The sequence below is a fragment of the Pseudomonas sp. ACM7 genome, from assembly GCF_004136015.1.
GTDB classification, from domain to species: domain Bacteria; phylum Pseudomonadota; class Gammaproteobacteria; order Pseudomonadales; family Pseudomonadaceae; genus Aquipseudomonas; species Aquipseudomonas frigoris.
Window position 1 is genome coordinate 68,928 of sequence record NZ_CP024866.1, and the last position, 57,671, is coordinate 126,598.

The 57,671-nt window shown below is 59.1% G+C and carries 50 protein-coding genes and 2 pseudogenes (1 of these 52 only partly in view); 26 read left to right on the forward strand and 26 right to left on the reverse strand.

Going from position 1 to position 57,671, the window contains the following annotated elements:
• The 4 genes and pseudogenes from CUN63_RS00325 to CUN63_RS00345 form a co-directional block, all read left to right on the forward strand.
• A pseudogene (locus CUN63_RS00325) lies at positions 1–1,056 on the forward strand (glycine dehydrogenase (aminomethyl-transferring)); the annotation flags it as partial.
• Between the two features lie 146 nt (positions 1,057–1,202).
• Complete coding sequence (gene glyA / locus CUN63_RS00330; RefSeq protein WP_129436695.1) at positions 1,203–2,459, forward strand: serine hydroxymethyltransferase; 1,257 nt, start codon at positions 1,203–1,205, stop codon at positions 2,457–2,459.
• A gap of 208 nt (positions 2,460–2,667) precedes the next feature.
• Positions 2,668–3,684: a lipoyl synthase gene (lipA, locus tag CUN63_RS00335; protein WP_129436696.1), complete on the forward strand. Its 1,017-nt coding sequence runs from the start codon at positions 2,668–2,670 to the stop codon at positions 3,682–3,684.
• 61 nt (positions 3,685–3,745) lie between these two features.
• Positions 3,746–4,189, forward strand: a pseudogene (locus CUN63_RS00345) (aldehyde dehydrogenase (NADP(+))); the annotation flags it as partial.
• 81 nt (positions 4,190–4,270) lie between these two features.
• On the opposite strand, the gene CUN63_RS00350 reads toward CUN63_RS00345, so the two are convergent.
• From CUN63_RS00350 to CUN63_RS00370, 5 genes are all read right to left on the reverse strand, one after another.
• A complete protein-coding gene (locus CUN63_RS00350) occupies positions 4,271–4,651 on the reverse strand; it encodes a RidA family protein (RefSeq protein WP_123369193.1) in 381 nt (126 codons plus the stop codon).
• A 121-nt stretch (positions 4,652–4,772) separates the two neighbouring features.
• Positions 4,773–5,231: a metallophosphoesterase family protein gene (locus CUN63_RS00355; protein WP_129436697.1), complete on the reverse strand. Its 459-nt coding sequence runs from the start codon at positions 5,229–5,231 to the stop codon at positions 4,773–4,775.
• Positions 5,232–5,264: 33 nt separating this feature from the next.
• The gene (locus tag CUN63_RS00360) at positions 5,265–5,657 is read right to left on the reverse strand and encodes a GFA family protein (RefSeq protein ID WP_129436698.1); all 393 of its coding nucleotides are present in this window, start codon (positions 5,655–5,657) and stop codon (positions 5,265–5,267) included.
• 47 nt (positions 5,658–5,704) lie between these two features.
• A complete protein-coding gene (locus CUN63_RS00365; RefSeq protein WP_129436699.1) occupies positions 5,705–6,334 on the reverse strand; it encodes a hypothetical protein in 630 nt (209 codons plus the stop codon).
• Between the two features lies 1 nt (position 6,335).
• On the reverse strand, positions 6,336–7,106 hold the full coding sequence (locus tag CUN63_RS00370; RefSeq protein ID WP_129436700.1) for a DUF2092 domain-containing protein: 771 nt from the start codon (positions 7,104–7,106) through the stop codon (positions 6,336–6,338).
• Between the two features lie 118 nt (positions 7,107–7,224).
• Between CUN63_RS00370 and CUN63_RS00375 the strand changes: the two genes are divergently transcribed.
• Positions 7,225–7,626: a hypothetical protein gene (locus CUN63_RS00375; protein ID WP_129436701.1), complete on the forward strand. Its 402-nt coding sequence runs from the start codon at positions 7,225–7,227 to the stop codon at positions 7,624–7,626.
• A 229-nt stretch (positions 7,627–7,855) separates the two neighbouring features.
• Positions 7,856–8,137: a DUF3303 domain-containing protein gene (locus CUN63_RS00380; RefSeq protein ID WP_129436702.1), complete on the forward strand. Its 282-nt coding sequence runs from the start codon at positions 7,856–7,858 to the stop codon at positions 8,135–8,137.
• 46 nt (positions 8,138–8,183) lie between these two features.
• On the opposite strand, the gene CUN63_RS00385 is transcribed toward CUN63_RS00380, so the two are convergent.
• The 5 genes from CUN63_RS00385 to CUN63_RS00410 all read right to left on the reverse strand — a co-directional run bounded on the left by CUN63_RS00385 (position 8,184) and on the right by CUN63_RS00410 (position 16,342).
• The gene (locus CUN63_RS00385) at positions 8,184–10,613 is read right to left on the reverse strand and encodes an RND family transporter (protein ID WP_129445033.1); all 2,430 of its coding nucleotides are present in this window, start codon (positions 10,611–10,613) and stop codon (positions 8,184–8,186) included.
• Positions 10,614–10,640: 27 nt separating this feature from the next.
• Positions 10,641–11,717 (reverse strand): YCF48-related protein, encoded by a 1,077-nt coding sequence (locus tag CUN63_RS00390; protein WP_129436703.1) that lies wholly within the window; start codon positions 11,715–11,717, stop codon positions 10,641–10,643.
• Between the two features lie 137 nt (positions 11,718–11,854).
• Positions 11,855–13,219, reverse strand: a complete 1,365-nt coding sequence (locus CUN63_RS00400; protein ID WP_129436704.1) for a DUF1329 domain-containing protein — start codon at positions 13,217–13,219, stop codon at positions 11,855–11,857.
• A 32-nt stretch (positions 13,220–13,251) separates the two neighbouring features.
• Positions 13,252–15,081: a DUF1302 domain-containing protein gene (locus CUN63_RS00405; protein ID WP_129436705.1), complete on the reverse strand. Its 1,830-nt coding sequence runs from the start codon at positions 15,079–15,081 to the stop codon at positions 13,252–13,254.
• Between the two features lie 226 nt (positions 15,082–15,307).
• Entirely contained in the window at positions 15,308–16,342 is a 1,035-nt protein-coding gene (locus CUN63_RS00410) for an AraC family transcriptional regulator (protein ID WP_256657638.1), read from the reverse strand.
• A gap of 224 nt (positions 16,343–16,566) precedes the next feature.
• Here CUN63_RS00410 and CUN63_RS00415 point away from each other — a divergent pair, with 224 nt between their 5' ends.
• Genes CUN63_RS00415 through CUN63_RS00425 form a run of 3 tightly spaced genes read left to right on the forward strand, consistent with a single transcriptional unit; the run spans position 16,567 to position 19,717 of the window.
• On the forward strand, positions 16,567–18,228 hold the full coding sequence (locus CUN63_RS00415) for a GMC family oxidoreductase (RefSeq protein WP_129436707.1): 1,662 nt from the start codon (positions 16,567–16,569) through the stop codon (positions 18,226–18,228).
• The gene (locus tag CUN63_RS00420; RefSeq protein WP_129436708.1) at positions 18,197–18,556 is read left to right on the forward strand and encodes a hypothetical protein; all 360 of its coding nucleotides are present in this window, start codon (positions 18,197–18,199) and stop codon (positions 18,554–18,556) included. The genes CUN63_RS00415 and CUN63_RS00420 overlap by 32 nt, the downstream gene beginning before the upstream one ends.
• A gap of 39 nt (positions 18,557–18,595) precedes the next feature.
• Positions 18,596–19,717, forward strand: a complete 1,122-nt coding sequence (locus CUN63_RS00425; RefSeq protein ID WP_129436709.1) for a CaiB/BaiF CoA-transferase family protein — start codon at positions 18,596–18,598, stop codon at positions 19,715–19,717.
• A gap of 261 nt (positions 19,718–19,978) precedes the next feature.
• On the opposite strand, the gene CUN63_RS00430 is transcribed toward CUN63_RS00425, so the two are convergent.
• From CUN63_RS00430 to CUN63_RS00450, 4 genes are all read right to left on the reverse strand, one after another.
• The gene (locus tag CUN63_RS00430; RefSeq protein ID WP_178082652.1) at positions 19,979–20,551 is read right to left on the reverse strand and encodes a DUF2889 domain-containing protein; all 573 of its coding nucleotides are present in this window, start codon (positions 20,549–20,551) and stop codon (positions 19,979–19,981) included.
• Positions 20,552–22,324, reverse strand: coding sequence for an arylsulfatase (locus CUN63_RS00435; RefSeq protein WP_129436710.1), 1,773 nt, complete (start codon positions 22,322–22,324; stop codon positions 20,552–20,554).
• Between the two features lie 129 nt (positions 22,325–22,453).
• Positions 22,454–23,923 carry a coniferyl aldehyde dehydrogenase gene (locus CUN63_RS00445; protein WP_129436711.1) on the reverse strand — a complete coding sequence of 490 codons (1,470 nt, stop codon included), beginning with the start codon at positions 23,921–23,923 and terminating at the stop codon, positions 22,454–22,456.
• Between the two features lie 10 nt (positions 23,924–23,933).
• The gene (locus tag CUN63_RS00450; protein ID WP_129436712.1) at positions 23,934–25,985 is read right to left on the reverse strand and encodes an alkyl/aryl-sulfatase; all 2,052 of its coding nucleotides are present in this window, start codon (positions 25,983–25,985) and stop codon (positions 23,934–23,936) included.
• 347 nt (positions 25,986–26,332) lie between these two features.
• Here CUN63_RS00450 and CUN63_RS00455 point away from each other — a divergent pair, with 347 nt between their 5' ends.
• The 8 genes from CUN63_RS00455 (at position 26,333) to CUN63_RS00490 (ending at position 36,014) form a co-directional block, all read left to right on the forward strand.
• Positions 26,333–27,118, forward strand: a complete 786-nt coding sequence (locus tag CUN63_RS00455) for an enoyl-CoA hydratase/isomerase family protein (RefSeq protein WP_129436713.1) — start codon at positions 26,333–26,335, stop codon at positions 27,116–27,118.
• Between the two features lie 33 nt (positions 27,119–27,151).
• Entirely contained in the window at positions 27,152–28,399 is a 1,248-nt protein-coding gene (locus tag CUN63_RS00460; protein ID WP_129436714.1) for a thiolase family protein, read from the forward strand.
• A gap of 10 nt (positions 28,400–28,409) precedes the next feature.
• Positions 28,410–29,567: an acyl-CoA dehydrogenase family protein gene (locus CUN63_RS00465; protein WP_129436715.1), complete on the forward strand. Its 1,158-nt coding sequence runs from the start codon at positions 28,410–28,412 to the stop codon at positions 29,565–29,567.
• A gap of 71 nt (positions 29,568–29,638) precedes the next feature.
• Positions 29,639–30,415 (forward strand): SDR family NAD(P)-dependent oxidoreductase, encoded by a 777-nt coding sequence (locus CUN63_RS00470; RefSeq protein WP_129436716.1) that lies wholly within the window; start codon positions 29,639–29,641, stop codon positions 30,413–30,415.
• A gap of 42 nt (positions 30,416–30,457) precedes the next feature.
• Complete coding sequence (locus CUN63_RS00475; protein WP_129436717.1) at positions 30,458–32,044, forward strand: class I adenylate-forming enzyme family protein; 1,587 nt, start codon at positions 30,458–30,460, stop codon at positions 32,042–32,044.
• A 292-nt stretch (positions 32,045–32,336) separates the two neighbouring features.
• Positions 32,337–33,953 (forward strand): arylsulfatase, encoded by a 1,617-nt coding sequence (locus CUN63_RS00480; RefSeq protein WP_129436718.1) that lies wholly within the window; start codon positions 32,337–32,339, stop codon positions 33,951–33,953.
• Positions 33,954–34,022: 69 nt separating this feature from the next.
• The gene (locus tag CUN63_RS00485) at positions 34,023–35,291 is read left to right on the forward strand and encodes an OmpP1/FadL family transporter (protein WP_129436719.1); all 1,269 of its coding nucleotides are present in this window, start codon (positions 34,023–34,025) and stop codon (positions 35,289–35,291) included.
• A gap of 48 nt (positions 35,292–35,339) precedes the next feature.
• The gene (locus tag CUN63_RS00490) at positions 35,340–36,014 is read left to right on the forward strand and encodes a DUF3313 domain-containing protein (RefSeq protein WP_129436720.1); all 675 of its coding nucleotides are present in this window, start codon (positions 35,340–35,342) and stop codon (positions 36,012–36,014) included.
• 118 nt (positions 36,015–36,132) lie between these two features.
• On the opposite strand, the gene ligD is transcribed toward CUN63_RS00490, so the two are convergent.
• Genes ligD through CUN63_RS00505 form a run of 3 tightly spaced genes read right to left on the reverse strand, consistent with a single transcriptional unit; the run spans position 36,133 to position 41,112 of the window.
• A complete protein-coding gene (ligD, locus tag CUN63_RS00495; protein WP_129436721.1) occupies positions 36,133–38,724 on the reverse strand; it encodes a DNA ligase D in 2,592 nt (863 codons plus the stop codon).
• A complete protein-coding gene (locus CUN63_RS00500; RefSeq protein ID WP_129436722.1) occupies positions 38,721–39,716 on the reverse strand; it encodes a class I SAM-dependent methyltransferase in 996 nt (331 codons plus the stop codon). The genes ligD and CUN63_RS00500 overlap by 4 nt, the downstream gene beginning before the upstream one ends.
• A 10-nt stretch (positions 39,717–39,726) precedes the next feature.
• On the reverse strand, positions 39,727–41,112 hold the full coding sequence (locus CUN63_RS00505) for an iron-containing redox enzyme family protein (protein ID WP_129436723.1): 1,386 nt from the start codon (positions 41,110–41,112) through the stop codon (positions 39,727–39,729).
• Between the two features lie 193 nt (positions 41,113–41,305).
• On the opposite strand from CUN63_RS00505, the gene CUN63_RS00510 reads away from it, so the two are divergent.
• A complete protein-coding gene (locus CUN63_RS00510) occupies positions 41,306–41,758 on the forward strand; it encodes a cupin domain-containing protein (protein ID WP_129436724.1) in 453 nt (150 codons plus the stop codon).
• A gap of 190 nt (positions 41,759–41,948) precedes the next feature.
• On the opposite strand, the gene CUN63_RS00515 is transcribed toward CUN63_RS00510, so the two are convergent.
• On the reverse strand, positions 41,949–42,689 hold the full coding sequence (locus tag CUN63_RS00515) for a tellurite resistance TerB family protein (RefSeq protein ID WP_129436725.1): 741 nt from the start codon (positions 42,687–42,689) through the stop codon (positions 41,949–41,951).
• A gap of 171 nt (positions 42,690–42,860) precedes the next feature.
• Here CUN63_RS00515 and CUN63_RS00520 point away from each other — a divergent pair, with 171 nt between their 5' ends.
• The 4 genes from CUN63_RS00520 (at position 42,861) to CUN63_RS00535 (ending at position 45,269) form a co-directional block, all read left to right on the forward strand.
• Positions 42,861–43,286, forward strand: coding sequence for an N-acetyltransferase (locus CUN63_RS00520; RefSeq protein WP_129436726.1), 426 nt, complete (start codon positions 42,861–42,863; stop codon positions 43,284–43,286).
• Between the two features lie 247 nt (positions 43,287–43,533).
• A complete protein-coding gene (gene pcsA, locus CUN63_RS00525; RefSeq protein WP_129436727.1) occupies positions 43,534–44,250 on the forward strand; it encodes a phosphatidylcholine synthase in 717 nt (238 codons plus the stop codon).
• 73 nt (positions 44,251–44,323) lie between these two features.
• Positions 44,324–44,710 (forward strand): DUF488 domain-containing protein, encoded by a 387-nt coding sequence (locus CUN63_RS00530; RefSeq protein ID WP_129436728.1) that lies wholly within the window; start codon positions 44,324–44,326, stop codon positions 44,708–44,710.
• An 85-nt stretch (positions 44,711–44,795) separates the two neighbouring features.
• Positions 44,796–45,269 carry a GNAT family N-acetyltransferase gene (locus CUN63_RS00535; protein ID WP_129445035.1) on the forward strand — a complete coding sequence of 158 codons (474 nt, stop codon included), beginning with the start codon at positions 44,796–44,798 and terminating at the stop codon, positions 45,267–45,269.
• A 168-nt stretch (positions 45,270–45,437) separates the two neighbouring features.
• Here the strand turns inward: CUN63_RS00535 and CUN63_RS00540 are convergent, their stop codons facing one another.
• The 4 genes from CUN63_RS00540 to CUN63_RS00555 form a co-directional block, all read right to left on the reverse strand.
• Positions 45,438–45,821, reverse strand: coding sequence for a VOC family protein (locus tag CUN63_RS00540; protein WP_129436729.1), 384 nt, complete (start codon positions 45,819–45,821; stop codon positions 45,438–45,440).
• A 93-nt stretch (positions 45,822–45,914) separates the two neighbouring features.
• Positions 45,915–47,033, reverse strand: a complete 1,119-nt coding sequence (locus CUN63_RS00545; RefSeq protein WP_129436730.1) for an S-(hydroxymethyl)glutathione dehydrogenase/class III alcohol dehydrogenase — start codon at positions 47,031–47,033, stop codon at positions 45,915–45,917.
• Positions 47,034–47,163: 130 nt separating this feature from the next.
• On the reverse strand, positions 47,164–48,132 hold the full coding sequence (locus CUN63_RS00550; protein WP_129436731.1) for an ABC transporter substrate-binding protein: 969 nt from the start codon (positions 48,130–48,132) through the stop codon (positions 47,164–47,166).
• 152 nt (positions 48,133–48,284) lie between these two features.
• Positions 48,285–49,124, reverse strand: a complete 840-nt coding sequence (locus CUN63_RS00555) for a hypothetical protein (protein WP_129436732.1) — start codon at positions 49,122–49,124, stop codon at positions 48,285–48,287.
• Between the two features lie 109 nt (positions 49,125–49,233).
• Here CUN63_RS00555 and CUN63_RS00560 point away from each other — a divergent pair, with 109 nt between their 5' ends.
• Positions 49,234–50,151: a LysR family transcriptional regulator gene (locus CUN63_RS00560; protein WP_129436733.1), complete on the forward strand. Its 918-nt coding sequence runs from the start codon at positions 49,234–49,236 to the stop codon at positions 50,149–50,151.
• Positions 50,152–50,303: 152 nt separating this feature from the next.
• The gene (locus CUN63_RS00565) at positions 50,304–51,071 is read left to right on the forward strand and encodes a metallophosphoesterase (RefSeq protein ID WP_129436734.1); all 768 of its coding nucleotides are present in this window, start codon (positions 50,304–50,306) and stop codon (positions 51,069–51,071) included.
• Here the strand turns inward: CUN63_RS00565 and CUN63_RS00570 are convergent.
• The 4 genes from CUN63_RS00570 to CUN63_RS00585 all read right to left on the reverse strand — a co-directional run bounded on the left by CUN63_RS00570 (position 51,045) and on the right by CUN63_RS00585 (position 54,914).
• Positions 51,045–51,920, reverse strand: a complete 876-nt coding sequence (locus tag CUN63_RS00570) for an alpha/beta fold hydrolase (protein WP_129436735.1) — start codon at positions 51,918–51,920, stop codon at positions 51,045–51,047. The two genes, CUN63_RS00565 and CUN63_RS00570, sit on opposite strands and share 27 nt — an antisense overlap.
• Before the next feature lie 768 nt (positions 51,921–52,688).
• Positions 52,689–53,672: a GlxA family transcriptional regulator gene (locus tag CUN63_RS00575; RefSeq protein WP_129445036.1), complete on the reverse strand. Its 984-nt coding sequence runs from the start codon at positions 53,670–53,672 to the stop codon at positions 52,689–52,691.
• A gap of 187 nt (positions 53,673–53,859) precedes the next feature.
• Complete coding sequence (map, locus tag CUN63_RS00580; protein WP_129436736.1) at positions 53,860–54,651, reverse strand: type I methionyl aminopeptidase; 792 nt, start codon at positions 54,649–54,651, stop codon at positions 53,860–53,862.
• Positions 54,648–54,914, reverse strand: a complete 267-nt coding sequence (locus tag CUN63_RS00585; RefSeq protein WP_129436737.1) for a ParD-like family protein — start codon at positions 54,912–54,914, stop codon at positions 54,648–54,650. Before CUN63_RS00585 ends, map begins: the two co-directional genes overlap by 4 nt.
• A gap of 310 nt (positions 54,915–55,224) precedes the next feature.
• Here CUN63_RS00585 and CUN63_RS00590 point away from each other — a divergent pair, with 310 nt between their 5' ends.
• Together CUN63_RS00590 and CUN63_RS00595 are read left to right on the forward strand one after the other, a co-directional pair.
• Positions 55,225–56,904, forward strand: a complete 1,680-nt coding sequence (locus CUN63_RS00590) for a thiamine pyrophosphate-binding protein (protein WP_129436738.1) — start codon at positions 55,225–55,227, stop codon at positions 56,902–56,904.
• 210 nt (positions 56,905–57,114) lie between these two features.
• Positions 57,115–57,671, forward strand: the beginning of a protein-coding gene (locus CUN63_RS00595; RefSeq protein WP_129445037.1) for a DUF3422 domain-containing protein. Its footprint extends 661 nt past the window's final position; the window shows 557 of its 1,218 coding nt (coding positions 1–557); the start codon lies at positions 57,115–57,117; the stop codon falls past the right edge of the window.

Genomic DNA, 57,671 nt, shown 5'->3' on the forward strand with positions numbered 1-57,671 from the left:
GGCACCAACCCGGCCACCGCCAACATGGCCGGCATGCGCGTGGTCGTCACCGCCTGCGATGCCCGCGGCAACGTCGACATCGAAGACCTGCGCGCCAAGGCCATCGAGCACCGCGAACACCTCGCCGCGCTGATGATCACCTACCCGTCGACCCACGGCGTGTTCGAAGAAGGCATCCGCGAAATCTGCGGCATCATTCACGACCACGGCGGCCAGGTGTACATCGACGGCGCCAACATGAACGCCATGGTCGGCCTCTGCGCGCCGGGCAAGTTCGGCGGCGACGTGTCGCACCTGAACCTGCACAAAACCTTCTGCATCCCGCACGGCGGTGGCGGCCCCGGCGTCGGCCCGATTGGCGTCAAGTCGCACCTGACCCCGTTCCTGCCGGGTCACGGCACCATGGAGCGTAAAGAAGGCGCGGTCTGCGCCGCACCGTTCGGCAGCGCGAGCATTTTGCCGATCACCTGGATGTACATTCGGATGATGGGTGGCGCCGGTCTCAAGCGTGCGTCGCAACTGGCGATCCTCAATGCCAACTACATTTCCCGTCGCCTCGAAGAGCACTACCCGGTGCTCTACACCGGCAGCAACGGCCTGGTGGCGCACGAATGCATCCTCGATTTGCGTCCGCTGAAAGACAGCAGCGGCATCAGCGTCGATGACGTCGCCAAGCGCCTGATCGACTTCGGCTTCCACGCCCCGACCATGTCGTTCCCGGTCGCCGGCACCTTGATGATCGAGCCGACCGAAAGCGAATCCAAAGAAGAACTGGACCGCTTCTGCGACCCCATGATCCGCATCCGCGAAGAAATCCGCGCGGTGGAAAACGGCACCCTGGACAAGGACGACAACCCGCTGAAAAACGCCCCGCACACTGCGGCGGAAATCGTCGGTGAATGGACGCATCCGTACAGCCGTGAGCAAGCGGTTTACCCACTCGAAACCTTGATCGAGGCCAAATACTGGCCGCCCGTCGGTCGCGTCGACAACGTGTTTGGCGATCGCAACCTGATCTGTGCCTGCCCGTCGATAGCGGACTACCAGGACGCTTAAAAACACCGCTTAACCCCTGTAGGAGCTGCCGAAGGCTGCGATCTTTTGATCTGGCTTCTAAAAAATCAAAAGATCGCAGCCTCGTTTCACTCGGCAGCTCCTACAGGTGTACGTCTATCCATCCAAGAACAACAGAGGACTCCACCATGTTCAGCAAACACGACCAGATCAAAGGCTACGACGACGAACTGCTGGCGGCGATGAACGCCGAAGACGCACGGCAAGAACATCACATCGAGCTAATCGCTTCGGAAAACTACACCAGCCAACGGGTGATGGAAGCGCAAGGCAGCGGCCTGACCAACAAGTACGCCGAAGGCTATCCGGGCAAGCGCTATTACGGCGGTTGCGAACACGTCGATGTGGTCGAACAACTGGCCATCGACCGCGCCAAACAGCTGTTCGGCGCCGATTACGCCAACGTCCAGCCGCACTCCGGCAGCCAGGCCAACGCTGCGGTCTATCTGGCGTTGCTGCAGGCCGGCGACACCGTGCTGGGCATGAGCCTGGCCCACGGCGGTCACCTGACCCACGGCGCCAAAGTGAGTTTTTCCGGCAAGTTGTATAACGCCGTTCAGTACGGCATCGACACCGCCACCGGCCTGATCGATTACGACGAAGTCGAACGCCTGGCCGTCGAACACCAACCAAAGATGATCATCGCCGGTTTCTCCGCCTACTCGAAGACTTTGGATTTCCCGCGCTTCCGTGAGATCGCCGACAAGGTTGGCGCTTATCTGTTTGTGGACATGGCCCACGTCGCCGGGCTGGTGGCGACGGGTCTGTACCCGAACCCGATTCCCTTTGCCGATGTCGTCACCACCACAACCCACAAAACCCTGCGCGGTCCGCGTGGTGGCCTGATCCTGGCCAAGGCCAATCCGGAATTGGAGAAAAAACTCAACTCAGCGGTGTTCCCCGGCGGCCAGGGTGGCCCGTTGATGCACGTGATCGCCGCCAAGGCTGTGTGCTTCAAAGAAGCCCTGGAACCAGCCTTCAAGACCTATCAGGCGCAAGTGATCCGCAACGCCCAGGCGATGGCCAAAGTCTTCATCGACCGAGGCTACGACGTCGTGTCGGGCAGTACCGACAACCACCTGTTCCTGGTCAGCCTGATTCGTCAGGGCCTGACCGGCAAAGACGCCGACGCGGCCCTTGGTCGCGCCGGGATCACCGTGAATAAGAACGCCGTACCGAACGACCCGCAATCGCCGTTCGTGACCTCGGGCCTGCGCATCGGCACCCCGGCGATCACCAGCCGTGGGTTCAAGGAAGCCCAGAGTATCGAGCTGGCGGGCTGGATCTGCGACATTCTCGATCACCTCGGCGATGCCGATGTCGAGGCCCACGTCGCCCGGCAAGCCGCTGCAATGTGCAGCGACTTCCCGGTCTACCGCGACTGATCCGCAGCACTCTTTGTAGCAGCTGGCGAAGCCTGCGTTCGGCTGCGCAGCAGTCGTGAAATCAGGCAATGCGGTGTTTCAGAAAAACCTCGCACTCAGGTTTTACGACTGCTGCGCAGCCGAACGCAGGCTGCGCCAGCTGCTACATAGAATGCGTTTTTCTGGCGTCAGCGCGGGGCTCTCCCGCTCGCACAAGAGGAAAAAATACATGAGCATACTTGTGGAATCGACCGGCAAAAGCCCGGTAAAAATGCAAGTCGGGGTCAAACTGCGCGGTGCAGAAAAGGTCGCGCGAATTCCGGTGAAGATCATCCCGACCGATGAGTTCCCACGCAAACCCGACTGGATTCGCGTGCGCATACCGACCTCCCCCGAGGTCGACCGGATCAAACAGCTGCTGCGCAAACACAAGCTGCACAGCGTCTGTGAAGAAGCCTCCTGCCCGAACCTCGGCGAGTGTTTTTCCGGTGGCACGGCGACCTTCATGATCATGGGTGACATCTGCACCCGCCGTTGCCCGTTCTGCGATGTCGGCCACGGTCGCCCGAAACCTCTCGACGCCGACGAGCCGATGAACCTCGCCGTGGCCATCGCCGACCTGCGCCTGAAGTACGTGGTGATCACCTCGGTGGACCGCGACGACTTGCGCGACGGCGGCGCCCAGCATTTCGTCGATTGCCTGCGCGAAATCCGCAAGCTGTCGCCGGGCGTGCAACTGGAAACCCTGGTGCCGGATTACCGTGGCCGTATGGACGTTGCCCTGGCGATCACCGCCACTGAGCCACCCGATGTGTTCAACCACAATCTGGAGACCGTCCCGCGCCTGTACAAAGCCGCGCGGCCGGGTTCGGATTTCGAGTGGTCGCTGGATCTGCTGCAGAAGTTCAAGCGATTGGTCCCGAGTGTACCAACCAAATCCGGCCTGATGCTGGGCCTTGGCGAGACCGACGAGGAAGTCATCGAAGTCATGCAGCGCATGCGTGAGCACGATGTCGACATGCTCACCCTCGGCCAGTACCTGCAACCGTCGCGCAGTCACTTGCCGGTCCAGCGTTTCGTCCACCCGGACGTGTTCGCCTGGTTCGCCGAACAAGGTACGCGGATGGGCTTCAAGAACGTTGCATCCGGTCCTCTGGTGCGCTCGTCCTACCATGCGGACCAACAAGTTCAGCGGGCAACGAGCACTGTGGATTCCCTCCTTACTGCTGGATTCGATTCCCCTTGAAAGCCTCACGCCGTGCGTTTCGTTCTTCGATGTAGGCGGCGCTCGGCTCGCTGATCTGGTGTTGCATGAAGTCGATGGCCAACGTTTCCTGACCGAGACGGTACTTGCGCAAGAAATATTCGGTCCTTCGGCACTGCTGGTGAACGTCAAGGATGAGGATGAACTGCTCGCCGTCGCTCGCTCGCTCAAGGGGCAGCTCAGCGCTGCCATGCATCTTGATAAGCGCGATATGCCACTGGCTCATCGCTTGCTGCCGGTCGTGGAGCGGCGCACCGGGCGAATCGTTGTCAACGCCTTCGCGCATCCTCAGGAGGTGTCTTTCGCCACCATCCACGGTGGACCGTTTCCGGCAACGTCGGACAGCCGCTTCACCTCGGTTGGCATGACGTCGATTGAACGCTTTTTGCGCCCGGTGTCTTACCAGGGTTTTCCTGATGCCCTATTGCCTGAGTCATTGCGCGAGGTTAATCCCTTGGGGCTGCCTCGCCTCGTAGACGGCCAGTAAAAACCATCCTTGACGCAGTCTTTGCCAACCCGCCCCGTGGCGCCCGCTCGTTGAGCGGGACCTCCGGACAAGTCCGCGGACTCAGCCCTTGGCCGCCATCGCGGTGACTTCCACGCGCATGCCTTCAACTGCCAGGGAGGCCACGCCAACGGCGGCCCGAACCGGCCAGGGCTTGGCGAAGAAGCGCTGGTAGACCTCGTTGAAGGCGGCGCGGTCAGCCATGTCGGTGAGGTAGATGGTCAGATGCAGAACCCGGTCCATGGAACTGCCGGCGTGCTCCAGCGCTACCTTGAGTGCCTGCAGGGTGCATTCGCTTTGCAGGGCGATGTCGCCCAACTCCAGGCTGCCGTCGGCGCGGGTGGGGATCTGAGTGGAGACCAGCAGGCCGCCGAAACCGGCGACATCCGAGGAGATGGACTGCGGATCGGGGTCGGGGAGGAAGGTGAGGTCGTGGTTTGCCATGGGGATCTCTTGCATGAGGTGGTAAAGGGGCCGTCGAGTATATAGCGGCTGGAAAACTCGGTGTGGAACGCCCAGTTTGGCAAGGCCCTGCTCACAGAAAAATCTACAATCCAGGGAAAGGTCATTCCAGTAGCGAGACCAGACGCGGCTCAATTGAGGTCTCAAGCACCTCAAGCAGAGCCAGCGTCACCGGCAGCTTGAAGCGTCGGCGTCCCGCGCTGCCGGGATTGAGGTAGAGCTGTTCGCCGCGCCATTCTATGCGGGGCTTGTGCGAATGGCCGGTGATCACCAGCTTTATGCCTGCATCAAGCACGGCTGGGACATCGGCACTGTCATGTACCAGAAAGACCTGCCATCCGTTCAGGTCGAAACATAGGCAGTCGGCGAGATTTTCCGCCCAAGGGGCGTCCAGATCGTTGTTCCCGCGGACCACGTGCAGCGGGGCTATTGATGCCAGTTGATCGAGGATTTCGGGGCTGCCGATGTCGCCCGCGTGAATAATCCGTTCACAACCCTGCAGTGCAGCAAGGGCTTCGGCGCGGAGCAAGCCATGGGTATCGGAAATCACGCCCACTTTCATGCAACGCTCCAGACCCGGTTCAAGCATCGGAACCTACTCCTCAAAGCGACCCGTGGCGTCACGATCGCGCTCGTATCGTCTCGTGAGCGGAAACGGCGGCAACCAGGACTCACGACGCACGATCCAGCTTTCGTAGGTTGGCATCAGTTGGTCAGGGGCATCCAGGGACCCCAGGTTCACTTCGATTTCGTCGTCGGTGCGCGCAAAAACGGACGAGCCGCAGCGGGGACAGAAAAACCGTCCGGCGTAGTCACGTGTTTCGCCGTCGATCGTCACCGCACTCTGAGGGAATATCGCGCAAGCATGAAAAAGCGCCCCATGATGCTTGCGGCAATCGAGACAGTGACAAAGGCCGACCCGATACGGGAGTCCCGACGCCTCAATTCGGACGTTGCCGCACAGGCAACCACCCGTGAATCGCTCCATGCTGCGTCTCCTCTAAAATCAAGCGGTCGGAATGTGATCCCCCCGACTCAAGGCGCATTCACCACGACATAAGTCACATCGCTGCCCTGATACTGTGGTTGATACCAGGTTGAACCGCACTGCATGTAAGCCGTGTTGTACTGGATGACTTGCACGCAACTGGGGGGCAATTGCGCTGGCGTGAAGATGGACCCGACCACCGCCGCTGTCACCGCGACCGTTGCGGTGACGGCCGCCGCCGTGGCGATCGGATGGTAGTGATCGTCGTAGCCATAGCGGCCCTGCCCGTCTACGTCGATGTCCACGTCGCGGCTGTTATCGATGTTGACGTTACGGGTGCCGTTGTTGATGTTGGTTCGGTTGCCGACCGTGTTTCCGGTATTGGCCCGATTTCCAGAGTTGACTGTGTTACCGGCATTCGCCCGATTTCCAGAGTTGACTGTGTTGCCGGTGTTGACCCGATTGCCCGCGTTGACGTTGGTAGCGCGTTGAGCGGTATTGCCGGTGTTGACGCGCTGAGCCCTTTGAGCACTGGGCGGCGGCGCACGATTGACCGATGCCCTGGCGTGCCCTTGGGCGCGCTGGGGTCGGGCATCCACATAAGTGACCAGGCTCAGCGTCAGTACCGAGGTGGTTACGAGCGATAACAACAGGCTCCACGACATCGTCCTGCTCATGTCATGCCCCTCCCTGATCACTGGCTCTCTTCAAAGGAATCGCCACATCGCCCTTGCGCGATGCGAAGGTGAAGATCGAGTCCTTGATGCCCGGTTTCAGGTTCCAGCGATACACCGCGCTGTATTCCGGAGAACCCGGTTCATCGGTGGTCGTGATCACCAGTTTGCACGGCAGTGGCTTGTCGGATCGGGTGATCCACAACTGCCAGTCAACGCCCTCCTGCCGAAAGGCCAGGTGATCACACAGTTGCCCCTTGATCGTCGACGGGCCGACATACAGCGCCTCTTTCAGCGCATCGATCTGTGCCTGATCGCTGCCAAACAGAAACAGGTCCTCCATGGGCACCTGAATCCCGTAATGGTTTTCTATCAAGTGCAGCGTATCGGAGACGTCAGGCGGTGCATCCACGGTGGTGTAGTACTTGAGAAACGGTGAATACTGGGTCAGTTTCTTGCCATTATAGAAGAACTCTCGCGTTCGAACATCGCCTTGCGTCTTGGCATACATCCGATCGCGACCCACCACTTTCAAGACAGTAGAGGCTTCGGTCTTGATCTTCTGGCCAGACTCCAGAACGGTATCCCGGGACACTTCGGCGTCGACCTGAAACGTCGGCAGACTGCGTAGGTAGGTGCCCATATCGATGAGTTTATCGACCACTTGCGGGTTGATCGTCGGGGTGGCGTCCGGTGTTGGCGGATCGTCGGCACGAGCGCCCGGGGCCAGCGCAAGGGTGAACAACAGGCAGAAAACACTCGCGTTGGCTTTCATTGATCCCGCTCCTTGGCCTGTGCACGACTCTTAAGCCTAGACTCGGCGTGACCCGTTCGCCAGAAGGGCAAGAAACCCTATGGGCAAACCCGATTGGAGCACTCTATGATTGAACCCCATGACCACCACGCCTCCGATCCGCCAACCCTGCCCGCCCGGCGCCTGCGACTGCGGGCGTGACCCGCTGCTGGAAACACCGGGGGCGGACGTGCGCATCCTCTTTCTGACCCGTTCGGAAGAAAAGCGCCTGGTCGAACGCCTGGAAAACCTCCAGAGCCTGAGTGATCTGGAACGCCTGCAACAGCGAATGTACGAACAGTTGGGCATCCGCGTAGACATCGTTCCCAGTTTCAACGAAGTACGCACCATGCGTGGTATCGGTATTAACCTCGGCGAACAACCGGGGTTATGCCGCAAAACCCGTCAGTCGATCCCGGCCGCGATTCGTCGCGCACTGGAGAAGCGCCCGGAGATTGCCTACGAGCTGCTCAACGCCAACGACCTGTTGCGCGATGCGTGAAATCAGCCCCATGAACCTCGTCCTCGAAGCACCTGCAAAATTCGTTGCCATGCAACGAAACAGGATCAGCGGTCATACGCAGAGTCTGGCCCGCTGCTATGCCTTCTCATGGGAGCAATGGTTTCAAGCCAGTCAGGGATGAAGCTGGACACTCAAGCGTGACCGTGGTCCCGGCACCCGCCAGGTGCGCGAAGAGCAACAGGTGCCAATCCGTAGCAGGAGGTGGCAGATGTTATTCATAGTCAGTTGGTCTATCAGTTCGGCAACTCGTAACAGCGCGATCGAGCGCTTCCTCAAGACCGGGGGAGCTCCACCCGCTGGCGTCAAGATGCTGGGACGCTGGCACGCCGTCGGTGGTGCATCCGGTTTTGGCGTGGCAGAGGCCAGTGATCCGGCAGCCATTCAGAAGTGGGTGCTGGAATGGAGCGACCTCATGACCATGGAGGTCCAGGCGGCACTGACCGATGAACAGATAGCGCCGCTGCTGGCGGGCGCTGTCGGCAAGCAATAGTCGTTGGGGCGGTGGGTGCTGCCCGCCGCCCTATTCCGGTCTCTACCTATCGCACTTTGCGCAATAGAAAGTGCGATAACGCCGGGATCAGTACCAACGCCCCGACCATGTTCCAGATGAACATGAACGTCAGCAAGATGCCCATGTCCGCCTGGAACTTGATCGGCGACCAAGCCCAGGTGATGACGCCGGCGGCCAGGGTGATACCGACCAACGCAACGACTTTGCCGGTGAACGCCACAGCGTTGCGGTAAGCCTCGGTCAACGACAGCCCGGCACGTTGCTGCGCCAGTTGCACGCTCAGCAGGTACAGCGCGTAGTCCACGCCAATCCCCACACCGAGTGCAATCACCGGTAGCGTGGCGACTTTCACGCCCATGCCGAGCCAGACCATCAGCGCTTCGCACAAAATCGACGTCAGCATCAACGGCACCACCGCCACCACCACCGCCCGCCAGCTGCGAAAGGTGATGAAACACAGCACAATCACCGCGCCATACACGTACAACAGCATGGTGCGGTTGGCATCGCGCACCACGATATTGGTCGCGGCTTCGATCCCGGCACTCCCGGCGGCGAGCATGAACTGTCGCTCGCCATTACTGTGTTCGCGGGCGAAGGTTTCGGCCACTTGCACCACGCGATCCAGGGTTTCGGCCTTGTGATCGGACAGGTACGCCACGACGGGCATCATCGAACAATCGTTATTGAACAAGTCCGGGCTGCTGACCGAAGCCTGCTGTGCGCCGTAGTTCAGCACGTTCTGGTTGCGGGCGATGGTCAACCACTTGGGGTTGCCTTCGTAGGAACCGGCCGTGATCTGCCGCACGGCGTTGACCAGTGACACGGTGGTTTGCACGCCGGGTTGCTGCTGCAATAGCCAGCCCAGGCGATCGGCTTCCACCAGGCTTTCGTATTTCAGGCAGCCTTCACTGGGGGTCTTGAGCATGATTGCGAACTGGTCGCTGGACAGCGAATAGTTGGCGGTGATGTAGGCGTTGTCGCGGTTATAGCGCGAGTCAGAGCGCAGTTCCGGGGCGCCGGGGTCGAGGTCGCCGATCTTCAGATGATGGCTGACGACAATCCCGCCCACCGCCAACAGGCCAGCGACAGTGACGGCGACAGTGGCCCAGCGACGTTCGGTGAACTTGTCGAGAAAACTCCAGAGCGCGCCCATGCCTTTGCCACGCAGCTCTTCGCTCTCCGCCCGCAAGCTGCGCACGGCAGCCTTGCGACTCACCCCCCAATAAGACAGCAACACCGGCAGCAGCACCAGATTGGTGAAGATCAACACCGCGACACCAATGCTGGCGGTGATCGCCAGGTCCTGGATCACCGGAATGTCGATCAGCATCAACACCGCAAAGCCCACGGCATCCGCCAGCAACGCGGTCAGGCCAGCGAGGAACAGACGGCGGAAGGTGTAGCGTGCGGCGACCAGTTGGTGAGTGCCGCGCCCCACGTCCTGCATGATCCCGTTCATCTTCTGCGCGCCGTGAGACACGCCAATGGCGAACACCAGGAACGGCACCAGAATCGAAAACGGATCCAGCGCAAAGCCAAACAGTGCGACCAAACCCAATTGCCAGACGACCGCGATCACCGAACAGAGGATCACCAGTGCCGTGCTGCGTACGCAGCGGGTGAAGAAAAAGATGATTGCCGTGGCAATCAACGCAGCGGCACCGAAGTACAGCATGACCTGCATCAGGCCATCGATCAGGTCGCCCACCAGTTTGGCGAAACCGATGACGCGGATCTTGATCGGCCCTTTGCCCTCCTCGCCTGCGACGCGAACAGCACCGTCGAACTCATACTTGTTGCGCAGTTTCTCTTCGAGGGTTTTCGAGAACTGGTGGTAGTCGATGCCTTGCCCGGTGATCGGGTCTTTCTCCAGCAGCGGCACGAAAATCATGCTCGACTTGAAGTTGTTGCCGATCAGACTGCCAACAATCCCCGAACGGGCGATGTTCTGGCGCAACTGCTGCACGCTCCGGGCCGAACCGTCATAGGAATCGGGCATCACCGGGCCACCCTGAAAGCCCTCTTCGGTCACTTCGGTCCAGCGTACCGCCGGGGTCCACAGCGACTTCATCCAGGCACGATCAACGCCGGGGGTGACGAACAGTTCGTCGTTGATTTCCTTCAAGGCATCCAGATAGTGCGGGTCGAAAATGTCACCGTTGGCGCTCTCCACCACCACCCGCACCGCGTTGCCCAGACCGCGCAGGGCCTGACGGTTCTCCAGGTAGTTTTTGATGAAGGGCTGACTGTGGGGAATCATCTTTTCGAAGCTGGCATTGAGCGTCAGCCGTGTGGCGGCGAAGTAGCTCAATGCGACCGTCACCAACAGGCATGCCAGCACCACCCACAGGCGATTATTGAAGATCAGCCGCTCCAGGCGGTTACCAGAACGAACGTCGAAGCCCTTGAGCTCGCGAATGACCGGCATTGTTTCGAGTTCGTAGTGACCCATCATGTAGTTCTCTTTGTAATGCCCGGCTTATTCGAGGTGTAACTGCCGCAGACCACGAGCGCCCGCGAGCACCAGTGCGTCGCCAGTGGCCACTTGCGCGGCGGCCACCGGGGCCAGTGCGGTGTGCGTCTGGATTTGAAAACTCGCACCGTCATCAACGCTGACCAGCACATGGCCGGCCTGGCTGACCAGAACGATCCGGCCATCGGCGGTGACGCTGCTGGCGGTGATGCTCAGGGGCAGGCCGAGGTCGATTTTATTCCAGCTCGTCCCGCGGTCGGTGCTGCGGTAAACGTTGCCGCGAAGACCGAATACCAACGTGGCGCCCGGTTTGCCGGTGATGCCGAAAAAGGTGCCGTTGTAGGGCGTCACAGTAGCGTCGAATCGACCGCTCACGCGATCCAGCTTCATGACCAGTCCTTGCTCGCCGACGATGAACAGGTCGTTACCCACCGGCCGCAGCGCGTAGAGGTTCAGCGCGCTTGGGTTGTCGGTGCGATCCAGTAACGGCGTCCAGCGGCGTCCCCCATCGTCGGTGCGGAAAATCAGATTGAAGGCGCCAATGATGTAGCCGACCTGATCGCTTTCGAACCAGACATCGAGGAAGGGTTTATCGGCGCCCTCATCGACCATGCGTTGAGCGTCGCTGACCCGCGCCTGCAGGCCCGCGTCATCCGGTTGGCTGGCAAGTTGGTGCTGGTAGTAATCAAGCATGATCGGCCCGACCTGACGCCCGTCCAGTTGCCGGCTCCAGGTCTGACCCGCATCACTGCTGTGCAGGACCACACCATCGTGCCCCACCGCCCAACCTTGTTGCGCAGTCGCAAAGTGCACCGCAACCAGGTCTGAACTGACCGGCACCTGCGCCTGCTGCCAGTGCTGGCCAGCGTCATCGGAATAGAGAATGTGCCCGCGCTGGCCCACGGCAATCAGCCGCTCGCCGGCCCGGGCCAGCCCGGTGAGCGTGGACTGAGCGGCAATATCGCTGCGCAGCGCCGGTGTGTCGAGCACATCGGCAAACTCGCTGGCGATCACAGGGCGGGTGAACGGAACGGCCATGGCAGCCGACAGCGCGGCAAGCAAAAACCACTTGATCATCGTCATTATTATTATCTCGGGTGTACACCACAGTTCCCTTGTGGGAGCGGGCTTGCTCGCGAAAGCGGTCTGACAGACAACATGCTTGTTGAATGTGCCGCCCTCTTCGCGAGCAAGCCCGCTCCCACATGGGATTGCAGGGTTTAGCGGATGCCGGTACCGGCCAGCGACTCGGCAGACCATTGAGCCTTGGACAGTGGGTCGATGTATTTCAGGCCACCGTAAGGACCGTAGAAACCGTTGACGTTGTACGCACCGGAAACCAGGTCATAAAGCATGTGGTTGATGGTGTCCGGGGCCTGCACGTCATAGCTGTAGGTCAGGTGCGAGAAGCCGCCACGGTAGAGCTGGCCACGACCGTCATACTCGTCGGAAGCCAGAGCGATCCAGCTGTCCTCGTCGAGGTAGAAGGTGCGCTTGCTGTAGATGTGGCGTTTGCCCGGTTTGAGCGTTGCTTCGACCACCCACACCCGGTGCAGCTCCCAGCGCAGCAAGTCGGGGTTGACGTGGTTGGCGGTCATCACGTCCGCCGCGTCCTTGTGATAGCTCAGCTTGTAGGTGTTGTACGGCACGTAGAGTTCTTTCTTGCCGACCAGTTTGAAGTCGTAACGGTCCATTGCGCCGTTGAACAGGAACGCGTCGTCATAGGTCGCGGCGCCGACGGTGCCGGGGTTCGGCGTGTCGTAGGCCAGGTCCGGCGCCAGTTTCACCCGACGTTGCCCCGGCAGGTATTGCCACGCACGACGGGGCTGCTTCAACGGGTTGACCGAATCCATGAGCAACAGTGCTTCACCGGCGCGACGGGCCGGGCCGGAGTAAGCCAGTTTGATCTTGTAGAACACTTCATCGCCAGACACTGGACCGACCGGGCGTGCCGGCGAGTACAGCGGGTATTCGATGAAGAAATTACCGGTGGAACTCAGGGAGGCGGCGCCGGACGAGTCGACGTTCCAGGAGTCGTACTTGTTGCTCATCGCCACACCCTGATAACGCAGCAAGTGGTTCCACATGGCTTCGTTACCGTCAGCCGGGATCGGGAACGGCACGCCCGGCAGGACATTTTCCAGCGACAGGCCACCGTCGGTGGTCTTGGCGGTCACGGCGTTTTTCGCGGTGTTGTCCAGCACCCCTTTAGGCAGTGCGACGCTGCGGTGGGTCGGGTACACGTCGAGGCGATAGGACGGATAACGAGTGAGCAACGCTTGGGCCGTCGCGGTGAGTTTTTCTTTCTGCTCGGCAAGGTTCTTTGTGGTGATCACCAGACGCGGTTTCTCGGCGCCGAACGGGTCCGGGCGGAACGAGTCGCCGGATTTGAAATCGGCCGGGATCGCGGTCAGGCCGCCGGTGTAGGCAGGAATGCTGCCATCGGCGTTGGCGGCTTTGTCGGCGCCGATCGAGGTCAGGCTGTTGCCGAGTTTAGCGGCCTGATCGGCGCTGACTGCCGCGTGAGCGGAGCCTGCGACGGTCAACGCCAGGGCGGCGGCCAATACTGATTTAACGAAATTCATAGGATGTCTCCTGTTGACTCAAAGCTCTTGGATCAGAGGGTGGTTTTAAAAGTGAAAGTGACCATGCCGCGATCCTTGAGCTGGGCCACGGTCCCGGCAAACGCAGTGGTCTGACCGGGAACGCAGTTGTACTGACCATTGGCACCAGGAGCGGCCCCATCGCCCCGTGACCCGGCGCTGCCGGCGGAATCGCAGGTGTCGAAATCGCCGAAGTTATCGACGTACTTGAGGTCAAAGCGATACTGGCTGCGCACGTCCATGCCGACACCGACCGAGTAGCTGCCAGTGCCTTTGTTACCGCCCAGTTGCACGGAAGACTGGCCTTTGAGGCCGACGTTGTAGCTGACCGGCAGGAACATATCGACGCCGGGGAAAACCTGATACCAGGTCGGGTTGAAGTTCATGCCCAAGATGTAGTTGTCCTTGGAGACCTTGTCGACGCCGTTGTACCAATCCTCCCCCTTGAACAGTTGCTTGTTTTCAGTCACATCCAGCCAGCGGCTGTAACCGAGTTCGACCAGCAACGTGGAGGAATCCCAAAGGGGGGTATCGCCGAACGTGGTCAGGCCGTTGAGCACCGCGTGCACGGTGTTGCCCCGCGCCACGCCGTTGTCGCCGTCAAAGTTGCTGATAAAACCGGGTCGCCCCGCGGCACCCAATGTCGGGTTGACAGTGGCCGGCACGCTGGACAGCGGCATGTTGTGGCGATAGTTGAGGTCGAAACCGACGCTCACGCCTGCGATGCTTTTGGCCAGGCTAAAACCGTAGACGTCGATGTCGTCGACGTAGAACTGGTTGTAACTGCCGGCGTTGCCGGAAATCAGCTGCGCCGGCCCGACGGCGGTCGGTTGCAGCACCAGGTTGGGCAGAATGTCCGAGGTTTTGCGGTAGTAAACACCCAGGGTGCCGTCGAGCCACGCCGGGCTCCACTTGGCCATCAGGCCGAAGTCACCGTGGTTGTCAGGGGTGTAGGTGTGACCATTGGTGAGGCGTAGAAACTGATTGGCGCCCAACGGACCAGGAGTACCAAAACGAGGATTCTGTGCGGCGATCAACGACAGGTTGTGACCGCCACTCTGGAGTCCGTCGTTGAAGCCCAGATACGTGCCTGACTCCGGCAGCCGTGCGGCGTCCCAGTCGAGGAAGTACTGCGCGGCCAGGGTCAGTTCCTGGTTGACGGTGAAGCTGGTCGACAGCTGATTACGCGGGATGAACAGCTCTTTGGCTTCGGTGCCCGGCACGGCAAGTGCCTTGGACAAATCCAGACCCGACTGGCCATAGCTGTTGCCATGAGCGAAGGCCAACACGCTTTCACCCCAATACAGGGTGTGCTTGCCCGCCTTGCCGCTCAGCAGCGATTCGTCGCCGATCTCGGTGCTGCCGAAGACGAAGGCGTCGAGGATCTCCGAGGACGGACCGTTGTAATAACGGTCGGCATAGCCACTCTGGTGCCGCGAATCAGGCTTGCCATTATTGAGCTGGTTGGTCGACGGGTTGTCGCTGCCGATATCGTCATAGGCATGGTCGTACCAGCTGTTGGCACTGACCCGAAAGCCCATCTGTTTTTTGTACACCACGTCCAGTTCCGACAGCACATCAAGACGCTGGGCTACTGGACTGCCGGACGAAAAATTACGATCACCGTCGTTGTTGTTCCACGCGTTGGCCAACTTACTGTTCGGGGCTTCGACCCGCTGGGCGTAGTTAAACTTCAAGGTATTGTCGAAGCGTACCGACACGTCCTCATTCCCCGTATCGAACTCGAACGCCTGCACAGGCGTCATCCCCAGCCCGGCGAGAACCGCCGAAGCCAGAAGCCCGCGCCGCAGATTTGGATGGCAGATCTTATTGTTGTTATTCATCTAGCGTGCTCGCCTTCTCTGTGGTTTCACGAAAAGTCATTCAAGAAAATGCCGGTTCCGGTGGTGTGCCTTGGCTCTATGGGGCACAGACCGGATCGGTCGAGGCTGTTGTATCGCGAGCGGTGGGGGGGTCGCCGGTCAATTGGGCCAAATCATCGGTCAGCGCAATCCGGGCGAAAAAAAACCTCCCCGGACGTGGCCCGGGGAGGCTTTTCATTATTGGCAGTCAACCCTGCGATCGATAATCCGTCGGCGATAACCCGGTCCAGCGTTTGAAGGCACGGGTGAAGTTGCTGGTGTCACTGAAGCCAAGCAGGAAGGTAATTTCTGTCACCGGGCGCGATGCTTGGCTCAGATAGCTGCACGCCAGTTCCTTGCGAGTGTCATCGAGCAATTGCTGGAAATGGGTGCCACGCTGGGAGAGTTTGAGCTGCAACTTGGTCGGACTCATGCACAACGCACTGGCGACCTTGTCTCGAGTGCAGTCGCCGTTGGGCAGGAATTCGATGATTTTCTGGGTGACCCCGGTGATCACATCGTTCTTGTCCAGGCGCGCCAGATAGCCGATCACGATGTTGTCATTGACCTGCGCCAATTCAGGGCAGGAGCCGGTCAGCACCTGCAGCAGGTCTGCCTTGTCGAACACCAGCAGGCTGGAGGCCTGTCTGAACAACACCGGCGCACGGAACAATGCTTCATACGGGGCCGCGCCCTCATGCGGCATAGGACGGCGCATTTCCACGCGCACGGGCTTGAACTCCTGCTTGTAGAGCAACCGCATCACCCGGATCAGAAAAGCGAAAAACGCATCTTCCGTCTCGCCGCAGAGCTCGACCAAATGATCGAACCGCAGCAAAACGTGTTCGTCAGTCTGGCTGACATTAGCCTTGGCGACCTGGGACACCAACCGGAAATAGCGCTCCAGGCGCCAGCAGAAATCCATCAAGGACCCGCTGGCGGCCAGGGAATAACCCAAGGCATGCAGGTGAGTGAGATGGATATGCTTGGCCACGGCCAGGCCAAAATACGGGTTATTGGTCACATCGACGCAGGCGCGATACAGGCGCGTCATACTGGTGGCCGGCAATCGGGTCAGCGGGTCGGTGGACTGGCTCAGCGGAATGCCTGTGGCGATGAAAATCCGTTTGCTGTCGATGCCACTGGCGTCCAGCGCCTGCGCAATCGCCACGGTATAGCTGCCGATGGTGGAGGGTTGCAGCGCGTCTTCATGCAACGGAGTTTCGGTACCGGGCGTATCCATTTTCGAACCTGACATGGGCCTGACTGCTGGGGATGCGAGCACCGATACTCGCCCCCGGCTCTGCATCGGTCAATCACCTGCTCAGGGCTTGTACGTGATGTTCCGATGCTTGGCGCGATAGTCACCTGTCCCAGTGACCGTTGAATTCATTCTATTGACCAGTGACGACCCGGCGTTCTGCACACAATGCGTTGAAGTTGTGCATCGAACAAAGAGAAGAACGCATGAACGAAAACACGCAATTCGATTACATCGTAGTGGGCGCGGGCGCTGCCGGCTGCGTGGTCGCCAGTCGCTTGTCGGAAGATTCGAATATTTCAGTCTGTCTGCTGGAAGCCGGCGGCCCCGACACCCATCCGCTGGTGCACATGCCGGCCGGCGTCGCGGCGATGGTGCCAACCTCGATCAACAATTGGCAGTACCAGACCGTGCCGCAAGCCGGCTTGAACGGTCGCGTCGGTTATCAGCCACGGGGCAAGACCCTGGGCGGCAGTTCTTCGATCAATGCCATGGCCTATCACCGCGGTCATCCGCAAGACTTCGACCGCTGGGCCGCCCTGGGCAACCCGGGATGGAGTTACCGGGAGGTGCTGCCGTTCTTCAAGCGCGCCGAGCACAACGAACACTTCAAAGATGAATTGCATGGCCAGAACGGCCCGCTGAATGTGCGTTTCCACTCCTCGCCCAATCCCTTTGGCGAAACCTTTGTCGAGGCCGGCGTACAGGCGGGTTACCCGGCCTGCCCCGATCAGAACGGCGCGAGCATGGAAGGTTTCGGTCGTGTGCAGGTCATGCAAAAGGACGGACAGCGTTGCAGCGCAGCCAAAGCCTATCTGACGCCGAACCGCCACCGGGCGAACCTGCACATCGAAACCCACGCCCACGCCACGCGCATCCTTTTCGACGGCAAGCGCGCCATGGGCATCGAGTTCATGCAGAACGGCGTCAAGCGGACCTTGCACGCGCGTCACGAGTTGATTCTGAGCTCCGGGGCCTTCAATTCCCCGCAGCTACTGCTGCTGTCTGGTGTGGGTCCGATTGGCGAGTTGCTGAAATTCGACATCCCGGTGGTCCATGGGCTACCGGGCGTGGGCCAGAACCTGGTGGATCACATCGATTACGTACATTCCTACCGCGTGAAGTCCCGTCACCTGATCGGCCTGTCGCTGGCGGGCGCCTGGGACATCGCCAAAGCGGCGATCCGTTACTGGCGGCGACGTAGCGGTCCGCTGACCACCAACTTCGCCGAGGCCTGTGCCTTCGTTCAGACCTCTCCCGAGCTCGATCAGGCGGACATTGAACTGGCCCTGACCATCGCCATGTTTGCCGACCACGGCCGCACACTGTATCGCGGTCATGGCCTGAGTATTCATGCCTGTCTGCTGCACCCGAAAAGCGTCGGGCAACTCAGCCTGGCCAGCGCGGACCCCATGGTCCCGCCACTGATCGACCCGGCGTTTCTGACCCACCCGGACGACATCAAGACGTTGATCAAAGGCTATCGCGTCATCCAGAAGGTGATGGCGACGCCAGCCTTCCAGGCATTCAGTCCAAAAGATGTCATTGAGGAGCCGATGTTCACCGACGCCGAAATCGAACGCGTCCTGCGCGACCGATCCGACACCCTCTATCACCCGGTGGGCACCTGCAAAATGGGCGACGACGCGATGGCGGTGGTGGATGCCCGATTGAAGGTCCATGGCCTGGAAGGCTTGCGGGTGGTCGATGCCTCGATCATGCCGACTATCATTGGATGCAGCACCACCGCCGCCACGGTGATGATCGGTGAAAAAGCCGCCGAATTCATCCGTCAGGACCGCGTAACCAGCGCCTCTCTTTCCTCAAAGGACGATCATGAATCCAGCACCCGCCCTTACCCCGCATAAGCTTCTTGTGGTTTCAGCGGTTGTCGAACTGGCGACCGGCGTGGCGCTGCTGCTCACGCCGGGCCTTGTCTGCAACCTGTTGCTGGGAATGCCCGCGACGGACGCGACCAACCTGATCGCCCGGTGTTTTGGCATCGCGCTGATTGCGCTCGGCATCGCGTGTTGGCCCCGAACGGCCAACCCTGCCGCGTTGCGTTCGATGCTGTTCTACAACGGGGCGATTGCGTTGTACCTGGCGTACATCGGCGTATTGGGCGGCGGCGGGTTATTGCTGTGGCCTGCGGTGGTGTTGCATGCCGTGATGAGCGCGTTGTTTTTACGTCGTTAACCTCCCCCCACCTCTAAATTCATCCAAAGGAGTACGCACATGGGCGTATTGGACGGCGTTCGTATCGTTGAAATCGCCGGCATCGGCCCGGGGCCGTTTTGCGGCATGTTGCTGGCGGACATGGGCGCCGAGGTGATCCTTGTCGAGCGCTCGGTGACCAAGGGCGCTGACATGCTCGACCTGGGCAAGCACGCTATCGTCAATCGCGGCAAACAATCGATTGCCCTGGACCTCAAAGACCCTGAAGCCATCGAAGCGGTGTTACGCCTGATCGAGGGCGCCGACGCGTTGATTGAAGGCATGCGCCCTGGCGTCATGGAGCGTCTGGGCCTGGGCCCCGACGTCTGCCTGGCGCGCAACCCACGGCTGGTTTACGGGCGCATGACGGGTTGGGGCCAACAAGGTCCGTTGGCGCAGGCCGCCGGTCACGACCTCAATTACATCGCACTGTCCGGCGCCTTGTGGTTCAGTGGCGAGGCCGGCCAGCCACCGATGGCGCCCCCTACCCTGGTGGGCGATCTGGGCGGTGGTGCGTTGTACCTGGCGATGGGCATTTTGGCCGGGATCATCAACGCCAGCACCAACGGTGTCGGCCAAGTGGTGGATGCGGCGATTGTCGATGGCAGCGCCAACCTGATGAACCTGTTGCTGTCGGCGCACGCTGCCGGCCAGCAGCCGCTGGAACGCGGTTGCGGGCTGCTCGATGGCGCGCACTGGGCCCGCACTTATGCGTGTGCCGATGGTTTGTTTGTCAGCGTGCAAGCCCTCGAACCGCAGTTCAACGCGCTGCTGTTCAAAAAACTCGGACTGGGTGACGACGCGGATTTCAAGGCCCCCTACGATCCACGTTTGTGGGGGCCGTTGCGTAAGCGACTGGAAGCCGTGTTTGCCAGCCAACCGCGCCAGCACTGGATCGATCTGCTGGAAGGCACCGATGCCTGCTTCGCCCCGGTACTGACACCGGCCGAAGCCCTGACGCATCCGCACATGGCCGAGCGTGGCGTGTACTCGCGTCAGAACGGCGTACTGCAGGCCGCACCGGCGCCACGGTTTTCAGCGACGCCTTCGGCGGTTGGCAGTGTTCCGTCTCGAGGGGAACACAGCACAGGCATTCTGCGCAAAGCAGGCTTGAGCGAAGAGCAAATCCAGCGACTGAGCTGACCTCTGTAGCAGCTGCCGAGCCTGCGAGGCTGCGTTCGGCTGCGAAGCAGTCGTGAAATCTAAGTACGCGGTCTTCCTGAAATACCGCGTCGCCTGATTTCACGACTGCTGCGCAGCCGAACGCAGGCTGCGCCAGCTGCTACAGGTTGCGTTCACCGCTACGGAATTGTCCCCGCGCAACGTCAACTCACCCCAGCAGACCGCCCCTAAGCAGGCACATCAATTTTATCCAGCACCGACAAGGGGCTCATCACAGGGGACTCATTGCAGGCTCGACTCAGTTTTTTTCAGGAACACCGCCACGGGACCGTCCTCACGCAACGCGTAACAGGTATTGAGCAGTTGACCGGTGGCGTTGCTGTAAGCCTCGGTGTCTGCCGCCGTGCGCGGTGCAACCATCGCCCGGGCCATGGGGATGGTCTGAAACGCCGTCGTAGCCATCGGCAGCAGCAACTCGGTCAAATGCACGCAGCCGCCGATCCCGCCAAACAGCTCTTTGATCCGACGCGAGAACCCTGGCCCGATCCGCTCGCCGAGCAATTTTTCATAGCCCGGCATGGCGCCGCGACATTGGCTGGTGGGCACGTCGGGCATGGCGACATGCACCTCACGCACAATAAAGTCATCGTCCAGGGCCAGACGGATCAGCATTCCATGATAGGTCTGCCCCGCCGCCACAATCCGGCCTTCCGCCAGGGTCACGGGATGAGTCTTGCTGTCGCTCAATCGTCCTTCGATATCCCACAGGCCATCCGCACGCAAATAGCCCAGGCACTCAACCGTGCGCCGGTGAATCAACCGGCGCCCCCACTCGTCGACCTCATCGATCATCATTCAAATAACCCTCTTGCGACGGCGACGCCAGACCAGTACGCCCACCAGCAACGCGATGATCGCCACGACCGGCGGCACGGCAGCCTTGAGCTTGGGCATGACCACATGCTTCAAGGCATACAACTGCCCTTGGTGCATGTAGTCATAACCCACCGGCATCGGCAGCACACCGTTGGCGCGGGCGTATTCAGCGTAGTCGGCCTGCATGCTCTGGAAGCGCTCCGGCATCTGCTGCTGCAAGTCGACCACTTCACCGGGGTCGGTGGCGATGTTGTAGAGGTGCCATTGTTCGTTGCCCACCGGCTTCAGGCTTTTCACCAGTTTGTAATCGTCTTTGAACAACGCCGCACTGCCGGACAATTCATAACCGATGGCCTGATCCTCGGGATGCACTCGCTCGGCACTGCCTTGCAGCACCGGCACCAGACTGCTGCCGATCAACGGCTCGACGGCTTTTCCCTGGTAATGGCCGTCGTGGGGTTTGATACCGGCCACCTCCAGCAGTGTCGGGACAATGTCGGTGACATGGGTGAAGGTTTGGGCAATGTGATTGGCCTGGATGCCGGGCACCCCGGAAACGATCAATGGGGTGCGCAAGCCGCCCTCGCCCGCAAAGAACTTGTAGCCGCTCAAGGGTGAGGCCGCCGCACTGGCCCAACTCGGACCGATACTGGTGAAGGCACCCTTGCTGCCCAGGCGATCGAGTTGACGGGTGTAGTTCATTTCCAGCCACACCCGCAGTGCTGGAATGGTGTAAGGGTCGGTGGGCTCACTGCCGTTATCGGATAAAAACACGAACACGGTGTTGTCGTACTCCCCCGTGGTTTTGAGATGAGCGATCAGGCGACCGATCTCCCGGTCCATGGTCTCGCCCATGCCGGCATAGACTTCCATGCGGCGTGCTTCGTAGCGTTTTTCGTTCTCATCCAATGCATCCCAGTCGGCGGTGCTGGCCATCGTCTGCATACCGACTCCCGCGGGAATCAGCCCCAGTTCAACCGCTCGGTCGCGACGAGCGTTGCGCAATGCGGTCCAGCCTTCGTCATAGCGACCGCGGTAGTTGTCAATGATGTCCTTGGGCGCCTGGATGGGAACGTGATTGGCCTGAAAGCCCAGATACGCGAAGAACGGTTTGCCGTCCTGCCGGTCGGCGGCGATGTAATCCATGGCTTTGTCGACGATAAAGGTCGAGGAGTAATAGTCCTTGGGCAGGTGCGCCGGCTGGCCGTTCTCGAACCAGGCGGCCTTGTCGTACAGCGGTGCGTAGGGTCGTTCTTCCCAGTTGTCGGAACCGCTGTCGGCCTGAATGAACGAACGGTCGAAACCACGGTTGCCCGGCAAGGTGTCAGGGGTTTTGCCCAAATGCCATTTGCCGGTGATGTAGGTGTGATAGCCGCCGTCCCTGAGCAGGCTGGCCACGGTGATCGCATTGTCGTTGAGCACGCCGCTGTAACCGGGTTTGCCCAGGTGTTCATCAGGCATGGTTTCCGGCATGTTGCCGACGCCGTTGCGGTGGTTGTCGACGCCGGTCAGCAGCATCGAACGCGTGGGCGAACAGGAAGCCGTGACGTGGAAGTCCGAGAAGCGCACGCCTTCGCGGGCCAGGGTGTCGATGTTGGGCGTGGCGATTTCGCTGCCGAACGAGCCGACATCGCTGTAGCCCCAATCGTCGGCGACCAGTACCACGATGTTCGGGTGTTTGGGTGTTGCGAAACATTGGGTGCCGAGCGCTAGACAACACATGGCCAGGACAAGCGATTTCAACGGGATCATTCACGGTTTCCTTTTGTGGGAACGGGCTTGCTCGCGAAGAGGTCCTTACATTCAACATTGATGTTGGCTGACATACCGCTTTCGCGAGCAAGCCCGCTCCCACATTTTTTGATCTGTGTGTGGCTCGATTCAGGGTTTCAACAAGGCACCCAACACGCGGCGGAACAGCTTGCCGTACGGCGGACGCAGCAGCCCCATCACATCGAACCGTGGTGGCATGAACACCGAGCGCTCCAGGCTGAAAGCCTTGAACCCATACCCGCCACGGTAACGACCGAAACCCGAGTGACCACAGCCACCAAACGGCAAATCCGTCTGGAACAGGTGCTGCATGACTTCGTTGATACACGCGCCCCCCGAATGCGTACGCTCCAGCACATGCCTGGCTTCAGCGCGGTTGACACCGAAGTAATACAGCGCCAAGGGCCGCGGATGCGCATTGATGTACTCAAGCGCTTCGCTGATATGGCGATAGCCGCGAATAGGCAGCAACGGGCCGAAGACTTCTTCTTGCATCGCCAGTGTCGAGTCCGGCGGATCAACCAGCAGGGTCGGTGCGATCTTGCGTGAAGCGCTCAAGTCCTCGTTGCCCGGATTGACCTCGATCACCCTGACGCACTGTTCGCGGGCGTCTTGCAGACAGGCTCGCATCCGCTGGTATTGCCCGGGTGTCGCCATTGCCGTGTAGTCCGGATTGTTCAGCAGCGTCGGGAACAGGCGCTGCAATTCGAGCTGCATGGAACTCAATAAACGCTCGAGGTCATCCTCATGCACAAACACATAGTCCGGCGCAATACAGGCCTGCCCACTGCTGACCCCCTTGCCGCCCCAGATGCGTCTGGCGGCGTTTTCCAGGTCAGCGCCGCGACCGATGATGGTCGGGGATTTGCCGCCCAGTTCCAGGGTCAACGGCGTCAAATTTTCTGCCGCAGCGCGCATCACCAGACGCCCGACCCGCGGGCTGCCGGTAAACACCAGATGATCGAGCGGCATGGCAGAAAACGCCGCGCCCAGTTCGGCGCCTCCGATAAAGGCAGCCACCTCACTGTCGTCGAACGCCTGCGCCAGCAGCTCAATCAGCACGCCCGCTGTGGCCGGTGACTGGTCGGAAAACAGAATAATCGCCCGGTTACCGGCTGCCAGCGCTTCGGCCAGCGGCCCAAGCGCGATGGCAATCGGAAAATTCCACGGGGAAATAATGCCGATCGTGCCCAATGGCTGGAAATGAATTTCCGCCCTGGCACCCAGCCAGCCGCTGCCCAGTTCGGCTTTGCGGCGCTGCGGTTTCATCCAGCGGCGAACATGGTCACGGGCGTACTTGAGGCCCTGGACCGGCAACAGAACATCGGCCATCAGCGATTGATCATGGCTGCGCCAGGTGAAGTCGCTGGCCAGCGCCTCGCACAACCGCTGCTGATTTTTCAGCAACAGAGTGATGACCCGATTGATGCGCTCAATGCGCAATTCAGCCGACGGCGGCCCTTCGGCCAGGGAGGCGGCTTGCTGGCGGGCGAGCACAGCACGGACCCGCTCGGGTGCAAACTTAGCGTTGGCGGATTTATCGCCAGGCGTTTTGAGGTCGTGCAGTGCGCAGTGCATGTTCAAGCTCCTATCGTGCGGGCTCATTGGGGCCTACCAGTTCGAAGTCTGGAGAGAACTTGTCCAGCGAGCCGAGCACGTCATAGACCGCTATTTTGCTGCCATCGATCTTCAGGTCCCCTTTGAAGACCGCCTCGATCGGCGAGACTTTCTCCGCCAGGATGGCGTTCAGCGTCTCGCGTGTCAGGGTCAGGGTGGCATCGGCCTTGTCGGCGTTGTAATCGGCGATATAGGTCAACGCCGAGTTCTCCAGATTGAGCGTGTAACGCGTGCCCGACGGACCGACATCCGTGAAATTCCAGTTGAGGACAATGTGTTTGCCCTCGACATCCCGGGCCTTCAGACGCACACCCAGGTAATCGAAAATATTGTCGATGGTCAGCGCCCGAAGCATGTCTGGGCTGGCGGTACGCAGCGGTGAAGCGAGTTTTTTACCACCGCTGCGATGCTCCATGGCGGCGGCCAGATAGCTGTTGCGCTCCACCGCCGATTCGGCCTGGTAACCCAACTGCTCGAGGGCATCGGCCGCCAGTTCTCGCGCCGCGCTGTTGCTCGGTTCGGCGTACACCAAATGGCTCATGGCTTGCGCCACCCAGCGGTACTGGCCGTTAGCAAAGTCATTGCGGGCGCGGGCCAACACGGCGTCGGCACCGCCGCCGTACTCAACGAATTTCTTGCCGTAATCACCGTCGGACAACGCATCGAGATTGGCCGGATTGGCGTCATACCAGCCCATGTATTGCTGATATACCGCCTTGGCGTTGCGTTGTACCGAACCGTAAAACCCGTGGGTGAAGGTCTCACTGGTCAGGCTCGCCGGGACGTGATTGCGCATGTATTCGCCAATCTCAACCGGTTTGTAGCCCTTGTTGATCAGGCGCAACGATTGGTCATGCAGCCACTTGTACATGTCCCGTTGCTTGGACAAATAGTTGACCACGCGCTCATTCCCGAACACCGGCCAACCATGCTGGCCCACCAGGATGTCGGAACCCGGGGCGAACTGATGCAGGGCCTCATTGAGGTATTTCGACCAGGCCAGGCCATCACGGATTGTCGCCCCACGCAGCGTCAGTAACTGATGCTGGGTCGGCAGCGCCAACTCACCGGTATCGAGCACTTTGAACTGCGGGAAATAGTGGATGAATTCGGCCGGGGCCTCGGTGCCGGGAGCCAGCATGTTGACGATCTCTACGCCATCGATGGTCAGCGTCTGCACCGGCTGATTGAGCTCGAGGGTCGGCGGGATCATCGTGATGGTGCCGTTGGACAAGGCCTTGGCCCCCCCAAGGTCGATCTGACCCTGGGCACTGCGGGGCAACGTCGTACCAAACTGGTATTCGGCGCGGCGGCTCATCGCGTTGCCGGCCATCACGTTTTCGGCCACCGCCGTCGCCATGAACCCCGCCGGAGCAATGATCTGCACCTTGCCCGACTTCACGTCCGCCTCATCGACGATGCCGCGAATCCCGGCGAAGTGATCAACGTGACTGTGGTTGTAAAGCACCGCCACCACCGGTTTTCTCGGCCGATGCTGGTAATAGAGTTCAAGTGACGCACGGGCCACTTCAGTGGCCAGGTTGCAGTCAACGATGATCAGGCCGGTGTTGCCCTCGATGATGGTCATATTGGTCAGATCAAGACCGCGCACCTGGTAAAACCCATCGGTGACCTTGAACAATCCGTTGGCCATGCTTTTGCGCGCCTGCTGCCACAGGCTCGGATTGACCGTAGCCGGCGCATCGGCGCTGCCTAGAAATTCGTAGCCTTTAAGGCTGTACACCACGTGACCGTCGGCAGCGGTGGTTTCGGCGTCTGGCAGGCTCGCGATGAAGCCGCGCTGGATGTCGTCTTCCACCTGCGGGTCAACGGCCGGCATGGTGTGTGCCGTGTTCGCGTTGACGGCGATGGTCGCCGCCGTCGCGGCTTTCTGGCCACCCTGGCCGGCGCTGTTGTCCACCATAGGCCCAGACACGCCGGCTTGACCGCGTGACCAGTGCAAAGCCCCGGCAATACTGGCAGCCAGCACCGATACCGTCAGCACGACACGGAAAGTTTTCATCGCAGGGTCTCTCTCATTGTTATTTGGATTGCCATTGCGATGGTGCAATCAAGCACTGGTGACTTGCCGGTCTTCTCGATCAATTCATCAGTCTTCACAGGCGGGCAATCTGTGGGAGCGAGCTTGCTCGCGATAGCGGACTGTCAGGCAATACATCTGTTGAATGTAAAACCGCTATCGCGAGCAAGCTCGCTCCCACAGGGATTGCAGTGTCTTGAGTTTCTACTGCATCCCTCCCCCCTGCGGACAACCGCTTTCGTTGCAATGACCTGCGACAGCACCGCGTGCGTTCCTACTATCGGCCCATCAACGACGCCAACAGAGCGCTAACAATAAGGGGAGTTGTCATGAGTGAAGATGTCTTGCTGTACGAAATCGTCGGCCCGGTGGCGCGCCTGACGCTCAATCGGCCAAGGGCCATGAACGCGCTGAACCTGGCAACACTCGCCGAGCTCGAACGCTGCCTCAACGACATTGCACTGAACGATGAATTGCGAGCGGTGATCCTCACCGGCAACGGCCCGGCCTTCTGCGCCGGTGCCGACCTGAAGGAAGTCCTGGCCGGTGCCACGCTGCCTGCGGGCGAAGCCGACTTTCTCGACCGTGCCAATCAGGTCTTCGGTCAGTTGCGCAACTTTCCCAAACCGGTGATCGCCGCGCTCAACGGCGTGACCATGGCCGGCGGCCTGGAACTGGCCATGTGCGCCGACATCGTGGTGGCGGCGCAAACCGCGACCCTCGCCGACGCTCACGCCAACTTCGGCGTTTACCCCGGCGCTGGTGGCGCGGCGGTGCTGCCACGGTTGATCCCGCTGAATATGGCAATGTACTTGCTGATGACCGGCAAATCCCTCTCGGCCACCGAAATGAAAGTCTACGGTCTGGTGTGTGAAGTCCACGCCGACGCCGAACTCGCCGACGCCGCCCTGGCGCTGGCCAATCAGATCGCGAAAAAGAGCCCGATCGCCCTGCGCCGCATGAAAGAAGTGGCCCGCGCCTCCGCCGACAAGTCCCGCGACGACGCCTTGCAGCACGAGCAAGTGATGTTGCGCCAGCACCTGCGCACCGCCGATTTCCAGGAAGGGCTGCAGGCCTTTGGCGAAAAACGCGCACCGAACTTCAAGGGCCGCTAGGCCGCCACGTCCCCGCCATCTCAGGAACAGACAATGAACGATATCTACGTAGTGGGCGTCGGCATGACGCCGTTTGGTCGCTTGCTGGACCGCAGCGTCTACGACATGGTCGACGAAGCCGTGGGCCTGGCATTGAAAGATGCCGGCGCCACCACCGCTGACGTCGGCTCGGTGTACTACAGCACCATGACCAATGGCATGTTGCAGGGCCAGACCGGTATTCCGGGTCCGATCGCCATGCGTCGCATCGGCATCGAAGGTGTGCCGGTGTTTTCGGTAGAGAACGCCTGCGCGTCCGGTTCCTCGGCGTTCAACCTCGCCACGCTGGCCTTGCGTGCCGGTCAGTGCGACATCGCCCTGGCGGTCGGCGCCGAGAAGATGAATATCCCGGACAAAGCCAAGATGTTTGCCGTGTTCGACGGCGGCTGGGACGTCTCCACCGTCGAGCAGAACAAGCACACCCTGCTGGCCATGGGCGAAGGCATCGTGCCGCCGCCGGGCACCGTGTCCGAACGCCCTTACAGCGTGTTCATGGATGTGTATGCCGCCATTTGCCGTAATCACATGCTGCGTTACGGCACCACCCAACGGCAGATCGCCGCAGTGGCCGCAAAGAACCACCAGCACTCGGTGCACAACCCTTTGGCCCAGTTCCAACAAGCGTTCAGCATTGATGAAGTGTTGGCCTCGCCGCCGATCTGCTACCCGCTGACGACCCTCATGTGTTCGCCGATCAGCGACGGCGCCGCCGCCGTGTTGCTGTGCAACGCCGACGGTCTCAAGCGTTTGAAAAACGCCGGTGACCGCGCCGTTCGCGTACTTGCCAGCGTGGTGCAGACCGGCACCAACCGTGGCCTGGATGAGCCGGAAAAAATCGTCGCTCACCTCGCCGCGAAAAAAGCCTACGCCCAGGCCGGTATCAATCCATCCGACGTCGACGTCGCGGAAGTCCACGACGCCTCGGCCATCGGCGAAATCCTCAACGCCGAATCGCTGATACTGGTGCCCTTCGGCGAAGGTGGCCCGGCGGCCGAACGCGGTGACTTCACCGTCGGCGGGCGCCTGCCGATCAACCCGTCCGGCGGCCTCGAATCCAAGGGCCACCCGATCGGCGCCACCGGTCTGGGCCAAATCCATGAACTGGTCACGCAACTGCGCGGCGAAGCCGGCAAGCGCCAGGTCGAAGGCGCGCGCATTGCCATTCAGGAAAACGGTGGTGGCCTGTTCGGCATCGAAGAAGCCGTGGTCGCCGTCAACATTCTCGCCAACAAAAATATTTAAGGAGAACCCCATGGGACACGTCATGCGCACCCCGGAACAACTCGAAGCCGTCGAGAGTTTCCGTCGCTTCCTGGCCGACAAGATCGACCCGGTGTTCAACAAGGAATACCGCGACAAGTTCATGCCCAAAGAGAAAATGGCCGAGATGATGCGCCAGCTCGTAGAGTTCGGCATGGTCTCGGGCGCGGTCAGTGAAGCCAATGGCGGTTTGGGCCTGGACTGGCCGACCATGACCATGTTGTTCGAAGAAGTCGCCGCCTGCTCGGTGGACCTGTCGACGCCGGTGGTCATCAACTCCTTCGGCGCACAGATGCTGGAAAAACTCGCCCCGGATCATCTGCGCGAGCGTTACCTGCCGGGCCTGATCAGCGGCGATTCGTTCGTCAGCGTCGCCATCTCGGAACCGGACGTCGGCTCCAACGTACTGGAAATCAAGACCCGCGCCCGTCGCGACGGTGATGACTTCATCATCACAGGTGAGAAGACCTGGATCAGCAACGGTTCCTACTCCGACTTCCTGATCTGCACCTGCCGTACCGGCGATGACCCACGCAAAGGTTTGACTCACTTCCTGCTGGACCGCAAAGAGCATCCGTACGAAGTCCAGAACATCCACAAAATGGCCTGGAACAGCCAGTCCACCGCGCAGATTTTCCTCAACGACGTGCGTGTTCCGGCCAGCAACATCATCGGCAACGAAGGCGAAGCGCTGAAAAACACCCTGTCGTTCTTCGAGCGCTCGCGGGTGTTTGTCGCCGCTCAAGGCCTGGGTATCGGCCGTCGCGCGCTGGAAGAAGCCGTGCGTTACGCCAAGGAGCGCAAACAGCACGGCAAGCTGATCGGCGGCCACCAATTGATCAGCGCCATGCTGGCGGAGATGGCAACTAACGTTGATGCCGCGCGCCTGCTGACCTACCGCGCCGCCGAGATGATCGGTGCCGGCATCCCGGCAGAAATGGAAGCGGCCATGGCCAAATACTTTGCCTGCGAAGCCGCGGTGACCATCGCGCGTCAGGCCGTGCAGATCCACGGCGGCGCCGGTGTGACCACCGACTTCCTGGTCGAGAAACTGGCCCGTGAAGCGATCATCGTGCCGATTCCGGAAGGCACCACGCAGATCCAGCAACTGATCATTGGCCGCGCCCTGACTGGGGTCAACGCGTTCTGATCAACGTCAGTTCCACACCTAACAATAACAACCCGGCTCCTGCGAGCCGGGCAGCGAACAGGGACACATTCATGCGTATTCAAGACAAAGTCATCGTAATCACCGGCGGCGCCTCGGGCCTGGGTCTGGCTACCGCGCATTACATGGCGGGCGAGAAAGCCGCCCGCGTGGCGATCTTCGACCTGAACATCGAAGCCGGGGAAAAAGCCGTCGCCGAGATCGGCGCCGACCGCGCGATGTTCGTGCAGACCGACGTCAGCGATGAAGCCTCGGTGCAGAACGCAGTCGATACCGTCATCGCCAGATTCGGCGCGATTCATGTGTGCATCAACGGCGCGGCCGTGCCGACCGGTTTCAAAGTGTTGGGCAAGGAAGGCAAGGCGGCGCCGCTGTCGCGTTTCGCTCAAGCCACGGCGATCAACCTCAATGGCGTGTTCAACGTCATGTCCAAGTGCGCCGAGCACATGGCCAACAACGAAGCCGAAGCCGGCGAAGAGCGCGGTGTGGTGATCAACGTGTCGTCCGGTGCCGCGTATGAAGGGCAAGTGGGTCAGTGTGCTTATGCGGCTACCAAGGCTGGCGTGATCGGCATGAACATGCCGGCCGCACGTGAACTGGGTGCGATTGGGGTTCGGGTCAACGCCATCGCGCCCGGCCTGTTCCTGACCACCATGGTGGCCGGCCTCGACGAGAAAATCCTCAATTCCCTGAAAGAACAGATGGAAGCGCCCAAGCGCTTGGGTGACATGCGCGAGTTCGCCCATTGCTGTGCCTTCCTGATCGAGAACGCCTACGTCAATGGCGAGACCATCCGCCTCGACGCCGCCTCGCGCATGCGTGCCCGGTAAACGCCTCGATCTATTGCGCCAGTCATACAGGGCCAACACTCCATGAAAATGAATTTCAGCCGAATCACGCGCATGCTGGCGCTGCGTCATCGCGACCAAGAGGCGATCGTCAACGTCGAGCGCAACCGACGTTACACCTATGAGCAATACCATCTGCTGACCAACCGCGTGGCCGATGTTCTGCGCAGCGTGCTGCAGGTTCGCGCAGGCGAACGCTTCATGCTGATCCTGGAAAACGACAACCTCAGCCTGATGATGTTTCCCAGCACTTTCAAGCAGGAAGGCACGGTGGTCATGACCAACCTGCGCGACCCGCTAGAGGAGCACGCGCGGCAGATCGATCTGGTCCAGCCACGGGTGGTATTTCTCGAAACCCGTTTGCTCGACAGCTACTACGGCATGCTGCGCAGCCGCGGTTGCGAGATCGTCGTGATGGACCCGCCCACCGCCGAGCAATCCACCCTCCCCGGCGTGCACAGTTTCTGGCCGATGGTGGAAGCCGCCTCCGACCTGGACAACGACGTAGCCCTCGATACCGACCAGCACATCTGCATGTTGCGCTTCACCGGTGGCACTACCGGCAAGGGCAAGTGCGCGATGTACTCCATCGATAACTGGATGGCCTGCCGTGACGCGGCGTTCATCAACACCGATCTGGGATTGTCCAGCGCGACACGGCTGCTGCATGTGTCGCCGCTATCCCACGGCACGCTAATGCTGTTCTTTCCCACGGTTTACGGCGGTGGCACCAACATCACGCTGAACCAGTTGGACATGGAATGCTGGCGGCAGATTGTCGAAGGTGAGCGCGTTAGCCATTCGTTCCTGGTGCCCACCGTGCTGTACCGCTTGCTGGAGTTGCAACGGGCCGACCCGAAAGACTTTTCGTCCCTGACCACACTGATCTACGGCGCGGCACCGATGAGTCCGGACAAGCTTGGCGAACTGGTGGCCTGCTTCGGGCAGATTTTTGTCCAGGGTTACGCCGCTACCGAGTCGCCAATGATCATCGCATCGCTCGACAAGGCCGCGCACCAGCCCGGTGATGCCGCTGCGCTGCAACACTTGTCGTCGGCGGGCCGCCCGACCCCAGGCGTCGAAGTGTTTATTGCCGACCTCGATGGCAACCCGCTGCCGGTTGGCGAAACCGGCGAAATCCGCATTCGCTGCAAAGCGATCATCAAGGGCTACTACGAAAACCCGGAAGCGACGGCGGCGGAATTCGACGATGGCGCATGGAAGTCCGGCGACCTGGGTTACATCGACGGCGACGGTTACCTGTACATCGTTGATCGGCTCAAGGACATGATCATCAGCGGCGGTTTCAACGTCTATGCGGTGGAAGTCGAGGCCGCGCTGGCAGCGCACCCATCGGTGCTGATGGCGGCGGTGGTCGGTATTCCGCATCCGGAATGGGGCGAAGCGGTGCATGCCGAAGTGATCCTGCGTCAGGGGGAAGCGGTCACTTCTGAAGAATTGATCGCACAGACCCGTACTCGACTGGGCGGCTACAAGGCGCCGAAATCGCTGGTGTTTGTCGATGAACTTCCCACCTCAGCGGTCGGCAAAGTATTGCGCCGACAAGTACGGGAAAAGTACTGGCAGGGTTCGATGCGCAAGATCAGTTGAAGTGCACACGGTCCCTGTAGGAGCTGGCGCAGCCTGCGATCTTTTGATCTTGCTGCGATTCCAAAGGCGCTGAAAGATCGCAGGCTTCGCCAGCTCCTACAGGGGTTCGTCGCAGTGATTGCGATGTCACCGGCCATTTGAACTGTAAAGCCCATGAAACAACGGCTTACAGTCGAGTAACTAATTACTGGATATTTCACAATTCGTACCTACGCTCTTCGCGGGGGATCCAATTTTTTCGTGGGCGGTTGGGGCGTCTCAGAGTACTAACGCTAGTGCGCAGGAGCTCGACATGCACCGGACAAAGTTATCCTCGGCGTTCGCTGTATCAATACTGTTGGCTGCAATGGTTGGCCCCGGCCTCTCTCAAGCAGCCGACAAAACAGTCCCCAACATTGTTGTCATCATGGGCGACGATATCGGCTGGTCCAACATCGGTGTCTACAACCAGGGCATGATGGCCGGTCGAACACCCAACCTCGACCAGCTCGCCGCTGAAGGTATGCGCTTTACCGACTATTACGCCGAGGCCAGTTGCACTGCCGGGCGGGCCAATTTCATTACCGGCGAACTGCCGATCCGTACCGGGATGACGACTGTCGGGCAGGCCGGTTCTCCCATTGGTATTCCCGCCGAAGCGGTCACCATTGCCACCACACTGAAAGCCATGGGTTATTCCACCGGCCAGTTCGGCAAGAATCACTTGGGCGACCTCAACGAATTCCTGCCCACCGTCCACGGTTTCGACGAGTTCTTCGGTTACCTCTACCACCTGGACGCCATGGAAGATCCGGCGCACCCCAACTATCCGCAGGAACTGCTCGCCACCGTGGGGCCGCGCAACATGGTTCACAGTTGGGCCGCGGCGACTGACGATACGACGGTGATGCCACGTTGGGGCAAGGTCGGCAAACAGAAGATCGAAGACGCCGGCACGCTGTATCCGGAACGGATGAAAACCATCGACGAAGAGATTCGTGACAAGGCATTTGCCTTTGTGGACAAGGCCAAGCAGGACAATAAACCGTTCTTCCTCTGGCTCAACCCCACCCGCATGCACATCGTCACGCACCTCTCCGACAAATATGAGGCCATGCGCAATTCGCAAAATGGCTGGTCAGAACAGGAAGCAGGCATGGCACAGCTCGACGATATCGTCGGCGACGTGATGGCCAAGCTGAAAAAAGACGGCATGGATGACAACACCATCGTGATTTTCACCACTGACAACGGCGCGGAAAACTTCACCTGGCCGGATGGCGGCACCACCCCGTTTGCCATGGGCAAGGGCACAGTGATGGAAGGTGGTTTCCGGGTACCGGCGATCATTCGCTGGCCGGGCAAAGTACCGGTCAATACGGTGGCAAACGGCATCATGTCCGGTATGGACTGGTTCCCGACCCTGGTCGCGGCAGCCGGAAATCCGAACATCACTGCCGAACTGCTCAAGGGCAAACAATTGGGCGATACCACGTACAAGGTGCACCTGGACGGCTACGACCAGACGCCGATGATCTCCGGCAAAGGTCCATCGAACCGGCATGAAATCTTCTACTTTGGCGAGAGTGCGCTCGGTGCGGTACGGATCGATGACTACAAGTACCGCTTCATTGAACAACCGGGTGGCTGGATGGGCGCCAAATTGGCGGTCGATGTACCGATCCTGACCAACCTTCGTCTCGACCCGTTCGAACGTATGGGCTGGCCGGAAAACCAGTCAGCGCAAGGGTCCCAGCAGTACTTCGACTGGTTCAAGTTCCAGTTCTGGCGGTTCGTGTTCGTCCAGCAGCAGGTCGCCAAGCTGGCTGAAACCGCGATTGAATTCCCGCCGATGCAAAAAGGCGCGAGCTTCAACCTCGATTCCGTCAAAGCCAAGATCGCAGCCGCTCGGGCGGAAATGGCCAAGTAAGCAGTCGAGTCAACGGGTGGCCAACGCTGGCCACCCGCGTTCGGGAAGGACATTTGCTGAGGTAACCCAATGCAGATAAAAACATCCGCCCTGCCCGCCTTCACCTTGCTTGCGTTGTGCTGTCAGCAAGCGTGTGCCGGCGGTCTCATGCTCTACGAAATCGGCACCGATAATGCCGGCCTGGCCAACGCCGGTGCCGCCGCCCGTGCTCAAGGGCCCTCGACCATTGCCAGTAACCCGGCGGGCATGAGTTACCTGCCAGGCACGCAAATCACCGGCGGCTTGCAAGTGCTCTACGGCAACCTCAAGTTCAATCGCGACGACGACACCAACGTCCCGGGTAGCGGCAGTGGCAACGCCCTCGACCCCATTCCCGGCGGTAGTTTCTTCATCAGCCATCAACTCGATGACCACTGGAGCGTTGGCTTCGGCCAGTATGCTGACTTCGGGTTGGCGGAGAATTACGACAACGACTGGTCCGGGCGCTATTTCGCGCAGAACGCCAGCCTCGGCGGTTTATCTTTTGTACCCAGCGTGGCTTACCGCTTTAACGAACAATGGTCGGTCGGCGTCGGCGTGAAAGCCATGTACGGCATGCTGCAATCCGACACCGCGATTGACCGCTCGCCGTTCGGCCTTACCGACCGCAGCGACGGCCAGTTCAAGTACAAAGACAAGGATTGGGGTTTTGGCGCGAATGTGGGGGTGATCTACGCTCCGCAAGCCGGCACGCGCATTGGCCTGGCTTACACCAGCAAGGTCGATCTGCAGTTTGAGGACGGGCTAGACGTCAAAGGTAATGGCCCGGCGCTGGATCGATTGAACGGCCTGAACACCCAATTCGACGTAACTGTGCCTCAAACCGTCACCCTGAGCCTGTTCCAGCAACTCGACCGGCAGTGGGCCTTGCTCGCCTCGGTCAATTGGCAGGACTGGTCAGAGTTCGGCGAGGTCGGGGTCCAGGTCGACACCACAGCGGTCAATGCCCGATCGACCACGATTGATGCCAACTACAAAGACACCTGGCAACTGGCGCTCGGCGCGCAATACCAGGCCACGCCACAATTGTTGTGGAACTTCGGAGTGGCTTACGACAGCAGCGCCGTCTCGGACAGTGATCGCACTGTAACTGTGCCAATGGCCGAATCCTGGCGCATTGCGACAGGAGCGACCTATGCTCTGAACAAGGACACCGACGTCAACGTCAGTTGGGCGATGGTCTGGCTCGGTGATATGCCGGTCGACCAGACCAAATCAACGTCCGGCAATCGAATTTCAGGTCAGTTCGACAATGCCTGGATTCAAGCCGTGACCGGAAACATGACCTGGCGATTCTGATGCCCTGCTACTGAAAAAAACGACTTAATCCATGGAGCAAACACCACTATGAACTTGTCCCGAAAACTGTTTATTGGCGCTGCGCTGGCCAGCCTGCTGCTCGGCGGTTGCACCTCGAAAGTCACCGAGCATGAGCAGTATTCCGGCTTCCTGTCCAACTACAACAACTTGCAGCAGGTCACCACCACCAGCGGCGAAACAGCCATGCGCTGGGTGAGCCCGTCCTGGAATCCAGATGCCTATAACACCGTGGTTTTCAATAAGCTGGAGCTCTACCCGGCGCCCAAGCCCACTGAGCGGGTTAACCAGCAAACCCTGGACGAGTTGCAGAACTACATGACCAGTAAGGCCAAAGGTGTGCTGGGTCAGAAATATCGGGTGGTATCGAGCGAAAAATCAGCGCCGAAGGGTTCAAAAACCTTGATCATGCGCGCGGCGATCACCGGGGTGAGTGCCGAAAACGAAGGCATGAAGTGGTATGAAGTGGTGCCGGTTGCCGCCGTCGTGGGGGGTGTTTCCGCTGCCAGTGGCCATCGCGATCAGGACACCACACTGTTTATCGAGGCCGAGTTTATCGACGCCAGCAACAACCAGACCGTGGCCAAAGTGGTGCGCAAAGTCTTTGGCAGCACCCTGTCAAACGCCAGCCAGAAGATCACCACCAAGGATTTCAAAGTGGCGATCGACAAACTGACCAGTGACCTACAAGCATTCATCAAGTAGCCCCCCGTAGGAGCTGCCGCAGGCTGCGATCTTTTGATCTTGATTTTGTCGGTGTAACAACCGCCGCCAAGATCGCAGGCTTCGCCAGCTCCTACACCGATCGTGTTCATCCCAACCGCTATTTTTTCATCCCTACCCGTCGCCGCATCTCGGCGGTGATCGACTGCCGGGTTTTCTTCAAATCCTTCCAGGGTTCATCACCGACCTCGGCCAGGCGTTCATGCACAGTGTGCACGTTCCACTGATTGCCACCCTTGAGCTCGCCCACCTCTTCGCGAAAGATCGGCACCGACACCGGCAGCCCTTCGCGGGTGCGCACGGCGTAGGCGCAGATGGTCGTGGCGCCCAGACCGTTGCGCAGGTAATCGATGAAGATCCGCCCTACCCGGTTCTTCGGGCCCGACACGGCGGAAAAACGCTCCGGCAGCAACTTGGCCATGTGGCTGACGATCGCGTGGCTGAAGTCTTTCACCTCATCCCAACCCAGCTTGCGAGTCAGTGGCACCACCAGGTGAATCCCTTTGCCGCCGCTGGTCTTGAGGAACGCCTTGAGCCCCAGTTCATCGAGTACCGAGAGGGTCAGCTGGGTGGCCTCGACCATGCTTTTCCAGGGCAGTGCCGGGTCCGGGTCGAGGTCGAGGACGAAGCGGTCGGGTTTGTCGAGGTTGTCCGAGGTGGCGTTCCAGGTGTGCAGCTCGACGGTGCTCATTTGCACGGCGCCGATCAGGGCTTCGGCGTTGTTGATGATCATCACCGGTTGGCCGGTGAGTGCCTTGTCCAGGGTGGTGATCCCCGGAATGGCCAGGCGCTCGGCGTTCTTCTGGAAAAACAGTTCGCCGGCGATGCCGTCCGGGGCGCGCACCAACGCCACGGGCCGGTCCTTGAGCTCGGGCAAAATCCATTCGGCGACGCTGGCGTAATACTCCGCCAGTTGCACTTTGGTGGTGCCGCTGCTGGCGTCGATCACCCGGTCCGGGTGCGTGATGCGGACCTTGCCCTCGCCCAGGCCGATTTGTGAGGGCGCGGGCCCGGCTTTCTTTTTGGCAGGGGTGGAAGGTTTTTCGGCAGTGGTTTTTTTCGCGGCTGAAGTCTTCACGGCTTTGGGACGCTCCTCGGTAATGTCTTCGGCAGGTTTGTCGTCACGCAGGCCATGGAACACTGCATGACGGACTGAACCTTCCTTGGTCATTTCGGCAAAAGCGACCTCAGCCAGCAGCGTGGGCTTGAGCCAGTGCACACCCTTGGCATCAAAACCGCTCGGCGGATTGACCACCGAAATCTTTTTGGTTTGCAGCGGTTTCAGCTGCTCGTAGATGCGCTTGAGCGTCGTCTCGTTGAACCCGGTGCCGACTTTGCCCGCGTAACGCAACTCACCGCTGTCGCGGTCATGCAACCCCAGCAGCAGCGCGCCGAAGGCATTGCGCGAGCCTTTCGGGTCGGTGAAGCCGACGACCACAAATTCCTGCCGATGCTTGCACTTGAGCTTGATCCAGTCGCTGCTGCGCCGCGACACGTAAGGCGAACCCAGACGCTTGCCGATCAGCCCTTCCATTTGCATTTGGCAGGCGCTGTTGAGCAAGGCTTCCGGTTCTTCGCTAAAGGCATCGGAGAAGCGCAGCAGCGGGTCTTTGTTGGCGTTGAGCACGGTCGACAGCGCAACCCTTCGCTCCTCGACAGGCACTTCGCGCAGGTCCACGCCGTTGAGGTAAGGCATGTCGAACAGGTAGTAAACGATGTTGCCGCTACGGCCCGAGTCGAAGGCGTTTTGCAAGGCCTGAAAGTCCGGCACGCCCTGCTCGTCGGCGACCACCATTTCCCCGTCGAGCCAGGCCGATTCGAGGCCTAGCGCCGCCAACGCCTCGGCTTGTCTGGGCAGTTTGTGGGTCCAGTCGTGGCCGTTGCGGGTGAACAGTTTGACTTCGTCGTGGTCGATGCGCGCCATGATCCGATAGCCATCGAACTTGATCTCATAGCTCCACTCGCCGCCCGGGGCTTTTTCGACCAGCGTCGCCAGTTCCGGTTTGAGCAGCTCCGGCAATTTGGCTTTGCGGGCGCCTGTCAATGGCGCCGACTTTTCCTTGCGCGCCGGGGCGGCGGTTTTTTTGACCGGTTTGGGTTTGGCAGCGGTCTTCGGCTTTTTGGCAACGATGGTCCGGTCGCTGAGCACGCTGTCGGGCTCGGCGGCGACCACGTCGTAATCGCTTTCGGGTTTGGCCGAGCCGTCCTGATGCTTGATCAAAAACCATTGCTCCTGCTTGCCCGGCATGTGCGTGCGCACCAGGTTCCACAGGCCACCGAGCTTCTCGCCCTTTAGCTCGAATTTGAGCTTGCCCTTGGCGTACGCCTTGGCCGGGTCGTCCTGAGGAATCCACACCCCCCGGTCCCAGACAATCACGTCGCCGGCGCCGTAATGCCCTTCGGGAATGCTACCCTCGAAGGTGGCGTAATCAATCGGATGGTCTTCGACGTGCACCGCCAGGCGCTTGACCTTGGGGTCCAGTGACGGACCTTTGGGCACCGCCCAACTTTTCAGTGCGCCATCGAGCTCCAGGCGAAAGTCGTAATGCAGCCGTGAGGCGTCGTGCTTCTGAATGCAGAACTGTAACGCATGATCTTTCACGGTTTTTTTGCCCGAACGTTTGCCGGCAACCGGTTCAGAGGTCGCCGAGAAATCGCGCATGCGATTGTAATCGTCCAGGCTCCTGGTCATGGCGCACCGACTGATGACGTAACGGTGCCCCCGATGCCCGAACCGATACGCGTGACAATCAGGGCTACGACGGCAATTCGTTCCACCCGCTGATAGCCAGGGGTCAACAGTTCTTCACCGAACACATCGGGGTCGAGTTCGTGGTAGGTCCAGCCGAACATCGGCGATTCCAGACGCGGTGTCACCGCATCCAGAAACGGGTCGACGCCATCGATCATCGCCACCCCGGTGTACAGCACCAAGGAGCCACCGGGGGCCAACCGATACAAGGCTTGCTCGACAATGCGCAACGACAATTGCGCGCCAAGCGCGCCGCCGCCATGCCGGTAAGCACGCTCGGCCGGGTCGGCCATGTAGGGCGGATTGGCGACGATCAGGTCGAAGTGGCCGTCGACGTCTTGCAGCACATCGCTGGCCTCGATGCTGACGTTAGCCAACTCGGCAAGCGCGACGTTGACCGCCGTCATGCGTAACGCCAAAGGGTTGATGTCCACGGCCAGCACTTCGGCCTCACGGCGTGCGCGGGCAATAACAATCGCTCCGACACCAGCGCCGCAACCAATGTCCACGGCGCGCCTGATCGGCGCGAAGCTCTGTTGCAGATGAGCGTGAATCAGTTTTGCAAAACGATAAGTGTCGGGACCGAAGAACACCGCGTCAGCGGCATCAGTGGGGTAACCCGAGTGCACGAACAACAGGTCATCGAGGCTTGACCAGCGCACATGACTTTTCAGTCGACCATTGCATTCCTCGAGGACGCCAGCCTGTTGCAACTGCCGCTGCTCATCCACCGACAACAGACCCGGCTCAAACGGCCGCGACCAGCCGAACACTTCGCGCAGGGTCCGGGCGCTTTGCCCAAAGGAGCGATCATTGACCCGCTGATGGGTTAGCGGCGTTGGCGTGATGAAACGATAACCGTCGGCCTGCAAGCGGCGCCCCAGTTGCAGCAGGGCCAGATCGGCGGCGCTAAGGTGTTCTTCCTGATTCATGAAGGGCTCCCTATCGAAAACCGGATTTGAGTTCGATGAACCGTCGCGTGGCCATCAGGCCAGCGGGGTGGGCGTGCCGATGCGCAGACAACCACGGAATCAAGACTTGCATTTGCTCGTCGGCGGCACGCCCTTTAAGTGTAGCGTGCAGGCTTTGGACATCCGGGTCATTGACGGGCACTGGCTGTTCTGTCGCGGCACTGCTACCGCGTCGAACCGCTGCCGGCGCTCGCGCAGGTCGCCAGTCCCCGGCAATCCAGTCGTGCAGCAGCTGTTTTTCGTAGGGGCTGAACACCCCGAACATGGCCGCGCCGTCGCCATCGATCAATTGCCAGAAACGGCTGGCTTGCGGGTCCTGGTGGCGCTTGATCCAGCCCTTGTTTTCCATGGCGATGAGGAAGCCTGGCAACTGCTCCGGCGTCGACAACCATTGATTGACGGTCTTGCCTTCAAACCGGCAGTAGTCGGAATGCATGTGCTGACCAAACGGGCGCTTGCGCTCAAGCATGCTCAGCAACTCGCTGTACAGGTCGAACGACTCGATGATCGCGCGACTGCCCTGCCCCAGATCGTTGAGCCGATAACCCAGCGCAACCCTGCGCAGAAAGTCTTCACGGTCGCCTTCCACCGGCAACAATTGCAGCACCGACTGCACGGCCTTTTGCGCGTGGCCGGTGCTGGCATTGTCGATGGTCACGTGCAGGGTGAAGTAATACGGATCGATGCCCAGCTCGCTGAGTTCATAGGCGCTGATCAGCAAATGCAGCGGCAGTTGTTCATAACCGAGGTTGTAGCCGATCACTTCCGGCAAAAAATCGTCGCTGCAATAACCCAGCGCCAATTGCACCGCGCCTTGCAGGTAACGCTCGTCCGGGATGAACGCGTTGTCCAGCAAGCCATGTTCGGCGAGCAGTTTGCGGTAGATCACCACATGATTTTGCGCCGGGTTGCCGTCGCCCAGCTCTTGCAGATAGGTGCAAATCAGCCCTTCGAAACGCGGGTCATGCCAGTGCCGCAGCAGGCCATACAGCCATGCGCCGTCCACCAGTTTGGTCGGGGCAACGGCTTGCAGGAAAAACAATGCGTGTGCCTTGTTGGTGAAGAACTGACGCGGCCCGCCGTCCTTGCGCTGTTGCAGGTAATCGGCGTATTGACGAGCCACTTCGGCGCAGTGATGTTCGACAAAGGTTGGCAGTGCCGACAGGTCGTGCGGCATGTCCTCGGGCAGGTCCTTTGCGTGCGCAAGTTGAGCCTCGAGGAAGGTTTTGCCGAGTGCGCGCTGGTGTTCGATATCGTCGCTCAGCAATAACTGTTCGTAGATACGTTTCAGGCTGCCGGCGGTCGGGATCGAGCGTTCGTGGGTCGGCTGGGATTCAAGTCGTGTCAGGGCAGTCATGGGGTCGTCTCTCGGTCTGAGGCCAATGGCAGGACGCTGAATCAGCACGTCTCTACATCAGCAGAGCGACACGCCCGGAAAATAATTCAATCGGCGTTGAAATTGCTCGGACAGACGGGCAGCGCCGCAGCACCCGGCGCCAAATCAAGTGAATATACTCAGCGGGTGTGGACTCATCCTTCGGAGAGCAATCATGCGAACGGTTCATGTCATCGAGCCCGAAAAAACCCCCGACCCGGTCAATGTCGTGGGTGAGGCCATCACCATTCTCGCGGGCGGGGATTTGACCAAGCCCTTTGAAATGCATATCCAGGAAGGCGTGCAAGGCGGCGGGCCGCCTCCGCACTTTCACCCTTGGGACGAAGCGTTCTACGTCATCGACGGGCAGGTGGAAGTGACAGTTGCGGGCAAGGCCACCACCGTTTTCCCCGGGGGTTATGTGCATATTCCTGCTGGGACTGTTCATGCTTACAAGAACATCAGTGCGACAGCGAAGATGATCGGTGTGGTGTCTGATCCGCTCGGTGGTCAGTTCTTTGCCGCGATGGATCAGCTCAAAGTGCCGCAGGATTTGCCGCGAATACTGGAGATCGCCGAGAGTTTCGGGGTTACGTTTCTGGTGCCAAAAGCCCCCATGACCTCGTAGGCGTTGCAACCAGCATCACCGTGTCATCGTTCTTCGCGAGCAAGTCGAATCGTCGCACCGCCGCTCCCACACTGGATCTGTATTGAACACAAAAAATGCATTCACTGAAGATCTAATGTGGGAGCGGCGGTGCGACGATTCGACTTGCTCGCGAAGGCAACCTGACAGCCAACTTTTTTGTGGATGAACCTCAAACAGTGCCACCTCTGGCCTGCTGCTCCAGATGCACTTGCAGCTCCGGATCGATACTCAGCGCCGCAGCCAGTTCATCCAGATAGCTACGTTCGGCGTCTTGCAGATCATCCACCAGCATCACACTGGCCAGGTACATCTCCGCCGCCATGCCGGAATCCGTGGCCGACTGCGCCACATCGGCGGCGTCCAGCGGCCGTGCAACTTCGTCATCCAGCCATTGCTGGAGCTCTGGGTCATCGGTGTGGCGACCGATTTCGGTGCTGATCATCTGCTTCTCGGCATCATCAATCCGGCCATCGGCCTTCGCCGCCGCAATCAATGCACGAAGAATCGCATGGCTGTGGTCCTCGACTTCCGGGCCGGACAACAGGTCGACAGTGCGCGGTGCCTGTTGCGGCGCCGAGGCCTGGCTGCGTTGCCAGGCTTGATAGGCCTGGAATGCCATCATTCCGAGCGAAGCCAGCGCCGCGTAATTGGTGCCGCCACCCGACCGAGTCTGGGTCGACCGGGTCTGGGTCGAACCGCCCATGGCGGAGCCACCGCCCAGCAGACCACCGAGCAAACCACCCAGGCCACCGCCCCCGGCGCTTGAACCGGCACCACCGCCCAACAGGCCGCCGAGCAATCCACCGAGACCGCCGAGACCACCTTGGGCCGACGCGCCACCGCCACCCTGTTGCGACGTTGAGCCCTGGCCGGCCCTTAGTAATTGTTCGAGCAAATCGCTGGTGTTCATGACGATGTCCTCATCGGTTGGAGTGACCCAGTCAGGCAACGATAGTCCTCGCCGGCAATTGCGCCACCACCGTTTGGCTGACATGAAACCCTTATTGCCCTTGACCCTGATGCCCCTCGGCTGCGAGTGTTCTACCCTTGCAAACCCGATGCCCACAGGATCAACGAACACATGGACCGCCACCTGATTGTCGTCAGCGACGTCATCGAACCTGAAGTCGAGCACGTACTCAGCGCCGGGCTGAGTGCCTTCAATGATCAGACGACCGGCATAAACGACCGCCAGTCGCTGGCAGTAACGGTCCGCGATCCGGATACCCATCAGGTGCTGGGCGGTATTACCGGGCGTACGTCGCTCGGTCTGCTGTTTCTCGATCTTTTCTACTTGCCCGAGTCACTGCGCGGCTCCGGGCTCGGTTCTCGACTGCTTAAAGCGTACGAGGACGAAGGCCGTCGTCGTGGTTGCCGCTCGGCGGTGCTCTATACCCTCAGTTTCCAGGCCCCGCAGTTCTATGAAAAACACGGCTGGCAGCGCTTCGGCGAAGTGCCTTGCGACCCGCCAGGCACGAGTCGGGTGTTCATGAGCAAGGCGCTGTGAATGAGCCTGTCTGCAGCCGATCAATCCGCCGGTCACTGCGTTTGAGTAAAACGTATCGCCCTGCGCCGATGTTTCATTTAATACCCCAGATTTATCCGGGGTATTTTTTTGCCGCCCAGCTAAGATTTACAGATGGTGAACCTTATCCCCGGATACCCGGTCGATACATGCAACCTGACTTGGTTTGCCGACACCCCCGATTGATGGGGTGATAACAGGCTTGCTTCACTTTCTGGAGAACGCCCCCGTGATATCGACCCTACACATCGCCAGGCTCAAAGCATGGGGCGCCCATGGTTTTACCGCCACCGGCGTGGTCACTGCCTTCCTCGCGACCCTCGCCCTGCTGGAAAACCAGGCCACAAACTGCCTGCTGTGGCTGGGCGTCGCCCTGATCGTCGATGGGCTGGATGGCGCGTTGGCACGCAAGGTCAATGTCCAGTCGGTACTGCCAAGTTTCGATGGCTCGATCCTCGATCTGGTCATCGACTACCTGACGTACGTGTTTATCCCCGCGCTGTTCATTTATCGTTACATCCCCTTGCCGGACTACACGCTGCTGCTGTCCGTGTCGCTGATTCTGGTCTCGTCGCTGTTTTGCTTCTGCAACGTCAACATGAAGAGCAAGGACAACTACTTCCAGGGCTTTCCCGCCGCCTGGAACGTGGTCGCCCTGTGCCTGTACATCATCGCCCCGTCGCCGTGGATCACCTTTCTCACCATCATCGGCCTGGCGCTGTTGACCGTGACCCGGATGAAGTTCCTCCACCCGTTCCGCGTGCGCAAGTTCATGCCGATCAACATCGCGGTAACGGCCATCTGGCTGCTGTGCAGCTTGTCGCTGGTGGTCAACCATCCGGTGATCAACCCGCTGGTGATGGGGCTTTGGCTGCTGATGTCGGCTTACTTCCTGGGGATCTGCATCTGGCGCACGGCGCTGGAGTGGTTCGAAAGCTCGCGGTGATGAAGGACCCCAGAGCGTGGCCGATTTCTCCCGCACACTGCAGAAATCGGCCATAAGAGGGAACACATCGACCATGCCCATCCATATCGTGCGCCTCGGCTCACCGCGCGCCGCCAATGAAGGCTTGCGTTTGGGCACGGTGCGTCGCCCGCCGCGTGGCGTGCCGAAAGCCGAGTTTGCCAGTCGGGATTTTTATGACGTGTGGCAGCCGCTGCTGTCTCCCAGTGCCGAACTGGTCGCAGAAGCCAAAGCGGCAGAAGACGCGAAGACGTGGGAAGCCTTCAAGCGCAAGTTCAAGACCGAAATGAACCACCCGGCGCCCAGCCAATTGCTCGATTTGTTGGCGGCGTTGTCCCACCAAACGTCACTGGCCATTGGCTGTTATTGCGAAGATGAAGCGCATTGCCATCGGTCGGTATTGCGGGAGTTGTTAGAGGCGCGTGGTGCGCAGATCACCTAGTGGTTGCCGAAGGCTGCCCCGACATTGACCGCTCAAGATCGGCTTAAAGGATTTTGGCAAAGACACAAGGATCGAGGTCTTGAAAATGAATAACCAGATTCGACTCGCCACCACTGACGATGCGGCAACCATCAGCCGGGTCATCATTCAATCGCTGCGCCAGTCCAATGCCCTGGACTACCCTCCTGACGTCATCACCCAGGTAGAGAAAAGCTTTTCTACCGAGGCCATCCGCGCCTTGTTGAGCCAACGCCAGGTCTTTGTCGCCACCATCGATAAGCGTGTAGTCGCCACGGCCAGCCTTGATCAAGACGTTGTGCGCAGTGTATTCGTTGACCCACGCCATCAGGGACGCGGACTCGGCAGGCAGTTGATGGCAACGATTCAATCTGTCGCCCAAGAAGCAAAAATCGAGGTACTGCGCGTCCCCTCCTCCATCACCGCAGAAGCCTTTTACTTCAAGCTGGGTTATCGAAAAGTTCGCGACGAATTTCACGGTGTGGAGCGCACGATCATCATGGAGCGGCGTTTGACGCCCGTTGTCGACTACTCAAACTAACGCCAGCGAATGTCCGTTACTGACCTTACGAAGCACCCCTAAATAGCCTGTTGCGTGAACAATAGACATGTTCACTAACAGGCTGTCGAAAATGACGACGACATTAACGGTGATTTACCTGGCGTTGAGGATGAATGACACGGCATCAGTTAATGCCGTGCCTGAAGCTTAGGCTGGCTTGAAGCAGTACGCGGCCAGCTTGTTACCGTCGAGGTCGCGGGCGTAAGCGGCATAGGCATTAGGGGCCCAGCCTCTTGGCCCCGGCGCACCTTCGTCAGTGCCGCCGCTGGCCAGAGCGGCGGCGTGGAACGCGTCAATGGCGGCTCGATCCGGTGCTTCAAAGCTGACGGTGACCCCGTTACCCACACTGGCCGGGGCGCCGTTGGCCGGTTTCAGCACGAAGAAGGATGGGGCGTTTTGCCCCCAGATCGAGCCATTGTCATTCAGGTCAGCGATACGCTTCTGACCTAGTGCTCCGAGCACACTGTCGTAAAAGTCGCGGGCTTTTTGCAGATTGTTGGTACCGACGGTGACGTGAGTGAAGATGGTCATCTTAATGTTCTCTTTGGTAGAAACGCAGTGGGTGGGTATTGCAGTTTCGTCAGGGCGAGACTCGCCCCGGCGGCCATCGCCAAGCCGGTTGAGTCAGCGATCGAAATGGATAACGGTGCGAATGCTCTTGCCTTCGTGCATCAGGTCAAAGGCCTTGTTGATGTCCTCCAGCCCCATGGTGTGAGTGATGAAGGCATCCAGCGGGATTTCACCCTGTTGAGACTTCTCGACATAGCTGGGCAGTTCGCTGCGACCTTTCACACCGCCGAAAGCCGAACCGCGCCAAACACGGCCGGTCACTAGCTGGAACGGTCGGGTACTGATTTCCTGGCCGGCGCCGGCGACCCCGATAATGACCGACTCGCCCCAGCCCTTATGGCAGCACTCGAGGGCTGCCCGCATCAGGTTGACGTTGCCGATGCATTCGAAGGAGTAATCCACACCACCCTCGGTCAGTTCGACAATCACGTCTTGGATCGGCTTGTCGTAATCCTTCGGATTGATGAAGTCGGTGGCGCCCAATTGCCTGGCGATGTCGAACTTGGCCGGGTTGATATCGATCGCGATTATTCGACCCGCCTTGGCCATGGTGGCACCGATAATGGCTGCCAGGCCGATGCCGCCAAGACCAAAGATGGCCACGCTGGCGCCCTCCTCCACCTTGGCCGTGTTGAGGACCGCGCCAATACCGGTCGTTACACCGCAACCGAGCAGGCAAACCTTCTCTAGCGGAGCTTCCTTCGGGATTTTGGCCAGCGAGATTTCTGGCAGTACCGTGTACTCGGAGAACGTCGAAGTGCCCATGTAGTGGAATATCGGTTGGCCCTTGTAGGAAAAACGGCTGGAGCCATCTGGCATCAGGCCTTTGCCTTGGGTCGCGCGAATTTTCTGGCAGAGGTTGGTCTTGCCGGACGTGCAGAATTTGCACTCACCGCATTCCGAGGTGTAGAGCGGGATCACGTGATCGCCCACCTCTACGGAGGTCACGCCCTCACCGACGGACACGACGATGCCGCCGCCCTCATGGCCGAGAATGACTGGAAAGATACCTTCCGGATCAGCGCCGGACAGGGTAAACGCATCGGTATGGCAGACACCGGTTGCGATGATGCGTACCAGCACCTCCCCGGCTTGTGGTGCAGCCACATCGACTTCGACAATTTGCAGGGGTTGGTTGGCTGCAAAAGCTACGGCAGCTCGTGATTTGATCATATTCATAATTCCCGGGCGCAAAGAGGCGCCGCCTCTTTGTAGAAACAAGAAAAATCGGTACTGAGATTGTGTTTACGCAGATGAAGCTGAGGGACGTTACACCGGGAAGGCGTCCTTGCCCTTTAACCGATTAGAGCGACGCGTCGATTTTTTTCGCGACGGCTTCACTGACCCAGGCGTGCCACACTTCCGGGTGTTCCTTGAGGAAAATCCTGGCCAGTTTGGGGGATTCGATGCGTTCCTTGGTCATCCTCGCCAGGTTCTGATTCAACAGATCGATGGGGATGTTGACCTTCTCCAGAACCGCAACCAGTTCTGGCGCCTGCTCATGAAAAGCTTTGGAGAGTCCGACTTTAGTGATGACGTTTTTGTCGATCCCCGGCTTCTCTTCCAGCCTTATCGCATCGATCTGCCCCATCAGCGGCGTCGGTGACCAGTAGTAAAACAGCACAGGTTCACCGCGCTTATAGCTGGACAGCACAGCCGCATCCAGTGCAGCGCCAGTTCCCGGACGGAAGTTTGTGTAGGTGCTTTCAAGACCGTATTCTTTCAACATCTCGGTATTGTCCTGTTCACAAATCCAACCTGCAGGACAATTGTAGAAACGTCCTTTGGAAGGCTCCTCCGAGTCTCGAAAAACCTCTGGGTATTTGCTCAGGTCTGCAACCGACTTGAGGTCTGGAGCGCGAGCGGGTTTATTGCGTTTAGCGTCCCCCTCAACCACATAACGCGGTACATACCAGCCCTGGACTGCACCGATGATCGGTGAGCCAACTGCAATGACCTTTCCAGCGGCCGCGGCTTTTTTCCAGACTTCGCTACGTTCCATCCACTCTTCGCCAAATACTTGAATGTCGTTGCTGGCCAGGGCGGTCTCAAGAATGATGGTGTTACCCACCAACTGATCGGTTTCGCAGCCGTAGCCATCCTTGAAAACGATCATCATGATGTCGGTGAGGAGCATCCCGCTCTCCCAATTCAGACCGGCAAATTTCACCGATTTGCCTGACTCACACCACCCTGAAGCCTGACTTGAAGCGCTACCGACGAGTAAGCCAAGGGTGAGTAACGAGGCCAGCAAGTTCTTCTTGTATTTCATGATCAGACGCTCCGAAATTATTATTGGGGGGCAGCGAACTGTTGCGTGCACACACGAGGCGAACGAGACCATCAGATCTAACGTGGACAGGTGCCTGTGCATACACGTGATGCGATGAAGTGAGTGAATAGTTTTATTGTTGATTGGGTAACTTAATTCAAAGGCTCTACCGTGGTACGCCCGTAAAACAATTGACGGGCATAGGCGCTGAACTCGACATTTGGCTGATCCACGTAAGCCAATACAGCGTTGAGTCTTAATCTGTCCCCCACCACCGGCGTAACACGATGCAGTGAATAGCGGCCGCGAAACAATGTCAGTGTTCCAGGCACTTGAGGCAGAACCTCTATCTGCTGGGTGTCGGGGTTATCAAGGAATTGCCTGACCGCGTCATAACAGTCGTCGTCCTCATTGCGAAGCATGCGTACATATTCAAAATCCCCGCCGGCACTTGCGGCCTGGAGTGACAGCGTGACGCTGAAGTCGGAGCGATCAAAGTGCCACCCCAATTGCTGTCCCGTCGTAAAGCCCTGCAAGTTAAGTGCGGCTAACGGATCTGCATGGCGATAGAGCGTGTCCAGACCCAACACGTCCTTGATGAAAGAAAGCACTTCGTCCGATTCATAGATCCGCCTGATCAAGTTGTCGCCAGGAATATCCGCGTAGGCGACGGTATCTTTTTCGGTTTTCATCAAACGCCGCAGGGGATGCCCTGAATCAACGCTTTCCTCTTGAGGTTTGAAATAAACCGTGTGGTTTTCCCGGAAATGAAACATGCGCGGGTGCAGTGCAAGCGTTTGATCCGCCATCGTCGCAACCGACTCATCACGGACAAATCCCGGGAAGATCGCGACGCCTTCCTGCCCGAGCAATGATTGGCTATGAGTGACCAGCGCCCGATAAGCGGGGTGGGTTCGATCGGTAATGGGATAACGCTCAAGGTCGATGACATCGCCCAGGGTTACGGCGGGTGTGAGAGGTAGCATAGGCATAATTATTGGTCTCCGGTGGCTCTTGCTGGAGTCAGATTGCATCGGAGGCAAAAACAAGTCACGCTCATATTTTTACGCTATTTTGTGAATTATTTTCAGGTCAAACCCTATGAGACTCACCCTGGATCACCTCGTGATGCTGCAAACCCTGTCGGAAGTCGATTCGGTGACCGCTGTGGCCGAGCGTCTATGGCTGACACCTTCAGCAGTCAGTCATCGCATGCGGGAGGCGGAACGCCGGCTTGGCGTGACCCTGACAGAGCGCTCAGGGGGAAAGTTGCGACTCAGCCCTGCGGGTGTGCGCCTGGAACGAGCAGCAAGGGACATCATCGCGATTCTTAACGAAGCGGAGGCGGAGGCCAGATCCATGGCAGGCGGGGTCACAGCCTTTGTACGTATGGGTGTCACCTCATACGGACCGTTTCGCTGGATTCCAAAATTTATCAAGCATTACTCCAGTCTTCGTCCCGATATCGAAATAACACTGGTGACCGTGCCCCGTAACGACGTTTATGCCAGCCTGATGCAAGGCAGGCTCGATGTGTCGATTATTGATGACGGTATGGTGCCGAGTGGTGTTGCCAAGTTGCCGCTTTTCCGTGACGACCTGATTGCGATCATGGCAATCGATCACCCCCTGGCGCAGAGGAAAAACATTTATGCCGAAGACTTCAAAACTTACAACCTGGTGACGTATTCGACGGACCGCGCAAGCGGCTGGGAATATGACCGGTTCTTCGCGCCCGCGAGTATTTTGCCGCGCCGAATGATTACCGTGGAGTTGATTGAAGCCATCGTCGAACTGGTGCGCTCGGGATACGGAATCAGCATATTGCAACGCGACTTGGTAACGCCCAGCCTTGAGCGCGGAGAGCTTGCATGGGCAGCCCTGAATGACGGCCTGGATATCGCCTGGAACGCGATTATTCGCCCCTCCGAGCCCGAAGGCAGTGAAGTCAATCAACTGGTCACCGAACTGACCAGCTGGATTAAACATGCAGGGAAATCCGAGAATGGCTATGCATAGCCAGAAAGCCCGAGACGGGCGTGGGCAAAATAGTCAGTGGCCGGTCTCCTCCGCTTGTTCAGCGGTTAATCCTGCGGCTATGAGGTATGGCAGGACGTTTATTAACTTGTCAGTAGAATGGGCTGCCATTCAAAACAGGTAGGAGTCGGTCGATGCGCATCGCCTTGCTGTCAGACATCCATTTGTCCGTCAACGCGTTACCTTTTCCCGATGTGGATGCCGATATTGTCGTCCTCGCGGGAGACATCTCCCGATCGGCCACGGCCATTGAGTGGGCCAAATCGTGCCCTGTTCCGATCGTGTACGTGGCAGGGAATCACGAGTTTTATGGCAGCGACTTGATCTCTACCTACGAGCACTTGAACAGGTTGTCGGAAGGCACACAGATCCACGTATTGGAACGCTCGGAGTATCTCCACAACGGTGTGCGGTTTTTGGGTTGCACCCTGTGGTCTGACTATCGACTTTTCGATTCTGCAGAGGATCGGGCACAGGGTATTGATCTGGCTACGAAGCTCATGCGGGACTTCACCCACATAAAAATCTCACCAGATTTTCCAGACCTGTTCAGCCCGGCAATTTCCCAACTGATTTTTTTACAGACAGTCGCCTGGCTGGAAGACTGCTTCACCCGCGACAGAAGCACTCCCACGGTGGTGGTTTCGCATTTTGCACCGACACGGTTGAGCATAGGCCCGCTGTTTGAGAATTCGCCGATTAACGCGAGTTTTGTTTCAGACCTCGAAGACCGGATCAACGTCTGGCAGCCGGCACTTTGGCTGCATGGCCATACCCATGGGAGCTTTGACTACCAGGTGGGCAAAACTCGCGTCATTTGCAACGCCCGGGGCTATGCAAAAAATGGCGTTAATGAAAATCCGGAATTTAATCGCTCATACGTGATTGACCTGGATATCTGAGGCAACACGGCCCTGCCTCCTGGAAGCCGGATCCAGAAAACCGAGCAAGGCCTGCCGGGTGTCATGCCAGGCCGCCGGATGTTCCATATCGAGGAAGTGCCCGGCGTTCTTGATGGTATGGAACCGGGACTGAGACGCATGATCGGCGAACAGCCGGGCGTCTTCGACCGAGGTGTACTCATCCCATTCGCCGTTGACAAACAGCAGCGGTATTTCGATGGCAGCGACACAGGCGACATAGCAATGGGTGTCTTGGGTCAGCACCTCATTGACGTGGAAATGCATCTGCCTGTACTCGTGCTCGGCCAGGCTTCTGACATGACGGTCATTAAAGCGTTTGAACAGCGATGGCAGGTGCTTGCCGATCGTGCTGTTGATCAAGCGACCGACATTGAGGCGGTCGCAAGCCTGGAGATGGTTCAGGCCGCTCTCCAGGTAATCGCGCATCGGTGTATTGATACGCGCTGCGAATGAATTGATCACCGCCTTCTCGATTCGTCGCGGCCGCTGGGCCAGCGCCAGCAAGGTAGCCGCACCGCCCCAGGAAAAGGACAGCACATGGTGCGCACCAAAGTGTTCGATTAAATCCAGCAGTATCGCGGCCTCGTCTTCCTTTCGGATCGGTTGGCCGTGGAGGTTGTGTTCCTTCGACTGACCGGCGTAGGGCTGGTCGTAGAGAACCACATTGAATCGCGGCTGCAGGTAACGCACCGTTTGGGCAAAAGATGCGGTCGTTGCCAGTGAGCCGTTGACCAGAATGATGGTCTTGTCAGCGGCAGTGTTGAGATAGTGCTCGGTATATACCTTGTACTTCCCGCAGATCTCGACGATGGCAGTTTTCGGCATCATGACATTTACTTCCTTGAACCCATTGGACTAAGCGCACAGCGTTTGGGATGCCCACAGGGCCCTATCGCAGACAGCAGAACACGTGGACCTGACAGCGAAGTGTCAGGCCAATACATCAATAACTCAGAGTGGTTTTCAAGCGTCAACGCATAGGCCTCCTCGGGCTTAATCTGGCAACACGGACAAGCGACAACAGCGCGAGGGTGCTCGGATGGCTGCCGTGACCAATGAGTCACTGACTGACCATATGTTCAGAGTTAAGCAGGGATTTCCCCGTCTGCAAGAACGCAGACGAGTTATTGCGTCGAAGACGGCGTGATGGTCGAACGATGTCACCCAAGACGAGGCGACGCGCGAAAGCTCCGCGGGCGGCCATCCCATGTTCGCGGATCACTTTCCGGGGGACGCCCCCGAGTCATCGGTCCCGTCGAAATACTTGGCTATTGGCCCAGGCCTTGCTTTGGCATCTTTTGCGGCACCTGGTCATCTTTCCGGAATTTCGAATGTTTATGCCTGATAGGGCTTAGTAGACGACCGCTGCTGCTGATGCAGACCGCAAGCCTGGTGACGATCATGGAGTTTATGCAGGACCTGAACAGGGTGTTGATTGTGGTAAGCATCTAGACGACAGACCGCCCCACTTTCAGGAATCCCCCCAAGGTTGGGGCAAAGAGTCGAAAACGGACGTTTTGGCTTCCTTAAAACTACTGAATGATGACGGCGTAAATCTGCACAAATCACGAGTAAGCATCGACTCAAAAAGCCGTTCTATTTGACGAGTCGCGTTTCCTTGGAAGGCCTGTATCCAAAGTACGAGCTATAGCACTTGCTGAAATGGCTGGGCGATACAAAGCCACACGCAACCAACACGTCCACCTGGGATAGCTCGGTGTGCTGGAGCAACCGACGCGCCTCGGTAATCCGCAATTCCATGTAATACCGTTGTGGTGTTGTGCCCAGTTGCTCCTTGAACAAGCGCTCGAGTTGTCGACGCGAACGACCTGCGTATACGGCCAACTGCTCCAACTCCAGAGGTTCTTCGAGGTTGGCATCCATCAGCTTCACCACCTCGCGTAATGGTGCGCTCACGCAAACATTTTCAGTCGGTTTTATGCGCCGATAACGTGACTCCTCGAAAGCCAGGATGTCCTCAATACCCTCGACGAGGGCTTTGTCGTGCAAGCCTTTGATCCAGTCCAGCGACATGTGGAATGCCCCCGAGGGACTGGAAGCCGTGAGTCGGTCTCGATCGATGACGTAGGGCTCACTGGTGACATGCGTCGCCTTGGCGATTTCCGCGAGCGCGGGGCGATGTTCGGGGTGAATCGCGCAACGATATCCGTCAAGCAAACCTGCCCTTCCCAGGAACCATGCGCCATTCCACAACCCGGCCAAAATGACGCCCTGGTCTGATGCAGCCCTCAATAGGGAGATGAGTTCATCCGTCGCTTTGAGTTCTGTCCTGTAGCCGCCACAAACGACCAGAAGGTCCAGCTCCTGGATCGTTGAGCCATCGAAACGGGTATCCGGCCGAATGACCAGGCCCAGGTCACTGACGACTTCCTCATCGGTCAAGCCGAACGTTCGGGAAGAGAACAACCCGGGTCGCAGAAGATTCGCGGTGACAATCGTATCCAGTGCTTGCGTGAATGCGGGCAGCGAGAAATGCTCAAGCAGCAGAAATCCTGCCCGGACCATTTGAGTCTTCTCGTTGGGGTTCTCATTCAGATAGCGGAGATTTTTCCCCTTCATGCCTCCGCTAAATTGGCGTCGTTCGATCAATGTTCGACCTACTCGGTTACGTTACCCAACCTGTCGTTGGGTGCGTTGATAAACCTCAATGCTAACTGCAGACGTTTCAAAACCACTAGCGCCATTTTACGATTGATCAGGCCAGCTGAAAGCCGTGACGTAGCGTTGTATCACTCGCAAGCTGCACCTAAACGATGGCCGGATACCCATCGACACTATCGGGCCAACGGGTCAGAACCTCGAAGCCGTCGTCAGTGACCGCGACCATATGCTCCCACTGAGCCGAGAGGGAGTGGTCCTTGGTGACCACGGTCCAGCCATCAGCCAGCGTTTTCACATGGCGTTTGCCAGCGTTCAACATGGGTTCAATGGTGAAGATCATGCCGGTTTTCAGTTTCAGGCCCTGGCCTGGGTAGCCGTAATGAAGGACCTGCGGCTCATCGTGATAAATCTTGCCGATACCGTGACCGCAGTATTCACGCACGACGCTGAATCCGTCTCTTTCAGCCACCGTCTGAATGGCATGGCCAATGTCACCCAGCGTAGCGCCTGGGCGGACGACGCGAATACCGGCACACATCGCTTCATAGGTCGTCTCGGCCAGACGTCGGGCATCCGGGCCGGGCTCACCCACGAAGTACATGCGGCTGGTGTCGCCGTACCAACCCTCCTTGATAACGGCAATGTCGATATTGACGATGTCGCCATCCTTTAGTGGCGTGGCCGAAGGAATGCCATGGCAGACCACTTGGTTGACCGATGTACACACGGTTTTCGGGAAGCCGTGATAGCCGACATTGCCCGGAATGGCTTTCTGCACGTTGACGATGTAGTCGTGACAGAGCTGATCAAGTTCGTCGGTGGTGACCCCCGCTTTGACATGCGGAGCAATCATGGCCAGGACCTCGGCGGCCAGCGTGCCCGCAGCGCGAGACTTGGCTATTTCTGCCGGGGTATTGATAGCAACATTGGCCTTCATTGCTGGGCTCCTGGTGTTGCATCAACCTGGGCGTTTTGCGAAAAATCGGCGAGTGCGCATAGCTGTTTTAGATCGAGGCCGCCAGCCAGTTCGGCACGAATCAGCAAGCGGCAGATGTCGCTGTGGTCGAGGTTGGGATGTAACTCCGCAAGCATCCCGATGCGCATCCAGTGCTCGGCTTGGGCGTTGATCGAGCGACTCAGCGCATCGCTGGCGACGCGCAGATTCTCGTGCATGGCTTCTGAAATTTTTACGATACCCACTGCTCAATCCGATATGAAATGCATATGAACCGTATATTAGTCGGTAGTCGTGTGAAATTGCAATTTCGCGATTTATAGCCATGACTGAAGCGCGCGGCAGCATAAAAAAGTCACTGGGTGACTTGAAGTCCGACTTCAATAGCTGAGGGAATGAAGTGCTGAGCAATCATCGTTTGTACCCCTACTCGATGATGCTCAGAATTCGTGGCGCAGACGTTAGCCATTGTTCTTCCATTTGATCGAGTCAGTACCTGTCAGAAAGAGAGCGATTCACCCTTTCACACCGCACCATTCGACTCAGGAGATAACAATGAATAAAACCATTTCTCGTCGTAGCGGAGGTCAGATATTGGTGGATGCCTTACGCATCCATGGCGTCAAAAGAGCTTTTTGTGTTCCGGGAGAAAGCTACCTCGCGGTTCTCGATGCATTGCATGACGTGCAAGAAGAAATCGACCTGGTGGTGTGCCGCCAGGAAGGTGGGGCGGCCTATATGGCCGAAGCCTACGGCAAGCTCACTGGAGAGCCAGGCATCTGCTTCGTGACCCGAGGGCCGGGGGCAACGAACGCCTCGGTTGGCGTTCACACTGCGTTCCAGGATTCATCGCCGATGATTCTGTTCATTGGCCAGGTCGCTCGCGATCAGCAGTATCGCGAAGCCTTTCAGGAAGTTGATTTTCGCCAGATGTTTGGCCCCTTGGCGAAATGGGTCGTGCAAATAGACGACACCCGCAGAATTCCCGAACTGATCAGCCAGGCGTTCCACCGAGCGGTCAATGGCAGACCTGGGCCTGTCGTGGTCGCACTGCCGGAAGACATGCTGACCGAAATGGCGGAAGTCAGTGATGCCGGACCTTTCAAACGCGTATTGATGACCCCGGCAGCCGAGCAAATGGCCGCCATGCAGCAACTGCTTGAGCGATCAGAGCGTCCATTGATGGTGCTGGGTGGCAGCGGTTGGGATACCGAGTCAGTGCACGACATCCGGGGTTTTGCTGAACAGCAAAATATCCCGGTTGCCACCTCCTTTCGCTGCCAGGACCTGTTCGACAATCGACACCCGAACTATGTCGGCGATCTTGGTTTCGCCGCGTCAGCGCAGCTGTCCTCAGCGGTAAAAAACGCCGATCTGCTGCTGGTCGTGGGCTCCAGAATGGGTGAGGTTTCAACGGGCGGATATGCTGCCTTGGACATCCCGGTACCCAAGCAAACCTTGATCCATATTCACCAAGGCATCGAGGAACTGGGGCGGGTTTACCAACCTGCGTTAGCGATAAACAGCAGCATGTCGACCTTTGCTAAATCAGCCGCAAAACTTCCGGCGGTGCCCAGCCAAATAAAGAGTGAATGGACGCGCACCCTGAACAAAAACTACTGCGAAAATCTGCAACACTCGCCCTCCCCTGGCGATGTGCAAATGGCCGAAATCATTGAGTGGTTGAATCGCAGTCTTCCGGACGACGCGATCCTGACAAATGGCGCCGGAAACTACGCCGTCTGGCTTCAACGCTTCTATCAGTTCCGCCAATACCGCACTCAGTTAGGCCCTACCAATGGCTCCATGGGCTACGGCGTTCCTGCGGCGGTGGCCGCCAAACTGACGTGCCCGGATCGAGTGGTGGTTTCGTTTTCCGGGGATGGTTGCTTCTTGATGAACGGCCAGGAGATAGCGACTGCAGCGCAGTATGGCGCCCATGTGATTTTCGTCGTGATCAACAACGGAATGTACGGAACCATCAGAATGCACCAGGAACGCAATTACCCTGGACGTGTTTCAGGCACCGAATTGCACAACCCGGATTTCGCCGCACTTGCCCAAGCCTATGGACTGCATGGCGAGGTGGTCACCGCCACGTCGGAATTTGCCCCAGCGTTTGAACGCTGCCTTGGTATGTCCCGGCCATCCTTGATTGAGGTCAGAGTCGACCCTGAAGCATTGACCCCTCGACTCAGCCTGACTCAGATCAGAGAGCAATCAAGCAAAAAGTGAGCGGCAATTTCTTCTTTTTGGGGCGCCTGGTTCACGTTGTAGAAGGCGCCTTTTTTAGTTCTTCCCTCCCACGCAATGGTTCGCCTGCCTGCTACTGAATCAACAGCGGTGCGTTACCACCCAGCGACAACCCATGGATTGCTGCTTGTGACTCGTGAGTTCATCGACCTGTCCCACCTACAACAGCAGTCGATCAATGGCCTGAACAGCATGCATCCGCAAAGACAAACCCTGCACAACGAACTGCACGCGCGCCCGTCACTGTATTTCGACGAACCGGCCCATGTGTTTCATCTGGCCTTTCTTGGCGGGGAACCGGAGTGCAATGCGCTGCTGGAGCGCTGCTGCCCTGCTCCGATCGATCCTCATGCCGCCCAAGGCATCACCCAACTCGATGGCCACGCCCTGAAATGGGAACGCCACGCCGAGTTCTTCACCCTGACCCTGGTGGTCACTTCATCCTGCGATGACCTGTCCTGGACATCGCTGCCCGAGGTGCTGGCGCAAAAAGTCGAAGCGCATTTGCCGCAGCTGATCAACTCGGTGCAGATCGTAGTGCGTGGCGAAGCCGGCCTGGACCTCGCCGGCTACGGCTTCAAGGACCCGTGCGGTTCCTGCGTGGGCGGTGGCGATGCGGTGGTCTGGAGCGATTTTCGTCTCAGCGAGGACGGCAACAACCACATCCTGTTCGTCAACCGGCGCCTTAACGCTTACCGCCAAGGGCGGATGATCCGCCGTCTGCTGGAAATCGAGACCTACCGCATGAT

Bases quoted from the DNA above. Each gene is read 5' to 3' on its own strand.
- glyA (WP_129436695.1), top strand. From the start codon at position 1,203: ATGTTCAGCAAACACGACCAGATCAAAGGCTACGACGACGAACTGCTG.
- lipA (WP_129436696.1), top strand. From the start codon at position 2,668: ATGAGCATACTTGTGGAATCGACCGGCAAAAGCCCGGTAAAAATGCAA.
- CUN63_RS00350 (WP_123369193.1), bottom strand. From the start codon at position 4,651: ATGGCAAACCACGACCTCACCTTCCTCCCCGACCCCGATCCGCAGTCC.
- CUN63_RS00355 (WP_129436697.1), bottom strand. From the start codon at position 5,231: ATGAAAGTGGGCGTGATTTCCGATACCCATGGCTTGCTCCGCGCCGAA.
- CUN63_RS00360 (WP_129436698.1), bottom strand. From the start codon at position 5,657: ATGGAGCGATTCACGGGTGGTTGCCTGTGCGGCAACGTCCGAATTGAG.
- CUN63_RS00365 (WP_129436699.1), bottom strand. From the start codon at position 6,334: ATGAGCAGGACGATGTCGTGGAGCCTGTTGTTATCGCTCGTAACCACC.
- CUN63_RS00370 (WP_129436700.1), bottom strand. From the start codon at position 7,106: ATGAAAGCCAACGCGAGTGTTTTCTGCCTGTTGTTCACCCTTGCGCTG.
- CUN63_RS00375 (WP_129436701.1), top strand. From the start codon at position 7,225: ATGACCACCACGCCTCCGATCCGCCAACCCTGCCCGCCCGGCGCCTGC.
- CUN63_RS00380 (WP_129436702.1), top strand. From the start codon at position 7,856: ATGTTATTCATAGTCAGTTGGTCTATCAGTTCGGCAACTCGTAACAGC.
- CUN63_RS00385 (WP_129445033.1), bottom strand. From the start codon at position 10,613: ATGGGTCACTACGAACTCGAAACAATGCCGGTCATTCGCGAGCTCAAG.
- CUN63_RS00390 (WP_129436703.1), bottom strand. From the start codon at position 11,717: ATGACGATGATCAAGTGGTTTTTGCTTGCCGCGCTGTCGGCTGCCATG.
- CUN63_RS00400 (WP_129436704.1), bottom strand. From the start codon at position 13,219: ATGAATTTCGTTAAATCAGTATTGGCCGCCGCCCTGGCGTTGACCGTC.
- CUN63_RS00405 (WP_129436705.1), bottom strand. From the start codon at position 15,081: ATGAATAACAACAATAAGATCTGCCATCCAAATCTGCGGCGCGGGCTT.
- CUN63_RS00410 (WP_256657638.1), bottom strand. From the start codon at position 16,342: ATGGATACGCCCGGTACCGAAACTCCGTTGCATGAAGACGCGCTGCAA.
- CUN63_RS00415 (WP_129436707.1), top strand. From the start codon at position 16,567: ATGAACGAAAACACGCAATTCGATTACATCGTAGTGGGCGCGGGCGCT.
- CUN63_RS00420 (WP_129436708.1), top strand. From the start codon at position 18,197: ATGAATCCAGCACCCGCCCTTACCCCGCATAAGCTTCTTGTGGTTTCA.
- CUN63_RS00425 (WP_129436709.1), top strand. From the start codon at position 18,596: ATGGGCGTATTGGACGGCGTTCGTATCGTTGAAATCGCCGGCATCGGC.
- CUN63_RS00430 (WP_178082652.1), bottom strand. From the start codon at position 20,551: ATGATGATCGATGAGGTCGACGAGTGGGGGCGCCGGTTGATTCACCGG.
- CUN63_RS00435 (WP_129436710.1), bottom strand. From the start codon at position 22,324: ATGATCCCGTTGAAATCGCTTGTCCTGGCCATGTGTTGTCTAGCGCTC.
- CUN63_RS00445 (WP_129436711.1), bottom strand. From the start codon at position 23,923: ATGCACTGCGCACTGCACGACCTCAAAACGCCTGGCGATAAATCCGCC.
- CUN63_RS00450 (WP_129436712.1), bottom strand. From the start codon at position 25,985: ATGAAAACTTTCCGTGTCGTGCTGACGGTATCGGTGCTGGCTGCCAGT.
- CUN63_RS00455 (WP_129436713.1), top strand. From the start codon at position 26,333: ATGAGTGAAGATGTCTTGCTGTACGAAATCGTCGGCCCGGTGGCGCGC.
- CUN63_RS00460 (WP_129436714.1), top strand. From the start codon at position 27,152: ATGAACGATATCTACGTAGTGGGCGTCGGCATGACGCCGTTTGGTCGC.
- CUN63_RS00465 (WP_129436715.1), top strand. From the start codon at position 28,410: ATGGGACACGTCATGCGCACCCCGGAACAACTCGAAGCCGTCGAGAGT.
- CUN63_RS00470 (WP_129436716.1), top strand. From the start codon at position 29,639: ATGCGTATTCAAGACAAAGTCATCGTAATCACCGGCGGCGCCTCGGGC.
- CUN63_RS00475 (WP_129436717.1), top strand. From the start codon at position 30,458: ATGAAAATGAATTTCAGCCGAATCACGCGCATGCTGGCGCTGCGTCAT.
- CUN63_RS00480 (WP_129436718.1), top strand. From the start codon at position 32,337: ATGCACCGGACAAAGTTATCCTCGGCGTTCGCTGTATCAATACTGTTG.
- CUN63_RS00485 (WP_129436719.1), top strand. From the start codon at position 34,023: ATGCAGATAAAAACATCCGCCCTGCCCGCCTTCACCTTGCTTGCGTTG.
- CUN63_RS00490 (WP_129436720.1), top strand. From the start codon at position 35,340: ATGAACTTGTCCCGAAAACTGTTTATTGGCGCTGCGCTGGCCAGCCTG.
- ligD (WP_129436721.1), bottom strand. From the start codon at position 38,724: ATGACCAGGAGCCTGGACGATTACAATCGCATGCGCGATTTCTCGGCG.
- CUN63_RS00500 (WP_129436722.1), bottom strand. From the start codon at position 39,716: ATGAATCAGGAAGAACACCTTAGCGCCGCCGATCTGGCCCTGCTGCAA.
- CUN63_RS00505 (WP_129436723.1), bottom strand. From the start codon at position 41,112: ATGACTGCCCTGACACGACTTGAATCCCAGCCGACCCACGAACGCTCG.
- CUN63_RS00510 (WP_129436724.1), top strand. From the start codon at position 41,306: ATGCGAACGGTTCATGTCATCGAGCCCGAAAAAACCCCCGACCCGGTC.
- CUN63_RS00515 (WP_129436725.1), bottom strand. From the start codon at position 42,689: ATGAACACCAGCGATTTGCTCGAACAATTACTAAGGGCCGGCCAGGGC.
- CUN63_RS00520 (WP_129436726.1), top strand. From the start codon at position 42,861: ATGGACCGCCACCTGATTGTCGTCAGCGACGTCATCGAACCTGAAGTC.
- CUN63_RS00530 (WP_129436728.1), top strand. From the start codon at position 44,324: ATGCCCATCCATATCGTGCGCCTCGGCTCACCGCGCGCCGCCAATGAA.
- CUN63_RS00535 (WP_129445035.1), top strand. From the start codon at position 44,796: ATGAATAACCAGATTCGACTCGCCACCACTGACGATGCGGCAACCATC.
- CUN63_RS00540 (WP_129436729.1), bottom strand. From the start codon at position 45,821: ATGACCATCTTCACTCACGTCACCGTCGGTACCAACAATCTGCAAAAA.
- CUN63_RS00545 (WP_129436730.1), bottom strand. From the start codon at position 47,033: ATGATCAAATCACGAGCTGCCGTAGCTTTTGCAGCCAACCAACCCCTG.
- CUN63_RS00550 (WP_129436731.1), bottom strand. From the start codon at position 48,132: ATGAAATACAAGAAGAACTTGCTGGCCTCGTTACTCACCCTTGGCTTA.
- CUN63_RS00555 (WP_129436732.1), bottom strand. From the start codon at position 49,124: ATGCCTATGCTACCTCTCACACCCGCCGTAACCCTGGGCGATGTCATC.
- CUN63_RS00560 (WP_129436733.1), top strand. From the start codon at position 49,234: ATGAGACTCACCCTGGATCACCTCGTGATGCTGCAAACCCTGTCGGAA.
- CUN63_RS00565 (WP_129436734.1), top strand. From the start codon at position 50,304: ATGCGCATCGCCTTGCTGTCAGACATCCATTTGTCCGTCAACGCGTTA.
- CUN63_RS00570 (WP_129436735.1), bottom strand. From the start codon at position 51,920: ATGATGCCGAAAACTGCCATCGTCGAGATCTGCGGGAAGTACAAGGTA.
- CUN63_RS00575 (WP_129445036.1), bottom strand. From the start codon at position 53,672: ATGAAGGGGAAAAATCTCCGCTATCTGAATGAGAACCCCAACGAGAAG.
- map (WP_129436736.1), bottom strand. From the start codon at position 54,651: ATGAAGGCCAATGTTGCTATCAATACCCCGGCAGAAATAGCCAAGTCT.
- CUN63_RS00590 (WP_129436738.1), top strand. From the start codon at position 55,225: ATGAATAAAACCATTTCTCGTCGTAGCGGAGGTCAGATATTGGTGGAT.